Below are 56221 nucleotides of genomic sequence, written 5' to 3' on the forward strand. Positions count from 1 at the left end.
TTGGATTGAGTTATACGACTTTCGATTATAAAAATCTTAAACTTAACAAAACGTCTTTTGCTAAAGGAGAAAATATTCAAGTTAGCGTTGAGGCTACAAATTCAGGAAATTACGATGGAAAAGAGGTTGTGCAATTGTATATTCATGATGAATACGCAAGTATTGTTCGCCCGATAAAAGAGTTGAAAGGTTTTGAATTGGTTAATTTGAAAAAAGGTGAGACTAAAACGGTAAACTTTACTTTAACTGATAAAGAACTTGGCTTTTATAATAATGAAGGTGTTTATTTAGTAGAACCAGGAACTTTTAAAATCATGGTTGGAGGAAGCTCTGATAAAGGTTTGCAAAGTGGGTTTGAAATTAAAGACTAAAAGGTTTTTTGCCACCAAGGTGCTAAGACACTAAGTTTTTTTAATCTCGCAAAGACGCGAAGTCGCAAAGATTTTTGAATAGCCCCTAGCTTTAGCTAGGGGAATAAGATTTGAAGTTAGAAAGGGCTTTAGCCGAACCTACAAAGTTTGGCTAAAGCCCTTTTTGATTGTTTTAAATTTTCATCCAGCTAAAGCTGGACGCTATTAATTTGTTATACTACTCAAGTATTTATATGTCAGTATTTTATTATATAAAAACTATTTTGGTCTAAGCTTTTGTCTTATCTTTGATAGACAGCCAATTAAAAATATTTTTTGGTAATTAAAGGTAAGCTGAAAACTTTATAGAGTAGGCAAGATTTTAAAATAGTATTATGGAACATTCTTTATTTAAAAAAGTGAAAGCAGCAATTGATTATTGGTACATTCCGTTATTAGTGGGAATACTTTTTGTAATCATCGGATTTTGGTCTTTTGCCACACCTGTAAAAGCATATTTAACATTGGCCTTTTTATTTAGTGTGTCGTTTCTGGTCAGCGGAATTTTTGAAATTATTTTTGCACTTTCAAACAGAAAAAAAATGGATAATTGGGGCTGGACACTAGTATCTGGAATTATAGGTTTAGGTGTCGGAATAGTATTAATTGCTAATCCGTTAGTTTCGGTAACACTTTTGCCACTCTATGTTGGACTGGCTATTTTATTTCGTTCTGTAATGGCTATTTTTATGGCTTTTAATCTAAAAAGTTATTCTGTTCCCGACTGGAAAAATCTTTTAGGATTAGGGATTTTGGGACTTTTGTTTTCTTTTCTGTTATTATGGAACCCGGTTTTTGCAGGACTTTCAATAGTATATTGGACAGCTTTTGCTTTCATCGCAAGCGGAATTTTCTATATTTATTTTTCTTTCAAGCTGAAAAGACTACACGATTTAGAATAAAGAATATAGTTTGTTCTTTAACTTCTATAAAACACTAAACCCGACCGATTTCATAAATCGGTCGGGTTTAGTGTTTATGTCTGTTACTTAGTAAATTTCTAGAATCATTAGTTCAGTATTAGTTATAAACGATTCGATAATGTGTTTTTTTGAAAACAAAATTTCAGCAATTTGTTTGGTGTTTTTATTGAAGGTTTTTAGAATTATAACTTTTGGCGGAGCTCCTTTTAAAAGCAATAATTTTTCAAAATCATCATCATGAGTCAAAATAGTGAAATTGTTTTCTTTTGCAAATTCCCAAATTTCAATATCCTTTGCTGGTTGATTGACAGGAATATGATTAGCATGTAAACAATTCAAAAAATCATTTTCAACTAGTTTAATTATTCGCCATGAAATATTTGCATCCAGAAGTAACTTCATTACGCAGCGATTATTTTCGTAATATTTTCTCTGTTAGCAGCAAAACTTAAAGCAGCAAGAATATGCTCTTTCTTTAATTCAGGAAAATCCTCAATGATTTCTTCAAAAGACATTCCTGTAGATAACCATGAAAGAATATCAGAAACACAGATTCTAGTTCCTGTAATTATAGGTTTACCAAATCGAATATCTTGGTTTATCGAAATTAAATTTTGCCAGTTATTTTCCATAATTTTATTATTTAAACAAATTTACAAAAATTAAAATGAATGATATTTTTAATTTTCTCGCAGATTCGGCAGATTTTTTATCTCCTAAATCCGCTAAATCTGTGAGAGTTTTTTCTACCTTTAAAATCTATTAAAACTCCAACTTATAAATTACTACAATGAAATATAACAGATGTGGAAAAAGCGGTTTATTACTGCCTGAGATTTCTTTAGGATTATGGCATAATTTCGGTTCGGTTGATAATTTTGAAAATGCCGAAAGCATTGCCATTGAAGCTTTTGATAAAGGAATTACCCATTTTGATTTGGCGAATAATTACGGACCAGTTCCGGGTTCTGCTGAGGAAAACTTTGGAAAAATATTATGGCATAATTTTCAAGGAAATCTGCGTGATGAAATCGTGATTTCTACAAAAGCGGGTTACACAATGTGGAAAGGGCCTTATGGCGACTGGGGGTCGAGAAAATATTTGTTGTCAAGTTTAGACCAGAGTTTGAAACGAATGAGTATTGATTATGTCGATATTTTTTACTCACATCGTCCAGATCCTGAAACGCCAATTGAAGAAACCATGATGGCTTTAGATCATGCCGTAAGAAGTGGAAAAGCCTTGTATGTTGGAATCAGTAATTATTCTGCTGAACAAACAAGAGTTGCAGTTGATGTTTTAAAACAATTAGGAACTCCATGTTTGATTCACCAAGCTAAATATTCGATGTTGGAGCGTTGGGTTGAAAATGGATTATTAGATGTTTTGGAAGAAAAAGGAATAGGATGTATTGCGTTTTCACCTTTGGCACAAGGACTTTTAACGGATAAATATTTAAAAGGAATCCCAGAGAATTCAAGGGCACATAATCCAAACGGGCATTTGAGAGAAGATGAGGTTACGCAAGAACGTATTCAGAAATTAATTGAGCTGAATGAAATTGCTCAGAACAGAAATCAATCTTTGGCGCAGATGGCTTTGGCTTGGCTTCAGAAAGATAAACGAATTACATCGGTTTTAATTGGTGCAAGTTCTGTAAAACAATTGTGCAATAATATAGATTGTTTACAGAATACTGAATTTTCGCAGGATGAATTGAATGCGATTGAGAGTATTTTATCGTAATAGTTTAAACCTAACAGGTTTTTAAAACCTGTTAGGTTTCCTAAATCATCAATCTTTGATTTTGTTATTCTGTAAAGACACACCGTAGTGCGTCTAACGTATTTTGGATATTCGTTGTGTAGACGCACTGCAGTGCGTCTCTACAGAAAATAGGTATGAATAATTCTTTTATTTCTTTAATTCTGAATTATATTTTTTTACAATTTCTAATGTCGATTTATCTCCATTAAAAACAGAATTTAAACCTTGTGGTTCTTGCGGAGGATCTGTTGTAAACGGTTCTCCCGGATTCCATTTTCCGTCTGGGTGAATTGCTTTTCCTTCACCGCCGTAACCCCAGAAATTGGCTGCTCTTAAAGGGCCATTATTTTTGACACTTTCTGCAACTCTTCCAAAAATATAGCTGTAAAATTGATTTCTGTAAACAGAAGAAGCTCCTGCATTTAGATTTTCATTTTCTCTCGGAAGCCCAAATTCTTCAATGATAATGGGTCTTTTTAGATTGTTTGCCACTTTAATATGATCATCAATATATTTTCCAGCGTTTTCGATGGTTTTTGGTATTGTAGCTTCGGCATTATCAGCTTTAAACCAATTCCAGTTTTTAGGCCAAATATGCATCGTTAAATAATCAATATTCGGATTTTGATGCGTTCTTTCGAAGATTTCCATGCTGTCGTTCGAACTGTTTTTTCCTTCAGAACCTGTAGAAACCAAATGATTTTTGTCTAAACTGTCAATCAAATCCACAATATTGTTAAGCCATTTCGTGAATTTAACTTCATTTTCTACCGTAAAAAGTCTAGGTTCATTTCCGACCTGCCACGACATAATCGTATTGTCTTCGTTGTATTTCTTTTTAGAATAAGCGTTTGTTCTTCCAATAATAAACTTGACATGATTGTTTAAAGCTTCCATACAAGGTTCGCAGCTATGAAACTGTTCTGTATAAGACATAAATTGTGGCCAAGTATTCGGCGGAATATTGGGAACCGGAACTGGACCTTTGCCATTCCATTCTAAATATTGCGACATTCCGCCCGACCATTCCCAGTTATTGGTCAGGTACAAAACGGCGTACATATTTCGTTTACTCATTTCGTTAATCAAGAAATCCAATCCATCCAATAAATCTTCGTCGTATTTTCCTTGCTCATATTGCAACGCTGGACGGACTGTAAAATCGTATTTTCCGCCATCGGCGCCAACTAAAACGCGCAAATTATCGATTCCGTTTTTTTTCATTAAATCCAACTCGCGCAAAAGTCTTTTACGATCGCCTATTTTTTTTGAAGCCAGCATACTTCCGTACCAATAATTGGTTCCGATATAAGCGTACGGTTTATCACCTTTGTAAAATTCATTTCCTTTTACCGTAATTTTTTCCTGCGCCTGACAAGCAATTGCAGTAAAAATTAAGGCCAATGAAAGGGTTTTAAAAAATCTGTTTTTCATAATTTATATTTTAAGGAGCTAATCCCGCTATCCGCTGTATCTTTTATGGTGAACCCCACCATAAAAGGATGCCGCTTCTATCGGGGCTAGGGCTTTACGTTCTATAAGACGTTTTGATTTTTATCTGAAGATTTTTAATTCTCAATTCGATGGATAAGCTCTAAACAAGCTCGACCATTGTGATAGGGACATTTCCAGAATCCTGCTTTGTCTTTTTGTATTACAGAATAATCGGCGTAAACTCCCCAAAACCATTCTCCGTTTTGCGAATCTATAATGTGTCTTTTTATGAATTTCCAGTTTCGGTAAACGATATCCAAATATTCCTCTTTTCCAGTTAATTGATAAGCATTATAGAAACCAATTAAAGCTTCAGCTTGTGGCCACCAATGTTTTTCTGCAATTAACTCATTTTTTTCAGGATCAAATTCGTACCATAAACCACCGTCTGAATCTAAACCTTCTTTGGTTACTTCGGCAATCTGAATAGCATGTTTTTTATAGTTGGCAATTAAAGTTTTATTTCCTGAAATTTCAGCGCATTGCTGCAAAAGCCAAGCTGCTTCAATATCATGTCCGTATGAAATAACGTCTGGCTTTTCTTTCCAGTTTTCATCAAAAAACAAGCGCAAATGTCCCGTTTGGGTATTGATAAAATATTTTTCGATGGTTTCTAATAATTCGATAATAACTGCAAGCAATTTCTCGTCTTTCCAAACTTTATATAAATTCACATAAGCTTCAATAATGTGAAGATGCGTATTCATGGTTTTCTTTTCGTTGGCATCTTTTGCGCTCAGGCGTAAATCTTCAATGGGTTGCCAATCTCTTGTAAAAGCTTCAAAATAACCTTTGTTTATAGGGTCGTAACTATGTTCCTCAATCTTTAGATATAGTTTCTTAGCAAAATCTAAAGCTTTTTCTTCATTTGAAATCGAATAATATTCAGACAATCCGTAAATCGCAAAGGCTAAAGCATAAATCTGATTTTTGGTGTCTTTTGGAGTTTTATCCTCATTTATGCTCCAAAAAAGACCTCCAAATTCGGTGTCATAAAAATAAGCTGCGAGATACTCAAATGCTCTTTCTGCCAGTTTTTTGTGGTTTTCGTTTTTTGTGGTTTTATAGCTGGCAGAAAACGTCCAAAGAATTCGGGCATTTAAAACCGAACCTTTTTCTGCATTGGCAATGAGTTGATCATTAAAATCAATTTGACCAACAAAACCTCCATTTCGATCGTCAATAGTACGTTGCGACCAATAGTTAAGGATAGAATCCAGTTCTGCTGTTAGTTCCGATTTTAAAAGCTTTCTTTGTAATGACACGGTATTTTAGATTGCGTTATTTTTTTCAATTTGATTAATGATTGTTTGCACTGAGCCTGCTGAAATAAAAGTATCGGCAGGAGTATTAATCACATAATCCACCAACTTATCAACAGTAGAAACTGCTACGTGCATTCTTGTATCTGATGAAGCATAATAAATATAAACTGTTCCGTTTTCATCTTCAATCCATCCATTTGAGAATAAAACATTCGAAACGTCGCCAACTCTTTCAATACCTTCAGGTCCCATAAAATGTCCAGCTGGAACGTGAGTTACTTTCGAAATATCATTCAAATCAGTCATAAACATATACAAAGTATAACGTAACCCAGCAGCGGTGTTGCGAACTCCATGTGCTAGATGCAACCAGCCTTTTGAAGTTTTAATTGGAGCAGGACCCAAACCATTTTTCAATTCATAAATGGTATGATATTGCTTTCCAAAAATAATTTTTTCGTCTTTAACAATCGGGTTTTTCATGTCATCTATATACCCTAAGCCAATTCCGCCACCTGAACCAACATCAATGAAACCATCTTGCGGACGTGTATATAAAGCATATTTTCCGTTTACAAATTCTGGATGTAAAACAACATTTCGCTGTTGTCCAGTATTAGAAATTAAATCTGGAAGCCTTTCCCAGTTTACTAAATCTTTAGAACGCACAATTCCCGCATTGGCAACGGCAGAACTTGTATCTCCTTTTGGAGCTTTTGGATCTTTTCTTTCCGTACAGAAAATTCCATAAACATAACCGTCTTCGTGATTAATCAGACGCATGTCATATACGTTGGTATCAGGATCTTCAGTTTGCGGAATCACGCAAGGTTTGTCCCAAAACTTGAAATTATCAATTCCGTTTGGGCTTTCGGCAATTGCAAAAAACGATTTTCTGTCAATTCCTTCTACACGAACGGCAAGTAGATATTTTCCATTCCATTTCATTGCGCCAGCGTTGAAAGCGGCATTTACGCCAATTCTTTCTTGCAAAAACGGATTTGTATTTTCGTTAAAATCAAAACGCCAGTTTAACGGAACATGAGCAGCAGTAACAACAGGATTTTTGTAGCGTTCGTAAATGCCGTTTCCTGCAATTTCTTGTGGTTGATTTTTTTGCTCAATCAGCGTTTTATGTTCTTTTTCTAATGCCGATTTTCTTTCTTGAAAATTGACTGAAGATGTTATTGTTGTCATATAATTGATTTCTATGTCTTTATTTTTTTATTGATTTTGATCTCTTTTTTCGTTTAAATCTTGTTCTATAATCTGTAATTTTTCTTCTGATAAAGGGTAAAATGCTATAAAAGCGACTGAGATTGCCGCGGCTATTGCTGGTAGTATACTTAACATTAATTGAATTCCGTTTTGAGCTGTTGCAGTTTGTTCAACATTAGCTTGGAAACCAAAGTAGCCTAAAAGCCATCCTGCTCCAGCGCCGCCAATGGTCCAACCGAATTTTTGCGACATAGATGAAGCTGAGAAAACCAGACCTGTTGCTCTTCTGCCTTGTTTCCATTCAGAATAATCGGCGCTGTCAGCGTACATTGACCAGATTAATGGGAAAATACAACCCGCACAAATACTGATTAAAACTTGAAAACTCATGATTAAGAAAACATCTTCTTTTCCGAATAAATAGAAAACAAGACTTAAAATTGTTGCTAAAGCCATTGCTCCAGAAAAGGTTTTCTTTTTACCGATTTTATTCGCAATAGGAGTTGCAATGATGACTCCGATGATGTTTGCCGCTTGTCCAAGAACCAAATAAATTGATGTTGGCGTCATATGAAAATCGGTTCCGAAAAGTGAAAAATCGAAATTGACAGAACTGCTTACATAGTATTTGAAATAATAAACTGCGGCTCCATCTCGGATAGAATTGAATACTAAAGCTCCAATTCCAGCTCCAAGTAGAATCCACCATGGTTTATTTTTCCAAAGATCTTTTAAGTCTTCTTTCAGATTATTCTGTTCGTCTGCAATTGGTTTGATTCTTTCTTTGGTGAATGCAAAACAAGCCCAGAAAAAGATAGTTGTAATGAATCCGAAAACAGCGATTGTTGCCAACCAGCCCGATTTAGAATTTAGATTTCCTCCAAAATAATTTACCAAAGGTTCAATTAGCCAAAGAGCCAATAAACTTCCTCCGAAAGCAAAAACCATACGGTAAGATGAAAGTGTATTTCTTTCTTTTCGATCAGAAGACATTACGCCCAAAAGTGAAGCATAAGGGACATTGATTAAAGAATAAATCATCATCATTAGCGAATATGTTACATAAGCGTAGATGATTTTTCCTTTTTCGTTAAAATCAGGTGTGTAGAAAGTTAAAACTCCAATCACGGCAAAAGGTATGGCAACCCAAAGAAGATAAGGTCTAAATTTTCCCCATTTGCTTTTGGTTCTGTCGGCTAGAATTCCAACAATTGGGTCAAAGCAAGAATCCCAGATTCGAGTAATTAAAAACATGGTTCCCACTACGGCAGGCGCTAATCCGAAAACATCGGTGTAGAAAAAGAGAAGATACATGCTGAAGATTTTCCAAAACATAGATGAAGCAGCGTCTCCAAGACCGTAACCGATTTTTTCTTTTAAACTAATTTTGTCGTGCATTGGTTATTTTTTAAGATTGTGATTTATTTTGGGGCAGTTATTTTAATTTTTTCTGAATGTCTTTTTCAAATATAGTTCTATCTAGGTTATAAAAATCGACAAAATCCTTCTCGCTCACTTGTCCTGAAAATGGGGCATAATAATGCATTTTTTGCTCTTTTTCCTGCCATCCGTGGTTTCTCCATAATAAGACATAAGAAATCTTATAATCTCCAATAGCTTTTAGTAAAGTTCCTGTCCACCATTTTGGATCTGGAATCGCTTCGTAACCTGCTTCGGCTAATGCCATTGGTTTATTTTTCTGTTTGCAGATTTCATTTAAGATTTTAAATTGCTTCTGAACTTCACTAATGAATTTTTCGCCACTTGGATCATCATTATTTTGGTAAGTGTCAAAACTTAAAATATCAGCATAATTATCTCCAGGATAATTGGCTAAAAAATCGGCTTCACTGCCAAAACTTCCTGTATTGTACACATATATAAGATTATGAACGCCTTTTTTCTGAAGATAATCGAAGGTGAATTTCCAAGCCGTTTTAAATTCTTCTGGTGTGCAATTTCCTTTTCCCCACCAAAACCATCCGCCGGTAAGCTCATGAAAAGGTCTAAATAGAATCGGAATGTTTTTTCCGTTTTTATCTTTTAATGACAAGAAGAAAGCCGCGGCTTTGTCTAGCCAAGAAGTGTATTTTTTATGATTTTCTGCGCCCGGCAAAATTGTTTTTAAAGAATTCGGAACATTATTCCAAGCATCTTTTCCTGTAGCAGGATTGTCAAAATGCCAGCTTATGGTTGAAATTCCGCCTCTGGCATTTGCCTCTATAATATATTGTTTCATTTTAGCAAAAGGAACACCATCTATATTGTTTGGTTTATCATTTTCTAAACCTGCAATATCCCAACCGTAAACAGCTGGATAATCGCCAGCTACATCTTTTACATCGCTTCGTCCGTCTTTATATTTCCATTTTACGCCGTAAGCTAGATCATCTTGGTGTCCAAATAGAAAACCTTTTTGTGATAATGTATTTAGGTTCTTATATAGAGTTTTGGTTTCTGAAGTAGCTTTTTTATCTGAAAGTGATAAAATTGTATTACTAGGTTGTTTCTGAGATTGGCACGAAGTACCTATTAATAGGCTTGCTATAATGATGATAAAATGGTTTTTCATTGTTGGATTGTTAGTTGTTAATGGGCTAAATGCTAAAGATACAATGATTTACGATTTTGAAATGTATTGAATATTTTACTCGAAAATTCTTTAGCGTTTTACCTCTAAAATTATTAAAACTATAAAAAGTTGTTTAATAAAAAATGATTAATGTTTATTATCAAACCCCTTTTTAAAGAAATGATAATTTATTTTTCAAAGATAATTGGATGAATATCGTGTAATTAATATTATTTTATCAATTATATATCATATTATTGCAGTCAAAAATTAGAATAATACTTTCCTGAGAAATACTTTTTAATATGAGTAATACGAAAAATTTTTATAGAGAAATTGCTCCGCTTGCGGCAAGTGACAGCTTTTTGGTCTTTGATCGCGTAAAGGACAATTTTGATTTTCCGGTTCATTATCATCCTGAATTTGAAATTAATTTTATTCTAAATGGTAAGGGAGTAAAGAGAGTTGTAGGAGATAATATCGAAGAGATTGACAATGTTGAATTGGTTTTGATTGGTCCGAATTTATATCATGGATGGGAGCTGAATAAATGCGCAAATAAAAAAATACATGAAATAACGATACAGTTTCATAATGATCTGTTTCATGAATCTTTGCTTGCAAGACGTATTATGAATCCGATTCGAGATATGTTTAACAGATCAATTCATGGAATTCTTTTTTCTAAAAAAACCGCAGAAGAGCTGACTCCAAGACTTGTGAGGCTTTCAAAGTTGGATGGTATGGATTATTTTTTAGAGATTACTTCTTTATTATATGATTTGGCTAATTCTAGAAATCAGCGTCTGCTATCTGCTTATACGGTAGATTATGATACGTTTGATGATTATGATAAAATGAAATTGGTTTACGAATATGTGCAGAAACATTTTGCTGAAAAAATTACTTTAGAAGATGTGGCTAATGTGGCCAGTATGTCTATTATTTCTTTTAACCGATTTATTAAAAAACGCACCGGAAAAACTTTTGTCAATTATATAAATGATATTCGAATTGGCTATGCCGCACGTTGGCTGGTTGAGAAAGATATGAGTGTTTCTGAAGTAGCTTTCAAATCGGGCTTTAATAATATTGCAAACTTTAATCGCAGTTTTAAAGCAACAAAAAACTGTACGCCAAGTCAATATCGTGAAGAGTTTTCAGGTTTGAAGCGTATTTTATAGTGATACTTTTTTATCATAAATAAATATTATTTTTAACGAAAACGTTTGCTTTTTCGTTTTTCATTGGTTTTTATTCATTTGTTAGGTTCTTTTAGAGTGCGGTTGTTGCGAATAATTTAATTTTTATATGATTTTATTTTCATATATGTTTTTTTAATCGCTTACAGTAAAAATATTATCATTAAATGATATAATATTATCGATTTGATAATGCTCTCTGTTATAGATTTGTTAAATAATTTAAAAGTAAAAATTACCCTGGCATTTACTTTAGGATTATGAAATAAACAAATTTAACTAACCAAACATTATTATGAAAAAACTAATGACTAGCTTCATTCATTGGATGGCTGACCACAGAGCCGTTCCTTTGATATTATTTTTGTTACTGACCAGTAATTTTATTACAGCTCAGGTAAAGGTTTCTGGTACAGTATCTGATGAGAAGGGATTGTCTATTCCTGGTGCCAATATCGTGGTTTCGGGTACAAAGAAAACAGCCTCGACAGATTTTGATGGAAAATATTCTATAGATGCACCTGCAAATTCTACTCTTTCTATTTCATTTATTGGATACGTTACGCAGACAGTCAACGTTAAAAATGGAGGAGCAATCAACGTTATTTTAAAACTAAGCGCTGAAGATTTGCGTGAAGTATTGGTAAACGTAGGATATAGAAGTGTAAAGAAAAAAGACTTGACAGGGGCCATTTCTACAGTTACCGCCAAAGATATTTCAGACTCTCCACAAGTATCTGTAGATCAATTGTTGCAAGGACGTGCTGCAGGGGTGACAGTTACGAACAACTCTGGACAGCCAGGAAGTAGTGTGTCTGTTAAAATACGTGGAACGACTTCTATTTCTGGGACCAATGAACCATTGTATATTATAGATGGTATTCCGATTTCTGGGGATGCTGCTAATACCGCTACAGGAGGTTCTATTGTTACAGGATATTTGGGTACAAACACCGGAAACGTAACATCAAGTCCTATAGCATTTTTAAATCCTAATGATATCGAAACAATGGATATTTTGAAAGATGCGTCTGCAACTGCTATATATGGTTCTAGAGCGTCGAATGGAGTTGTTATCATTACTACAAAAAGAGGTAAGAAAGGAACAGGAAAAATTACTTTTGATTCTTATTTTTCTATTCAAAATGTAACTCGTTTACTAGACACTATGACTTTGAGCCAATACGCGGCACAGCAAAATGCTTTGGCTGCTGTTTACGGTGTGGCGCCGAGAGATGAATTTGCTGTTCCATCTGTTTTGGGTAAAGGAACAAACTGGCAAGATGAGATTTATAAAACGGCCATAATGAACAATTATCAAGTTTCGTTTTCAGGTTCAAAAGACGGTACTAACTATTACATTTCAGGAGGTTATACCAATCAGGAAGGTATTGTTATTGGTTCTGGTTTCAAAAGATATAGTTTCAAAACAAATGTTGACAGTAAGTTAAAAGATTGGTTGACTGTTGGGGTGTCTGTTGGAGCAGGTGTAACAAATGAAGATATTACAATCAATGGCGCGAGCAATGGTATTATCAGTACTTCGATTTTATCTACTCCAGATGTAGCTGTAAAAGATACAAATGGCAATTATTCTGGTCCGCCTGCTGATGGATCAATAGGTGTTTGGATCAATCCGGTAGCTTCGGCTTTGATGAACACCAATAAGTTGATTAAGAAGAACTTTATAGGAAATTTTTATGCCAATTTTAGAATAGCAAAAGGACTTGAGTATCGTTTTGACTTTGGAGGATCTACTAATATAGACAATTTTGAAGGTTTTCAGCCTACTTATAAATGGGGCTCAGCAGTTAGAGAAACCAACATGCTAACAGAAAGAGCAAATAATTGGTATGGACTTAACATTAAAAACGTTTTAACTTATAAAGCAGATGCTGGTAACCATCATTTTAATGTTTTAGCTGGTCAAGAGGCAAATGATAGTCATTGGTTCGGTAATTCGCAATCTGTTTCAGGATTGTTAAGTAACGATATTCATTCTATTAGTTTAGGAGATCCTGATTCAATTACTGCTTCAGAATATAAAGGAAGCTCTGCTTTATACTCTTTCTTCGGATCTTTTAACTACGATTACGATAACCGATATGGTTTACAGGCAACAATGAGAGCTGATGGAAGTTCTAATTTTGGTCCTGGTGAAAAATGGGGTTACTTTCCTTCGGTTTCTGGTTATTGGAAACTTTCAAACGAAAAGTTTATGGAAGGAACTAAACAATACATAGATAATATTAAGTTTAGAGGTGGATATGGTGAGACTGGAAACCAGAATATTGGCGGAGGTGGTTATATGAGTACTGTTCGTGCAATAAAATCGGCAATGGGTAACTTCTTTACAGTGAATAATATCGCAAATCCAGATTTAACATGGGAAACTTCTAAACAAACCAACTTTGGTTTAGATTTTACATTATTCAATTCAAAACTTCAAGCAACATTTGATGTGTACAAAAAAGAATCTGAAGGATTTTTATTTGTGTTGCCATTGCCGTACTACGTTACAGGTACAGATGCTTATCAAGGAGGTTTAGGAGCGCCAAGCGTAAATTTAGGAAGTTTAAGAAACCAAGGTTTCGAGATGACTTTAGATTATAATGAAAAGTTTGGAAAGGATTTTTCATGGAACTCAAAAGTAATTTTCTCTACGAATAAAAATAAGTTGTTGAGCTTGCAAGATAATTTTGATTTGACAAAAGACGTAATGCTTAATGATTATACGACTAAAGCAGTAACTAAAACTGTAGTTGGCCAGCCAGTGGGACAATTTTACGGATATGAGACGGTTGGTATTATTAGAACAAATGAACAATTGGCAAATGCTCCAATTCCTTTTACAGGAAATAAAGCAGTAAAAAGCCAATTGGGAGATGTGGAGTATGTAGATCAGAACAAAGATGGTTTGATTGACGATAAGGACTTAACCTATATCGGTAATCCGGCACCAAAATTTACTTACGGATTTAATAATACATTTAAATATAAGAATATTGATTTAGGGGTCTTTTTGCAGGGATCTTATGGCAATAAAGCAATGAATTTAACAAGACGTGCAGGTACTAAAAACCAACGTTTGTATGAAAATCAATTGGCAGAAGCTGCAGATTTTTGGACACCAGAAAATACTGATGCAAAATATCCAAGACCTGATGGAGGAGACGGACATCCAAATATTGCAATATCAGATCGTTATGTGGAAGATGCTTCATACTTAAGAATTCAGCAAGTAACTTTAGGTTATAATCTGCCTTCTGATGTGATTTCAAAAGCTGGTATCAGTAAATTAAGATTCTACTTCGGTATTCAAAATCTTTACACATTTACTAAATACACAGGTTATGATCCAGAAATCGGATCTTACAACCAAGATCCATTATTGTCAGGCATTGATTCAGGGCGTTACCCAACCAATCGTAGTTTTACTTTTGGATTGAATTTAGAATTTTAATTACTACTCTTATGAAAAAATATATCAATATAAAGACCTTAGTTTTATTCTTAACGCTAGGTTTGGCAACTACTTCTTGCAGCGAAGATTTCTTGGATCGCCCATCTGAAGATAGTTACAGCAGTGACCAGTTCTATAATACTGATGAGCAAGTAGCAAGAACTACTTATGGTATGTATGGTGCAATGTGGGCTCCTTATTATACTAAGAATTTTTACGCATTGGCAGAGTTATCTTCAGGAAATTGCTTGGCTTATGCTGATGGCCCAGAGCTGATTCAGTTTAAATTGACTTCTGATAGTCCAATATTGTTAGATCCATGGAGAGCTTGTTTTGCAATCATAGCACAATCGAATAACTTAATTAACAATATTGAAAAAAATGCCACTGCAGAAGTGAACAAGGCTGTAATTAAGAATACTATTGCAGAATCGCATTTTTTTAGAGCGATAGCCTATTTTTATTTGGTTCGTTTGTATGGTCCAGTGCCTATTATTGAAGATAATTTGGCTTTAGCAAAAGATCCAATGGTAAACACAAATAGAATTGAAGACGTTTATACCTTTATTGAAAACGATTTGAAATTTGCTGCTGCAAATCTAAAATCAAAAATTAGATCTAGAACTCCTGGTGGAGAAAACATTTTTGTAACTCAAGGTTCTGCTGAAGCATTTTTGGCCAAAGTATATTTATATGAGAAGAAATATGCGGATTCTAAATTAATGGCTGAAAAAGTGATTAACTCAGGAGAGTTTGGATTACTGCCAAATTTTGCAGATTTGTTTTTGACAAGTAAAAACAATAATGAAGAATCTATTTATTCTTGGCAATGGTCGGGTGCTATAAATACTTATGGAGGAGGAAATTTCTCTAATATTCAATACGGTTTGGATATTTTGAATGATAATGCTTCGTACGGTGCTACTTATGTGCCAAGTAATGATGTTCAAGATGCTTTTGAAGTTGGAGATTTAAGAAGAAAAGAATCTTTTATGATCTATGGAGATTCTTATCCTAACATTAAAGGAGATGGTGTTGTAGGTTTTGTTATGGATAAAACCAAATATCCTGATGCATTAGCCAATACAGGAGCAGCTGTTAAGAAATATGTGGTAGGGCAAGTTACTAGTGAGACTGGGCCAGCTGACGGATGGGGAGGAATGAATAACTGTAATTATATTATGCGTTATGCCGATCTTTTATTAATTCATGCCGAAGCAATTATGGCGGGAGCAGATGAAACTAGTAATGCCGCAGCGAAAGAATCCTATAATAAAGTGAGAGCGAGAGCAGGTTTGGGTATTCTAGATAGTAATGTGCCTTTAACAAAAACAGCTTTATTTCATGAGCGTAGAGTTGAATTTGCTTTTGAAGGAGAATTTTGGTTCGATTTAGGAAGACTGCCACGTCAGGAAGCGATCAATATAATTTCTCAGCAAGATAGAGGTTTCGATTCTCAGGGAGTAATACATTACACGCCAACGCCAACTGATTTTATTTATCCAAAACCAGATATCGAAGTTAGAAAAAATCCAAAATTGAAAGAGGCACCAGTTCCTTACACTTTCAAATAATTTTTTAAAAGTAAATCACTATGAAAAATATAAAAAATAGAATAGTATTGAAGTTGTATTTTCTGGCTTCGATTTCAATTTTACTGTTAGCTTCCTGTTCAAATGATGATTCGGCAAGTTCTTCCGGAAAGCTTGAAGTAACAGGTATCAGCAGGTCTGTTGTTGACGATCCTTTGGTTGACGGAGATAGAGAAGTGGATGTTCCTACAGAGGTTATTAATGCAGGAAATTATTATATCATCAGAGGATCTGGTTTTGCTACATTAAGATCAATTTCATTTAATGGATTGGAATCTTATTTTAATCCAACATTTGTAACAGATAATGCTATTGTGGTTTTAGTGGATCAAAAGACTCCTTATTACAACGAAATGGATGAAATGAAGATTGTTACTAATATAGGTACCTTAAACTATAAAGTAGCCATTAGGCCGCCAAGTCCAAATATTACAGGATTTCCAATTAATCCTAATCCTGGAGATATAATCACAATTACAGGAGAATATTTTTTACGTCCTGTTGTAAATTTTGGCGAAACTGCTGTTGAACCGATTTCATCAACATTGACAGAAATTAAAGTTAAAGTCCCAGATAATATTCAGTATAAAAGTTTATCTATCACTAATGTCTCGGGTACAACTGTTGCCAGCCAGTCTTTTGGTTCTGCTATTTATGATGATGCATTCACATCTTTATCTAATTATAATGGTTTATGGGATGGAACCAATCCTTATGATAAAGCTTATGATAAAGATGTTGCTCAGGGTAGCAAATGTATTTCTTGGGGACCAAACCAATGGAATGGGTTATACATTGGTATTGATAATTCGAAATTTGATATTTCTAAATACAAAGGGTTTAGAGTGAGGCTTAAAGGACAAAACCCAGGTAAAATAGGGATAATTCTTAATGGTAGTGATAAAATTAAACCAGTTTATGACTTTGGGTCAACTTGGACTTATGTAGAAATTCCATTTAGTGCACTAGGGGATCCGACTGAATTAAAAGAATTTACTCTACAGGAAATGGGAGGTAAAGCTGGCGGAAATGTAATTTATATAGATGATCTAGGTCTGATATTAAAATAGTAAATAAGATTTTATAAAGTCCATAGCACTTATAAAAGATTCTTTTAATAAAATATAAAAAGAAAATATATGAGAATAATATATAAACTAAAAAACATAGCGATTTGCATGTTTTTGATTGGGTTGGTTTCTTCCTGTGATGATGCTATCCCTGAAGTTGGAGGAGCCGAACAAAAATATAATACTGCATACGGGCTGCTTAAGCAGAATAGTAACTTAACAATATTTGCAAAAGCAATAGAATTAGCGGGTTTGGAATCAACATTGAATACAATGGATGATTATACCTATTTTGTTCCCAATGATGCTACTTTCGATGCTTATTTAGTATCTAACGGCTATGTTAATGATTTAGGTTATCCTGATGTTACATTGGTTCCTGTTGCAGATTTGAAACAACTTGTTTTAAGTCATGTTATTAAAGGTGTTAAAAAAAGAGTTGCTAAACTCGATGGGGTACAAGCGGATTATTTAGAAACGGGAGATTACGCTACAATGGCAAATGCAGAAAATCCTGATTTGTATTTATTGAATATCAATGTAGCCAATAATGTATTAAAAGTTAATGGATCTGATAAAGCGGCGCCAGGATTAGATTATTACGGAACAAATGGTTTTGTGAATGTTTTAAGCAATGTAATTGAATTAAGCCCTCCAGCTCCAGTAATTACCGGACTATCTCAAGTATTAGCATCTCCAGGAGATGTTATTACAATTACAGGTCAAAATTTTGTAAAAGTTAAAGACGTTAAGTTTGGTGCTACGTCAGCTACATTTACTGCAGTTTCTAAAACAGAAATTAAAGTAACTGTTCCAAACGATTTTGATTCATATGCTCTTATTGTTGTTGAGACTGATTTTGGCGTATCTGCTCCAAGTAGTATTGGTCTTAAATATTTGCTTTATGCAGATGATACATCAAAAATTAGTTACCAGTGGGATTGGGGAGGTAGTTTTGATATGATGAATACTGAAAATGTAAGTCGAGGCACTCATTCTATTAAGAAAGTAACAGGGGCTTGGTCTGGTTTTTATATCGGGTTTAAAGAAACTCTGAATACTGCCGATTATCAATTCCTTAAAATATCGGTATACGCGACTGAAAGTACTAAAATATTAATTAGTATACATAGTAAAGCAAATGACGATGATGCTTTAGGAACTACTGTTCAGCTGGTTGCAGGACAATGGAATAACATTTCAATTCCGATGTCAGATTTGAAACTGGATAAAGTGGGAGCTACATTTAATAATGTGTTCATAAAAGAATACTCAGGGATTTCAATTACTCCAGGAAATACGATCTACTATGATGATATAGGATTTTTGTAAAATAGTTTGTTTTAGTTAGTTTAAAAATGTTCCCTGATTGAAAAATTGGGGAACATTTTTTTAAAATATTTTTAAATTAGAAAAAAAATGAAAAAAGTCATTTTACTGTTTGCTTTTAGCATAACAAGTTTTGTTTTCAGTCAAGGCAACACACATAAGCAACAAGCTGGAAAATTTGAAGGATTGGCAATGACACCTCCAATGGGATGGAATTCGTGGAATACCTTTGCAACCAATATTGACGAAAAATTGGTAAAAGAAACCGCAGATATTATGGTTTCTTCGGGTTTAGCGGCTGCAGGCTACAATTATATTGTTTTAGATGATGGTTGGATGACACACGAGCGTGATGCAAATGGTGATTTAGTGCCAGATCCAGAAAAATTCCCAAACGGAATGAAAGCGCTTATAGATTATGTGCATAGTAAAGGGCTGAAATTTGGCTTGTACAATTGTGCGGGAACAAAAACCTGTGCAGGTTATCCTGGAACAAGAGGTTACGAATATCAGGATGCCAGATTTTATGCAAAACTTGGAATTGACTTCCTAAAGTATGATTGGTGCAATACAGAAGGAATTACGGCAAAAGAAGCTTATACAACAATGAGCAATGCCCTAAAAACTGCTGGAAGGCCAATTGTTTTCAGTCTTTGTGAATGGGGAGACAATCAGCCGTGGGAATGGGGAAAGCCAATCGGAAATCTTTGGAGAATATCGGGAGATATATATCCATGTTTTGACTGCGAATTCAAACATCCAGAAAATTGGTCTTCTTGGGGATTCATGAAAATCGCCGATATGAGAAAAGATATTCGTAAATATTCAGGGCCCGATCATTGGAATGATTTTGATATGATGGAAGTTGGAAATGAGATGAACGATATCGAAGACAAAACCCATTTTGCAATGTGGTGCATGCTTTCGTCGCCTCTTTTTACTGGAAATGATTACAGAAAAATGTCAAAAGAGACTTTGGCAATTTTAACGAATAAAGAACTTTTAGCTGTTAATCAAGATAAACTTGGAATCCAAGGATTTAAATATGCTATTTTAGATGGAGTAGAAGTATGGGTAAAACCACTTTCAGATGGAGCTTGGGCAGTAAGCTTTGTCAACAGAACCGAAACTTCAAAAAAAATCAATTTTGATTGGAAAAAAAACAACATCAAAGATGCTGATTTTGGATATGAAGCTGATTTTAGTAAAACCGTTTTCAAAATAAAAGATCTTTGGAAAAACAAGGAAATCGGAAATACAAAAAAAGCTTTTACGGCTGAAATAGCTTCGCATGATGTTGTTACTTTAAAACTAATCCCTTAAAACAATACATTATGAAATCAAAGTTTTGGTATGCCACCTTTTTGCTTTTGCTGTTTATAAATGTTTCAAAAGCACAATTTGTAAAAAAGCATGGGCAGTTAAGTGTTCTTGGAACACAGCTTGTAGATAAAGAAAATAATCCAGTTGTGCTCCGCGGACTGAGTTTTGGATGGCATAGCATGTGGCCGCGATTTTATAATGAAAAAGCAGTAAGCTGGTTAAAAAAGGATTTTAATTGCAATGTAGTTCGTGCCGCAATGGGAATCGAGCTTGGAGATCATTCTTATATTAATGATCCGGAATTTTCTAAAGAGAAAATAGAAGCCGTTATTAAAGGAGCAATAAAAGAGGATATATACGTAATTATAGATTGGCATAGTCATAATATAAATTTGAAAGAAGCCAAACAGTTTTTTGCAGAGATGTCAAAAAAGTATGCCAAGTATCCTAATATTATATATGAAGTATTTAACGAGCCTGATTATGAAACTTGGTGGGAAGTGAAAAATTATGCAGAAGAAGTAATTCGTGTCATTCGCGAAAATGATCCTAATAATATTATTCTAGTCGGTTGCCCGCATTGGGATCAGGATATTGATCTTCCGGCCGAAGATCCAATAAGAGATTATACCAATATAATGTATACCATGCATTTTTATGCAGCAACGCATGGCAAAGAACTGAGAAATAGAACAGATCTGGCTATCAAGAGAGGCTTGCCAGTTTTTATTTCTGAATCTGCTGGAATGGAAGCTTCTGGAGATGGCCCTCTAAATTATAAAGCTTGGCAAGAATATATAGACTGGATGGAGTCTAAAAAACTGAGCTGGATTACTTGGTCTGTATCCGATAAAGACGAAACTTGCTCTATTTTAAAAAAATCGGCTAAATCTGATGGAAAATGGAAAGATGAAGACTTGAAAGATTCTGGAATTAAAGTCCGTGAATATTTAAGAAAATATAATAAAGAAGAGTAAGTCAATTGAGGTCATTTTTACAAAAGCCCGTTCAGTTAAATGAACGGGCTTTTTTTTTGAATTTTTACTTTTTTTCCGACTATTAAAAGTGTCTTCTATGTCTTAATGGAAGATGTTTTGTAAGGGATTAATTTGTAAGAATTTTGTTTTGATAAAACTGTTCTTTTATTTTAATGTTTTATAAATGATTGATGTTGTTGTTTTGTTTTTAAATTATTCAATACCCTATTTTTTTAGGGGGTGTATTTTTGTTTTTAGTGGTTTTGTGTCTTTTTTGTTCTAATTTTTGTAGTAATTTTTACTTTAACCCTTGTTTAAAATGTGTAAAATGGTAAAATTATGTTGTTGAATTTTCAAAAACGATTATCGATAAATATTAAATCACGATTATTGTCGATTTAATTTTTGTAATCCGTAATTCTTTGTTCAAAACGTCAAAAAAGCCGTTTTGAATTATTCTACTCATACAAAAGTTAATAAATTCGCTAATGAAAATGATGATGATTTGAAGGCGCATGAAAGGTTTTAGAAATGACTTATACTATTAAATAGATATATAAAAGATTAACTAACCAGAATCAATTAATAACTAAAAACCAATTTAAAACATGAAAAAAGCATTTCACATTTTAGCCGCGATGTTAACAAGTTCTTTTGCCTTTGCCCAAGAAGAAGAAGCAGCCACTCCTCCAGCAACCACATGGGGAGGTTCTGCAGATGCGTACTATAAATATGATTTTTCAAAACAAATGAATGGATTAACGAGCTTTACCAACTCACAGAATTCATTCGAATTAGGAATGGCGTCGATAGAAGCGGGTCATACTTTTGGAAAAGCTTCAGTTTTTGTAGACTTAGGTTTCGGAAAAAGAGCAGCAGAATTTTCATATAACGAAACACCAGATAAAGATGCAAGTGCAAAATTTATGATTAAACAATTATTCTTTACATACAATTTAACCGATGAATTTAAAGTAGTAGCAGGTAGTTTCGGAACTCATATAGGATATGAGGTATTAGACGCGGTAGATAACAAAAACTATAGTATGTCTTATGCGTTTTCTTACGGGCCGTTTTTTAATACTGGGGTTAAAGCACAGTATACTTCTGGTAAATTTACAGCTATGTTAGGATTAACCAACCCAACGGATTTTAAATCGGCTATGGATGCAGGTTCGTATCAAAAAACGTTCATTGGACAAGTAGGATATATAGGTGATACAGGAAGTGCTTATTTGAATTTTACAACAGGAAGTACTAACCCGATACCGGGAAGTACAATTCCAGTTTCAGATGAAAATAAAACACAGTTTGATTTGACAGCATCTAAGACAATTAGTGATAGTTTTGCACTTGGGTTAAATGCGACTTATGCTAAAACAACAAATGATTTTGATAGTAATTTAGATGGAGATTGGTTTTCTTTGGTAGGATATGCTAATTATACTTTCAACCCTGCGTTGCTTTTGGCTTACAGAATGGAATATTTTGATGCCAAAGATGCAGCGCCAAGTTTAGGAACTTTATCAGGATCAAGTGTATTTGCTAATACAGTTTCTCTAAATTACAAAGTTGGAAAATTGACTATAATTCCTGAGTTAAGATACGACGCAGCGTCTGAAGATATATTTTTAGATAAAGATGCATTGCCAACAGGAGGAAGCTTCTATGCCTTAATTGCAACAACATACTCTTTCTAGAGATAAAGATTGATATTTTTTTTTTTTTTGGAGCTGTCGAAACATACTAATGTTTTGGCAGCTTTTTTATTTTTTAGTGAGTTATGAGTTATGGGTTATGAGTTATGAGTTATGAGTTGGATTAGGAGAATGTATTGTTTTTTATTTGTAATGCTGTAGAAGCGCACCGCAGTGCGTCTTTTCGCCTGTGCAAACTATCAATTGCAGAAATGGTTTTTATGCATTGAATAAAAAAAACGCATTTCTAAAACCTAGAAATGCGTTAGTGTATTTTAAAATTAGTTTTTATTTATTGAACTTGTTTTTTATAAATAGAATAAATAGTATCTATTGTTTTTCTATCTAAAACTGAAGTTGCATCAGTTTGAATATAATGTAGTTTAAAAGCTTGAATGGCTGCGGTCAAGTTTTTGGTGTTGTAACCTATTATTCTTAATGCAGGTTCAATCTTAAAATCAAACGGTGCAGGTTCTAAAACTTCGTCTTGCCAAATTCCAAAACCTTTTTCGGCTAAAGTTTTCCATGGAAATAAAGCGCTTGGATCTTGTTTTCTTCCAGGAGCAATATCTGCGTGACCTAAAAAGTTTTGTGTCGGAATATTATAATCTTTTTTTAGCTTAGTTAATAAAGCAACCAAACTGCTAATTTGTGCTTCCGTAAAAGGCCTAAATCCGTTATTGTCTAACTCAATTCCGATAGAACAAGAGTTTAAATCGGTTACTTTTCCCCAAGTTGAATTTCCAGCATGCCAAGCTCTTAAATAATCATTAAGCATTTGAACCACTTTTCCGTTTTCAGAAATGATGTAGTGAGCGCTTACTTGAGTCTTAGTTTTAGTAAAAGTATTTATCGTCTGCTGCAAAGAATCTTGCGCAGTATGGTGGATAATAACAAAACTCGGCTTTCTTAAATTGAAATTTACAGTACCAATCCACTCCGTATTAATTCCGTTTTGCAAATAAGTCGAGGTTGTTTTAGATAAAGTATCTTTTACAATTCTCAGTTGCTGCGCATAAGAAGTATCAATAACAACAGGTGAAACTGCCGGAATTGGTTTGGCTTCTTTACTTGTAATCTGGTTTTCCAAATTTTTTAGCTGCTGATCATAAGCTTTTTCAGTATTCTTGTACGGATTTGTAGAACAAGCACTGACAATGACAGCTAAAATCAGATAACAAAAAAGTTTTTTTGTCATAATTCGTTGTTTTTAAGTTAATAACGATTATTCTGATATTTTCGTATCTGGTGTCTCTTTTACTTCTTTTGAATCTTCTTTAGAATCTTTATCTTTTTTCTTTTTTGATTTGGTCTTTTTTACTTCTTTTAAAGTGTCCATAAAAGTTTTGTACTTTTCAACTTGATCAGGATTTAAAAAAGAAGTAATTTTTTTATCAGTACTTTCGCGTAAAGCTTTTATTTGTTCAATTTTTTGATCTTGGTTGCTGCTTTCATTTTTTAGCAAAATACCTTGTTCTCGTATGCTCTCTGCTAAAACATTTGTAATAGCAATCGCTTGCAATTCATCTAGATTTACTTGCGGTTTCATTTGTTCTACAATCATTCCTGCAGTTTCTTCAGGCGGAGTTTCTTTAGGTTTGCTTTGAGAACCCTGCTGTTGTCCAGCCATCATGCTTCTGTCCATACCCATTCCGCCTCCTCTTCCGTAACCATTGCCATAACCGTTACCGTAGCCATTATTGTACCCTCCTCCATATTGAGCAGAAACAGTAAAGGTAAATAAGCCAAAAACTAAAATAAATAAAGTTTGAAAAGGTTTCATAAAAGTATTTTTATCTGTGATTAACAATTGTTCAGCGTAAATTTAAGCAGGTTCCCCGTATAAATCAAATTCTGTTGCTTCAATTATCTTGATATTAACAAATTCTCCTGTTTTTACATAATGTTTAGAAGCATCAATTAGAACTTCATTGTCAACATCAGGACTGTCAAACTCTGTACGTCCCACAAAATGAGCGCCTTCTTTTCTGTCAATGATGCATTTAAATACTTTGCCGACTTTTTCTTGATTCAAATCCCAAGAAATTTGAGATTGCAATTCCATAATTTCGTTTGCTCTAGCTTGTTTTACATCATCTGGAACGTCGTCTTCTAATAAATATGCATGAGTATTTTCTTCATGAGAATAAGCAAAACACCCCATTCGGTCAAATTTCATCTCTTGAACAAAATCTTTCAAAATTTCAAAATCTTCTTGAGTTTCTCCAGGATAACCAACAATAAGAGTAGTTCTAATTGCCATTCCAGGAACTGCAGCGCGGAAATCTTTTAATAATTGAGTTGTTTTTGCCTGAGTTGTACCACGTCGCATTGATTTCAAAATTGAATCAGAAATATGCTGTAACGGAATGTCAATATAATTACAGATTTTAGGTTCGCGCTTCATTACTTCCAAAACATCCATAGGGAAACCAGTAGGGAAGGCATAGTGTAAACGAATCCACTCAATTCCTTCTACTTTTACTAAAGCTTCTAGTAATTCTGCAAGATTTCTTTTTTTATAAAGATCAAGACCGTAATAAGTTAAGTCTTGAGCAATTAAAATTAATTCTTTAACTCCATTTTTTGCTAAGCCTTGAGCTTCTTTAACTAATTTTTCAATTGGCTGAGAAATGTGAGAACCTCTCATTAACGGAATTGCACAAAAACTGCAAGGTCTGTCACATCCTTCAGCGATTTTCAAATAAGCGTAATTTTTTGGAGTTGTAGTTAAACGTTCTCCAAGTAATTCGTGTTTATAATCGGCACCAAGAGCTTTTAACAGTTGAGGTAATTCTGTAGTTCCAAAATATTGGTCAACATTCGGAATTTCTTTTTCTAAATCTGGTCTATAACGTTCAGACAAACATCCTGTTACAAAAACTTTGTCAACAAGTCCTTTGTCTTTTTTATCTGCATATTCCAAAATCATATTTACTGATTCTGCTTTTGCATTATCAATAAATCCGCAAGTATTAATTACAATAATGTTTCCTTCTTTTTCTGCAGGAGCTTCATGTTCAACTTCTTTTCCATTTGCGCGAAGCTGTCCCATTAGGACTTCACTATCATAAACATTTTTTGAACACCCAAGAGTGATTACGTTAATTTTGTTCTTTTTTAAAGACTTGGTTCTCATACTTTTATAAATTGGAGTGCAAAATTACACTTTTTTTATTCAAACTACGATAGTTTGCAGTTTGTTTTAGCTGTTTTTTATGAAGCTGGAGCTTCTTATTGTTTGTATTCCTTGATTTGAATTTAAAATAAAGTTTTTTTGAAAGGATAAAAAAAATCCGCCAAGGAAAAACCTGACGGAAATTTCAATCATCTATTTTGATTTCTAATTACAATTCAAATAATAAAGTCATAGTAACATTGTTTAATTTCGAAGTGATGTTAGCTCCATCTGTGAATCCTCTTGTAAAAAAACCTTGATTTGACTCTCTTTCCAGGTAAGAGTAAGCTAAATCCAACTTTGTAGACCCGAAATTATAACCTAAACCAGCAGAATAACTGTTTAATTCACCAACTGTAATTCCGTTTTTATAAGGACTTCCTTCATAACGGTATCCGCCTCTTAGGCTCAATTGTTTGATTTTATATTCAGCACCAATACGAAGTTCTCCAGTACTCGTTAGACTATTGTCTATCTCATTGTTAATGCCGCCAAAACCGGCATTGCCTGGTTTGAATTTAGCGTTTCCATAGTTTCTAATGCCGTAATCAATGCTTAATAAACCAGATTTTCCAAAAACGTATGCAGCGCTAAAAGTCCATTTGTCAGGTGTCTGTAAAGTATAAGATTCATATACGTTTACAACATTGGGATTTACATTGGCATTGATAATTGGTCCACCTGCAGCTTGTCTCGTTGTGTATAAACTTTGTGAGAGCTCATCATACAATTCATACCAAGTATTAGATTCGTATGCTATCCCAAGTCTAAAATTGTCAGTTACTTTTCCTATTGCTCCAAGCTGGAAAGAAAATCCGTTGCCATAAGTGTATAAATCATTATTGAATCTTATGCTTGATATTGTTTCATTTGGTGTGAGCGTACCATTATTGGTTTCGTAAAAACTTGTTGATCTTCTATAATCTGTGACATGAACATTTAAATTTGCTCCTAAATATAGTCGATCTTTATAAGATGTTGCGATATTGAAGCTTACTTTACTATTATATCCTCTTGAGTAAATGTCGTTAGTCTGGTAATAGTTGGTGTTATTGCCTTTTGGAACGTTTGTTGAATAAGGACTGTTAGGATTATTTACGTTGTCGATGTTTATAATATATCCTTGATATCCTAATAATGCTTGTTGCGCAGAAAACCCACTTAGATTAGGATATTGTCCATTTGGGAAATTAGACCCTAGATCTTGATATAAGTCAGTTATGGTTTCGTTAGGTAGGGTATTGACAAGTTGATGTGGAACTGGTGAGCCTCCATTACTGTAATTTGCATAATCTAGGAAATAAGCGTCAACCGAATGGGAGGAATTGTTTCCAGCAGAAAAAACTTCATTATTGAAATTATTTGTGTTTTCGTAAGTTGCACCAATTGAAATTTTATTCCAACCAACATTTGGATTGTGGTTTTTAAAAACAAAAACACCTCCTGCTTGGTTTAAGATAAAAGAGTTTTCTTTATCTGATGTTTGAGTTCCGTTGTAATTAGAATTGTTTTTAATATTCTGATTGCTAAAAGATACTCCAACTTGATTGCTGTTAAAAATGGCAGATCCGGCAGGGTTAACGCTTAAAGCAGATATGTCTCCTCCAACCGCTCCAAAAGCACCACTCATGGCTCTATAACGTGCAGTTCCAGTAAGGTTTTCTTGAGAATAACGCAAAGCATCTGAAACTTCTTGCGAATATGACGCGCTAACAGTTAGTCCTGTTATAAATAGGAAAAGTATTTTTTTCATTTTGATGAGTTTTAGTTTGAATTAAGTGTGCTGAGGAAAATTATCTTCTTCCTCCGCCACCGCCGCCAGATCTCATTCCGCCACCGCCGCCACCGCCGCTGTATGATCTAGATCCGCCACCACCGCCACTAGGAGCATAGCTTCTTGAAGATCCGCTATTGCTAGGTGTGTAGCTTCTAGGTGAACTACTGTTGTTGCTAGGTGTGTAGGTTCTGTTTGTTGTGGTATTTCCGCTATTGTTATAAGATCTTCTGTTGCTATAGTTGTAATTGGAACCGTTGTTGTAATTTCCTCTATTGGTGAATGTAGGGCTAGTAGTTCCTCTGTTTAAAGTAGAGGTTCTTCTAAAGTCAGTATAGCTGTTAGATCTGTTTGTGGTATAATTTCTGTTTGTTGTGTAATTTCCTCTATTGGTAGTATAGTCGCCTCTATTAGTAGTGTAGTTTCTATTTGTTGTATATCCTCTATTAGTACTGTAATTTCTGTTGTAAGCATAGTTTCTATCTCCATAATAAGCTGCAGAGCCTCTTCTTCCGTAGTTGTAAGAATAGTTATATCCGTAGCCATAGTATGGGTATCCCGGATAACCCCAGCCAGGGTAGCCCCATCCTGGATATCCCCATCCATAATAAGGATAACCCCATCCGTAATAGCCGTAACCATAATAAGGATAGCCCCATCCAAATCCGAATGACCATGTTGGGGTAGTGTAGAAGTTTACAGAAACATCAGAACTGCTGCTTCCCCATGCGGGATATGCTACAGATGCTGTTTGAGTGCTATCAGAATAATTAGTATAATTGTCAACGTCAGTAAATATTTCAGTTGGTTGATTATCGTCTTGCAGTGATCTGAAATATTCCTTGTATTGGTTGTTTGTTCCATTTGCTACATATTTAACAGATGAACCACCATAAACTCCATCATTATCATAATAAGAGGAATTTTGGTAAGAACCACACGATGCTAGCAATAAACTCAGTAATCCAATTAAGTAAAAATGATTAGAGTTTTGGCGGAGTGAAAGGTAAGTTTTCATATCTGTGGTGTTTTTTATTGTTGCACATTACAAAATTAGTTAGTTTTGTCAAACTATTTAGTTAAAATTATTAAAACAAAATTTGTGCCAAAAGATATAATATGAGCAAGAACCTCACTACAAGATCAGAAGATTATTCAAAATGGTATAACGAACTGGTTGTAAAAGCAGATCTAGCTGAAAATTCAGGAGTTAGAGGATGTATGGTAATAAAACCATACGGATATGCTATTTGGGAAAAAATGCAAGCTGAGTTAGATCGTATGTTCAAAGAAACTGGACATCAAAATGCGTATTTTCCTTTGTTTGTACCGAAAAGCATGTTTGAGGCTGAAGAGAAAAATGCTGAGGGATTTGCAAAAGAATGCGCGGTTGTAACGCATTATAGATTGAAAAATGACGAGGAAAGACCGGGAAAATTAATGGTTGATCCGAATGCAAGATTAGAAGAGGAGCTCATTGTTCGTCCAACAAGTGAAGCTATTATTTGGTCTACATATAAAGGATGGGTTCAGTCTTATAGAGATTTACCTTTATTGATTAATCAATGGGCGAATGTGGTTCGATGGGAAATGCGTACGCGTTTATTCTTAAGAACTGCTGAGTTTTTATGGCAAGAAGGGCATACAGCTCACGCTACAAAAGCAGAAGCTATTGAAGAGTCTGAAAAAATGATGAATGTTTATGCTGATTTTGCTGAGAACTTTATGGCAATTCCAGTTGTGAAAGGTTTTAAAACCGAAACAGAACGTTTTGCTGGTGCAGATGAAACATATTGTATTGAAGCATTAATGCAAGACGGAAAAGCTTTGCAGGCTGGTACATCTCACTTCTTGGGACAAAACTTTGCAAAAGCTTTTGATGTTAAGTTTGCTAATGCTGAAGGAAAACAAGAACACGTTTGGGGTACTTCTTGGGGGGTTTCTACTCGTTTGATGGGAGCGTTGATTATGACGCATTCTGATGATCAAGGATTGGTGTTGCCTCCAAATTTGGCTCCAATTCAAGTGGTTATCGTACCTATATATAAGACTGATGAACAATTGGCTCAAATTACAGAAGCTGTTAAGGATTTGACGGCTAAATTGAGAAAATTAAAAATCACGGTTAAATTTGATGACAGAACAACTCAAAAACCAGGATTTAAATTTGCGGAGTGGGAATTGAAAGGGGTTCCTGTTCGAATTGCAGTTGGTCCAAAAGATTTAGAAAACGGAACTTTTGAAGTCGCGAGACGCGATAATTTGACAAAAGAGGTTGTTGCTAGCGAAAAAATCGTTGAACATGTTAATGATCTTTTAGAACATATTCAAACGGACTTATTTACTAAAGCATTAGATTATCGTAATACTCATATTACGGAAGTGAATAGTTTTGAGGAATTTAAAGAAGTTTTAGAAGGAAAAGGTGGCTTTTTATCTGCTCATTGGGATGGAACTGCTGAGACAGAAGAGAAGATAAAAGAATTGACAAAAGCGACAATTCGTTGCATCCCTTTAGATGCTGTTGAAGAGGCGGGAACCTGTGTGTTTACTGGGAAACCATCGTCTAAAAGAGTGCTTTTTGCTAAGGCATATTAAAAAAAAATATATTTTTTTGCATTAGGTGTTGCGCAAATAAAAAATAGATGTATCTTTGCATCCGCAATACAGAAGCACGGTCCGTTCGTCTATCGGTTAGGACGCCAGGTTTTCATCCTGGTAAGGGGGGTTCGATTCCCCCACGGACTACAAGTTATATTACATATTGAAAAGTTTCCAACTTAGGAGAATATTGGTCCGTTCGTCTAGGGGTTAGGACGCCAGGTTTTCATCCTGGTAACAGGGGTTCGATTCCCCTACGGACTACAAATTAGTTGTAAATAAGTTTTGTAAAACAAAAATTGGTGTCTCGGTTTTTGTTTTATTAGTTAAAACCAAAGTGATTGTCTAACAATTGTGGGAGGTTTTTCTTTTTTAACTAGTATTTATAATAATTATTACATCTAAAATTAAAAGAAAATGGCAAATCATAAGTCAGCATTAAAAAGAATCAGAAGCAACGAAAAAAGAAGAGTTCTTAACAGATATCAGCATAAAACTACTCGTAATGCTATTAAAGCGTTAAGATTAGCTACTGATAAAGCTGATGCTACTGCAAAATTATCAACTGTAATCTCTATGATTGATAAATTAGCTAAAAAGAACATCATTCATGATAATAAAGCTTCTAACTTGAAGTCTAAATTAACTAAACATGTTGCTAAATTGTAATTAAAACAATTTACTAGATATATAAAAAGTCCTCTTTGAGGACTTTTTTTTGTTAAAACAAAATCTTAAGAGATTTCAAATAAAACGAGAAATTCCAGTTCTTTCAGGCTTATAAAAGATGTTAGATTTGGAGTTTTTAATTTAGAAAAGTTTACTTTGCGCCCCTCCCTTTTTTTAGCCACTTTGTTTAATGCTGCTGGTTGAAATAATATGTTCCGTTTTTGATTGTTGAGCGTTTTTCCAGTTCTCTAATTGCCCATGCTACAAGGTCAAATGATTTATAGACATGATGAGCAATCATTGCCAGGTGCATTAATTGACTATTGGTGAAATTTTCAGGATAAGTGATATCTTTGATGTAAACAATATCGGCTTCTAATAATTGGTTAAAACGTTTGTCTTTATATTCATTCCATGAAGCTTTAACTGGCCAATTTTTAATAGCTGTAAATGTATGAGGGATAAAGCCTTGTAAGCGCATTTCTAAATCGATATCGCCAAATGAGGCCTGATTTTCGTATAAGTTTACAAAGGAAACTTCAGTTTGAATAAATACAGCTTCTTTTAATTTTTCTTTACCGTGTTGAAATACCATTAATTCAGCTCCTTGAATGTCAATTTTAAGTAAGTCTATATGATTAATGGCTTCAATGTCATCAAGGCGCTTTGTTTGAATTTTTTCTTGCCTTATAATTCTTCCCCATTCTGAAAATCCTTCAAACAAATCGAGTTGTCGTTTGTTAGGTTTTAGCAGGCTAACCATTCCTGTTGCGCTGGTGATGTTTAATGTATGTTGGTTACCGTCTCCTACAGCATCAGAAAGGTAAGTTTCTTTTGCGCTTTTTGTGTTTAATAGTTGAGCTAGTGCATGCGGTTGCGGTTCAAATCCATAAACATGACATAGACCGGATTGTAGCATAGATTTGTAAGGAGGGTCACCGTCAATTGGGTTTGCTCCGATATCTACAATGTTTGTTAGTCTTTCGGGAATAAAGATTTCTTCAGGATTAGAGTAAAAATATGTTTCCATAGGGTTGTTATAATTGATTTATAATATGCGTTTTGGGTAATTGTATTAAAAACGATTCTAAAGATTGAATTTGTTTTTGTGTATACGCTTTTTGTATCAATGGTGGCAAATTTACTTCCGAATAGAAATATACTATGGCTCAATTAGGTAAAAAAATAATAGATTAAGTTTTTTTTTTTTTTTTTGAAGAATAGTAATGCTGAAAATGTATAATTTATTTTAATATAAAGTAGTGCTTATAAGTTTGATTTTTGAAAACGGCTTTTCAGTATCTTCTTGATTTAAAATTTTATATTAAAACAAATTTTTGTGTTACTTTATGAAAGTCTTTATTTTGGTGGATCCAGTTTTTTTGAAGTAATATTTATTGTTTCATATAAATCAAATGTTTGGATTTTAAACTTTATAGATCAATTTTCTTCTTAAGATATTCCAGCATTGGCTGTGTAATAGGTTTGGAAAGGAAATCTATTATAATGGGATATTTTTTTGCTTTGGCAAGATCTTCGGGGTCAATAGTAGAAGATAGTACGATTACGGGAACGGCGTTGAACTCTCTGTAGTCTGGAGAAGTGAAATGATCCAAAAACTCCCATCCGCTCATAATTGGCATATTTAAATCTAAAAAAATTAATTCAGGTCTTTTTTTTGCTTTGTCCTTTGTGTATTTTAAGACATTGAAATGATGAAGAGCTTCTTCGCCGTTTTGAGCTGTAATAACTTCATGTGAAAATGAAGATTTTGAAATTACTTTTTTGCATAGCATCAATGTGATAGGGTCATCATCGATGCATAAAATCTGCTCAAGCATAATAATTAATTTTTAAATGTTATTGTAAATGTAGTTCCTTTATTAACTTCGCTATCGATAGAAATTGTTCCTCCCATTGTTTCTACTTGTGATTTTACAAGATATAATCCTAGTCCTTTGCTATCAGGATAATTGTGGAATCTCTGATATAGTCCAAATACTTTGTCGCGATTTCTTTCAAGGTCAATTCCGATTCCGTTATCTTTAAAGGTCAAGATTGTTCTATGTTCTATTTGTTCTGCGGTTATGGAAATTTTTAGTTTTCTGTTTTCCGATTTGTATTTTATAGAATTAGTTAAAAGGTTTAATAAAATACTTTCAATATAAGCTTTGTTTGTAATAAGTTCTGGGACTTTGTCGAACTTAAGCTTGATTATAGGCTTGTGTAGTTCAATTTGAAACGAAAGTTGGCTAAATACATTTTCAAAAACCTCCTTTAAGGAAACTTCTTCTTTCTGCATTGAAGGGTTGTCTTTAATGATAATGACTTTTACTAAATCATTTATGGTTTCATTTAATAAATGTGTCGATTTTGTAAATCCAGCTACTATTTCTTGAAGTTCTTCATTTTCTATAGGAATATCTTCCATTAAATTTAACAACCCAATTAAGTTTGAAAGTGGTGCTCTAAGATTATGCGATGTAATATAAGAGAACTGTTTTAAGTCCTTGTTGTTTTGAGTTAATTCTCGAATAAGATGTTCTTTTTCTGTTTCAAGTTTTTTCTCATCTGTAATATCTCTCTGTATAGAAATCCAGTGAGAAATTACTCCTTCGTTGTTAAAAATAGGAATCATAGAAAAACGTACCCAGTATTCTTCTTTAGTTTTGGTGTAAGTAATAGTTTCAATTAGACATTCCTCTTCATTTTTTATGGCTTTTAAAAGTTTTTTTAATTCATCAGAATCTGATTTTGGTCCTTTAAAAATGTTCGGCGATTTCCCTATAATTTCATTTGATTGGTAACCTGACATTTGTGAAAATGCAGGGTTGACGTAAACTATTTTTGGTATTTTTTTTTCAGTAGAATTGGCTTCGGTAATTAAAATAGAATCTTTAGACTGTGTAATTACGGTTTCTAAAAGTTTTAATCGCTGTTCTTCTTCTTTTTGTTTTGTAATATCTTGAATAGCTCCAATCATTCTAATAGCTCTTCCATTTTCATCTTTTAATAAAAAGCCTCTATCCAGAACATATTTGTACGATCCGTCTGCACATTTAAAGCGGTATTGGTCTTGCCATTTCTCCGTTTTTTGTTCTATAAAAGAATATAGCTTTATTGACATTCGGATGCTGTCTTCTGGGTGAATTTTGTCGAACCACCATTTAGAAGTTTTGCCTACTTCTTTTGGGTCGTAACCAAAAACACCTTCAATTCCTTTGTTCCAATTAATACTGTCCTCTTGAATTTTCCAATCCCAAATTGTATCGCTTGTCGCTTTCGCTACAATGTCATATTTCTCATTAGATTCTTTTATTTCTTCATTGGTTTTGTTTAACTTTTCAAAGATGGTTATGTTTCTTTTTTCATTTTTTGAAAGTATAAAACTGAAAACTAATACTGTGATTAGAATAAATACAATGTCTTTTATTAAAGATAAATATGGATATTCTGAAGAAGAAAAGTAGGTTGTGAGTAATTTATGACATATGACCGCCATAATTATCGAGATGATTGTATAAATAAGAGTAATTTGGAGAGTTTTACTTTTCATCACCTCAAATATAGTTAATTTAACCATAACTAAACGTATGTTAATGTCATTTTGAAACCGATATTTTCATGATTTATATTAACTAATTGATTGTATATACGCAAACTATGATAGAAACATTTTTTTTTAAAAAATAAAGTGTACCTTTGCGCCCATTAAAAATCACAGATGGAATCTATTAGAAACATTGCAATTATTGCCCACGTCGATCACGGTAAAACAACTTTGGTTGATAAAATTATGTATCACTGTCAGTTATTTCGTGAGAACGAAAACACAGGTGATTTAATCTTAGATAATAATGATTTAGAGCGTGAGAGAGGTATTACAATTACTTCTAAAAACGTATCGGTTCAATATAAAGGAACAAAAATCAATATTATCGACACTCCTGGCCACGCCGATTTTGGAGGTGAAGTAGAACGTGTATTGAACATGGCCGATGGTGTATGTTTGCTAGTAGATGCTTTTGAAGGGCCAATGCCACAAACGCGTTTCGTACTGCAAAAAGCTATTGACTTAGGTTTGAAACCATGCGTTGTAATCAATAAAGTAGATAAAGAAAACTGTACTCCTGAAGAAGTTCATGAGAAAGTTTTTGACCTAATGTTCGAATTAGGTGCTACTGAAGAGCAGTTAGATTTCCCAGCTGTTTACGGTTCTGCTAAGAACAACTGGATGTCTGATGATTGGAAAAATCAAACAGAAAACATTGAGCCATTATTAGACATGGTTATTGCAAATGTTCCAGCTCCTAAAGTTTCTGAAGGAACGCCACAAATGTTAATCACATCTTTAGATTTTTCTTCATTTACAGGTCGTATCGCTATCGGACGTCTTGAAAGAGGTACTTTAAAAGAAGGAATGCCAATTTCTTTGGTAAAAAGAGATGGAAAAATCATCAAATCTAGAATTAAAGAATTACACACTTTTGAAGGTTTAGGCCGTAGAAAAGTAGAAGAAGTTGTTGCTGGAGATATTTGTGCGGTTGTAGGTATTGAAGGTTTCGAAATTGGTGATACTATTGCTGATTTTGAAAATCCAGAAGCTTTACAAACAATTGCTATTGATGAGCCAACAATGTCTATGTTGTTTACAATTAACGATTCTCCTTTCTTTGGTAAAGAAGGTAAATTTGTTACTTCTAGACATATTCGTGAAAGATTAACAAAAGAGCTTGAGAAAAACTTAGCGATGAAAGTTGGAGAAACTGATTCTGCTGATAAATTCATGGTTTTTGGTCGTGGTGTACTTCACTTATCTGTTCTTATCGAAACAATGAGAAGAGAAGGGTACGAGCTTCAAATTGGTCAGCCACAAGTTATCATCAAAGAAGTTGATGGTGTTAAATGTGAGCCAATTGAGGAATTAACAATCGACTTGCCAGAAAACCTTTCAGGTAGAGCGGTTGAATTCGTAACAATCCGTAAAGGTGAAATGCTTTCTATGGAAGGTAAAGGTGAGCGTATGATTATTAAATTCAACATTCCATCTCGTGGTATTATTGGTTTAAGAAATCAATTGCTTACTGCTACTGCTGGTGAGGCTATTATGGCACACCGTTTCATCGGGTACGAACCATACAAAGGGGAAATTCCTGGACGTAACAATGGTTCATTAATCTCTATGGAAAACGGAAAAGCAATTCCTTACTCTATCGATAAATTACAAGATCGTGGTAAATTCTTCGTTGATCCTAACGAGGATATCTATGAAGGTCAAGTAATTGGGGAAAATACTCGTAGCGACGATATGACTGTTAACGTTACTAAAACGAAAAAACTTTCTAACGTACGTTCTTCTGGAGCTGATGATAAAGCTAGAATTATTCCAGCTATCAAATTCTCATTAGAAGAAGCTTTAGAGTATATCCAAAAAGACGAGTATGTTGAAGTTACTCCAAAATCTTTACGTTTAAGAAAAATCTACTTAAGCGAAACAGATAGAAAGAGATACAAAATCTAATTAGATTAATTTTCAATATAAAAAATCCCAAATTCCAATTAAGGAGTTTGGGATTCTTTTTTATAGTATAGTTTTGAATTTGGAATTTCAGTATTTGAATTTTAAAAACGTTATCTTTTTAAACTAAAATGCCCTTTCACATTTTTTCCGTCAACAAAAAGAAGGGTGAACCAATAATCATCTGAAGGCATTTCTCTTCCGTTAAAAATTCCATTCCAACCAGATCCGTTTTGATTCATTTGGTTTAATAATTTTCCATAACGATCAAAAATAGAAATAGTATAATCTGGCATTTGATCAATGTTTTTAATTGCCCATAAATCATTGTATCCGTCTCCATTTGGAGTAAAGAAACGTGGATAATCTAAAACATATATTTTAAAAGAATTAGATGGGCCACATCCATTTTTGTCTTTAGCAATTGCATTGTATATGCCAGGGGTTACCTGAGTAAAAGTTGGGTCGTCTTGAAAAGTGGTTCCGTCAAGAGAAAACTCATAATTTCCAACTCCTGTATATAGGATTTTTACAGAATTATCTATTCCGGAGAAATCTTTTACATTTGCTCCTGTAATTGTGGCTGGTTCAGATAAAATTACTTTGAATTTTTTAGTTTTTGGACATCCATTTGCATCTGTTACAGTTACAGAGTAATCGCCAGCACTACTAACAGGAATTGAATTTGTTGTACCGCCATTATTAGACCAAGTGTAGCTGCTAAAACCAGTGGCAACAGTTAATATTATCTCATCTCCTTTACAAAGATATTTTGTTTCATCTTCAAAATTAGGAGGATCAAAAGTATGTACAATCAATTCGATAGGAGCTATGTCATAACAGTTTGATCCATTAGCAGCACGCGCATAGATAGTTTGGCTGTTTGGTATAGTATTTTTGAAAATATTTGGCAGTTGATTTGTTTCTGTAATTGCATCAGAAGCTGTCAGAAAGTAATTAATTACAAGTCCAGAAGGTAAACCTGCTAAAATTTGTGGAGTTACTTCTTGTTCTAAATTAAATTGATATAAACCGTCTTGTATTTCGTCTTCGTCACATTTAGCAATTGGAGCTTGATCTGGTATTACAGTATTAGAAACATTTAGTGTGATTTGAGGTATTGCACTGCAGCCAAAAGTGTTTTCGATCCTAGCAAAAACGATTTGATTCGGAGCTTTATTGGTATAACGCTGCGGATTTAAAATTGGATTCGTTTTTGCCTGAGCATCGGCTAAAGTTTCGTAATATCCTTGATTGATAATTTGCGAATTGTTGTTTTTTATAATATTGGCAACTTTGGTCAGGTCAAAAATGGTGAAACCGTCTGCATCATCATCACATTGTAATAAAGAAGTATTGGTTGATTGAATTTGAGGTGTAAACTCAATTGTGATTTCTCCAACAGAAATACATGTTGTACCGCTCAAATTCGCTTCAGCTTTATACGTGCCTGTTGTTTGTACAGCATAAGATGAGGATGTTGCTCCTGGAATTTCAACATAATTGTTGGAAGCATCTTTTTTGAACCATTTAAAAGTGTAAGCTGTTGAGCTTATATTGGTGTCTAAAACGTAATTTTCGCCAAAACATATTGGATTATTATTGGCCGCAGTTCTATCTTCACCAAAATTTATTTTCGTTACAAAACTGCCTGCCTCAATAAAAACTGCCGAATTATATTGTCTGGTAGCATCGTCGGCAACAACCAATTTTAAATGGTATTTTTTGCCGGGAATTACACTTGTAGAGGCATTCATTACTACGGTTTGACCCGCATAATTAATTGGACTTGAAGCAATATTATATCCATTAAAGTAATTTTCATTAACAGCAGAACAGCCAATAAGTGGTTCTCCGCCCGCACCATTCATGTTTTCAATTTTTGGATGGACTGTTGTTGCCGAAACTGCTGTAGTGGTATTGGGTAAGACTGCAAGGTTTTTATAGTTTTCAGTGCTTCCAGTTTCCTTAATCAAAAAAGCAAATCCGTCCGAATAAATACAAGGGAAATTAAGTTGATACTCATTTGAAGCAAAAATATAATTAAAGCTAATAGAGTTGGTCAATGCTACAAAATCAAATTCTAAAACTGTTGCTTGCGTACTATTATTAATTCCTAAAGCTTGATTGAGATCAGTATCACCGTTCCACCCTGGCACTTCTGTGCCTTTGGATTGTTGCTGATTATAGGGTCCTTCTGCTTTTTTGCTAGGAGAAGTGCTTAAAACTATTCCACTAGAAAATGGAAAATTAGCGCCTCCCGTAAAAGAACCATAGCTCTGCTGGTTTGGAGTTGGATTTCCTGAGGCATTTACACTTTCGGTATCAATACAAGAACTATTTATTAGAACATTCTGAATTAAATCCGCAGGTGTCACAGTAGGATTTACGGAGATAGCCTGTGCGCTAATTTTATTATAAAAACAGCACAAAATGAAAATTAGAAATAAAACTCTTGAAAAACTCATAGTAACAAATATACTACAAATCTCTATTTTTTAATAATTTGTAAGAAAAATAAATAAATAGAAAAGTCCAGATCAAAACAATAAAAACAGCGAAATAATCAACGCTAAAGTCAGCATCAGTTTCAATTCCCATTTGCGTGCCAATGTTTTTAACAACAGATAATCTCGGGCCTGGATTTACAATTAAATTTGACATTGATTCTAAAGGTAGAAACTGCGTAATTTTTTTGTCAGTATCGCTGTTTGGGAAAATTTTAAAGGCTAAAGTGCCTCTTATAATTGCCTCAATGATATTCCAAACTAAAAGAAAACCTAGTGCAAAAGCAGAACGTTTTACTAAAATTCCTAAAAATAAACAGAATGAGAAGAATCCAGTCAGTTTTACAAAAAAAGCCAAAAGATAATCTAAATCGCTAAAAATAATACCAAACTCTGTATAAGAAGAAAAGCATAATCCTAGAATTAAACTCATTACAAAGACAAAAACAGTAGAGACAAATGCAAATAAAACTACCGTTAAGAATTTAGATAGAATAAATTCTTTTTTGCTAAGACCATCAATTAGGTTTTGTTTTAAAGTCCCGTAGCTATATTCATTGGCCATCATCGAAACAATTACAATGGCTAGAAAGAATTTTAGCCAAGCAGCAACATAAGTGTTGAAATGCCAGATAAACGGAAAATTAAAGATTCCCATTTCTGCCAAATGAAATTTGAATGGGCCTATGTCAAATTTTATTACAGCAATTAAAGCTATAAAAGAAAGTAATATAAAGTAAGTTAGCGTTAATATTTTACTGGCTTTATTCATCCAGATTTTTTGTAATTCTATAGAGAGAAGTCTTTTCATGGTTTAGTTCTTTTGGGCGATGGCGTTTTTGGTTAATTCTAAAAATTGTGCTTCCAAACTGTTTTTGCGTTTTACTAAATGGCTTAAAACAATGTTTTTAGAAAACAAAAACTGATTTAAGTCTGAAGCCGATAGATCTGATTTTAGGTAAACCAGAACTTTGCCGTCTTCTTCAGAAATTCTATCTACAGCAGGATGTTCTTGCAAAGCAGATTTTAAAACTAAATTATCATTTGACTGCACTTCAAAGAAGCCTTCATTTGAAGACATTCCATCAACAGAACCCGAATATAAAACTTCGCCTTTTCTTAAAACAATTACCTGTGAGCATACTTTTTCTACCTCGTCCAATAAATGTGAAGCAAGTAAAATAGTAGTTCCTTGCGAAGCAATTTTTTTGATGATATCGCGAATCTGATGAATTCCTTGTGGATCTAATCCGTTGGTTGGTTCGTCTAGAATTAAAATTTCTGGATCGTTTAAAAGCGCCGATGCAATAGCCAAACGCTGTTTCATTCCTAAAGAAAAAGTACTGAACTTGCTGTCTTTTCTTTCAATCAAACCTACTAATTCCAGTTTTTCATTAACTTTAGAATAATTGATATTTTTGATTTTGCAAACCAATTTCAGATTTTGCTCAGCCGTCATATACGGATAGAAATTAGGTCTTTCTATAATAGCGCCCACTTTTTTCAGAGCGTCATGAGTTTCAACATTGCCATCAAACCAACGATAACTGCCAGACGATTTATTAACAACATTCAATACAATTCCTAATGTAGTCGATTTTCCGCTGCCGTTTGGGCCTAGAATGCCATAAACACGACCTTTTTGTATTTGAAAAGATACATTTTTCAAAGCCTGAATTCGGCCGTATCTTTTACTTAAATTCTCAATGGTTAATATGGTTTCCAAATTTTTCTGGTTTTAGTTTTTAGTATGACGAGCCAAGTTGATTTTTGTTACTTTAAATTCTAACTTTAAATCGTATTGACGTAAATTTGTAATAAAGATATTCAAAATGAGCGAGCCTTTAATGGTTTTAAAAAAACCGTCTTACCCTTTAACACAGCCACTTTTAAGCTATTTAGAACGATACGAACGTATTTCTAAAGTTTCTGTGTTTTATGATGACTTGCTGCGTTTTTCGGGTTCGATAAATGTTTATGATAAAAATGATACCGACACGCTTTGGATTCGGGTATATTACGGCGAATTTGAGCGTAATGAAATTGATTTAAATCTAAAGAAAATATATTCGCTTCTGCATTCTGATGGAAATAATGAGATTATTCAGTATCTCAATGTGGATGCTATTGATTATTGCACTTTCGGGAATTCGAAACCTTTTAGAATTAAAGTCCGAAATATTCTGAATGATAACTATGTCCATTTTTACATTAAAAAAGCCGATGCTTCTCGTATTTACGGATTAGAACTGGAAGATATTCTTTCGCCAGATAAAATTAATTTTCTGGTTTATAAAGACACTTTGATCGAAGAGCATATTATCGGAATTCCAGGCGATGTTTTTATGGATACGCTGCTTGATAAATGCAGTGAAATGGAAAAAGCGCAAATTGCGAAAGAGTTTGTAAAATTTAACGAACGCTGTATGATTCGTCTTTTGGGTGACATGCGTGCGTACAATTATGTAATTGTTCCAATACACGATTTTGATCAAGTCGTCTATAAAATCCGTCCAATTGATTTTGACCAGCAATGTTACGAAGGAAACTTTAAAGTATATCGTCCGCAGTTTTTTAAGGAAAATTCTCCAATGATTCAGTTGATCAAAGAGAAATTAGAAGACCGTTCGATTATTCAATATAAAGATGAAGAGAGAGCGATTTTGGCAAAACGTATTCATTCGGCCGAAACGAGAATCAAAAAATTATTGAATATTATGTGCCACGATACTATTTCAACGCAGGAACATTTACTGCAATTAAAAATGGAGCTCTATCGTTATACGAACGATATGAAATTTAAAAATGCAAAATCGATGGGACATGTCATGCATGCCGCGTTTGAATTTATTACCCGTAATTTTAAAAATACTAACTTAGTTTAAAGTTTTAGCCACAGATTTCACAGATTAAAAGGATTTTCAAATCATTCTAATCTTTTTAATCTGTGGCAAAATAAAAAAATAATATCATGAAAAAATCTTTTTTAATAATTGCTTCTATCGTTTTACTGGCTTGCCAAAAACAATCTGGTTCTGATTTAAAAGAACTTTATGCACTTCCGAAAAAATTAAAAGAGGTTTCTGGAATTACTTATTTTCCTGAAACCAAAACGCTTTACACTTTGGAAGATAGCGGGAATAAAAATGCCATTTATGCTATTGATTCTAGTGGGAAATTAACCAAAACCATCACGATTTCAAATGCCACAAATGTAGATTGGGAAGATATTACAAAAGATAAATCTGGAAATATTTACATAGGAGACTTTGGAAATAATGATAACGAAAGAAGGGATTTATGCATTTATAAAGTGGCAAAAAATCAATTGAATAATGAAGTGGCTAAAGCTGAATATAAAATTTCATTTTCATATCCAGAACAAAAAGAATTTCCGCCAAAGAAAAAAGAAATGTTCTACGATGTTGAAGGTTTCTTCGAGCAAGGAGGCTATTTTTATCTTTTTACGAAAAACAGAAGCAAAGGTTTTGACGGAACAGCTTTTATATACAAAATAAAAAATGCTGCAGGAACTCAAAAAGCAGTTAGAATAGGAGAGTTTAAAACTTGCAGCAATTACAATCATTGTGTGCTTACAAGTGCTACAATAAGTCCCGACGGAAAAAAAGTAGCTTTATTAAGCCATGATAAAGTGCTTTTGTTTAAAAACTTCAAAGGAGATTTATATCATAAAGGAACTCAAACACAAATAGAACTAAATCACTTTTCTCAAAAAGAAGCCATCGTTTTTAAAGACAATAATACTTTACTCATCGCCGACGAAAAAACAAACAAAATAGGAGGGAATGTTTATGAGTTTAAACTTTAATTAAGGTTCAAAGTTGCAAAGGAACAAAGGTCCAAAGGTTTTTAGCTGTTATCTAAAACCCTTTGGACCTTTGTCTCTATGTGCCTTTGCACCTAACTAAAAGCTATATGCCGCTCCAAAAATCAATCTTCCAATTTCGTCAGGGGATTTAAAATAAGAGATTCTTGCGGTAATAACATTTATGGCATTCAGCCAAAGTCCGCCGCCGTAATCTTGGTGCCATTTTTTAGAATTTTCACCATCAAGCCAAACTCTTCCATAGTCGAAACCACCTAAAATTCCGTAAGTAAAAGGAACAATCGTTTTGCGGATTTTTCCAATGCTTAAACGTAAATCAGAGCTTTGAGAGAAATACGAACTTCCTAAGAAACGCTCATTTCTATAACCACGTAAATCGGTATCTCCACCTAGAGAAGCACCTTGGTAGAATTCATAATTATTATTGAAAATAGCTTTTCCTTTAACGTAAGTGGCCAATATCAATTTACCGTTATGATCAATTTTATGAGTAAAACCTAAGAAACTTTCCAACGTTGGGAAATTCTTCTTAGTATCATCCAAATTAGTTGTCCAAGTTGCCGCAATCATAAAAGCCATTCCTAAAGTTGGTTTCGCAGCAAAATCTGAATTTTTAAATAAATATTTCACTTTTAAGCTTCCAAAATTCTGACTATCAAATACATTAGGATTTACAATTCCAGGAATATTGATATATCTGTTTTCAGTATCTTCAACAGTCATTCTTTGGAAAATAGGTTGGATGCTAAATTCGCTTCCATAGCGTCCAACGTGACGAATGGCTCCCGAAGCATTAAATTTTCTAATGCGAACACGATTGTAATCCATCCCCAAATCGTCATCGTATTGCGATTCATTTCCGTAACCAAAATAGTTCATAGCAAAATTTGGAGTCGTATATAATGATTCCACATCAATAACCCATTTTCCTAATAGACCAGGGAAATGTGCCGCATAATTAAACTCTAAACCGCCAGTAGCAAAATAGTAGAAAGCATTAAAAATATGTCTTTGAGTGTACGGATTTTGCTTAAAATTGTTAACCGTATAATTTACATTAACTCCAACTTTTACACCATCATCTGGATTATAACCAATGTTTGGAAGACCTGAAATTACATTGTATTTTGGTCTTTCGTAATTGTAGGCATTAACTTCGTAATCGTCTGTAAGCTGGGTTTGTGTTTTAGAATCAAGATTGTATGTGTTTTCTTTTGATTTAAAATCATAAACAATAACCTTTCTTCCGTTTTCGATGTTATAAGTATCGTTATTCTGACCCCCAATCAAGCGAATTTTAATGTTCGATTTTTCGTTTCCTTTTACTTCAAAAATATCATTATCGTCTAGTCCGTAAATCCAAAGATTTTTGGTTTTATCGTCCGTTACATTTTTGGTATAAAGTAATTCATCGCTTTCTTTTTTAATTCTGAAAACTTGAATCTCAATTCCTTTCTTCACATTATGATTTAAAACAAACTTGTCTTTTTTGTCTGTTCCTGCAATCATAACGGTTTTATCTAAGACATCAGAATACTCACGAGCATATTTCTGAAGATCTTTTTTTCTGCTTTTTAGCTTCGCTTTGATTTCATCAACCGTTTCGTCCTGAACTTCTTTTGGCATATTTTTGAAAGCCAAATCAATATCTGCGTCAGTTAAGTTTTCCTGAATATATTTAGCTTGTTCCACCCATTCTTTTTCTCCGGCAGTTTTTAGAAATGCTAAATCCATAGGGTACGGCTCTCTTCCAAGCCATTTCACATTGATTCTGTCACCTTTAAAAGTTCGCATATGACGAAGCGGAGGCATATTCATTATAAGCGAAAGCAAAGCACCGTCGTATTTTACAAAAGCCTGATCACGGTCACGTGGAATTGGTCTGTAAATTACTTTTCCATCTGCTTTATATTCAGCCCAACGCCATTGATCACTGTGACGATCCCAATCTCCTAAAAGAATATCAAACAAACGCGCTTTGATATATTCTTTTTCATCGACAGTATATTTTTCGTCTTTATGAAGATTCAGCATCATATCATCAGTTCCAATGATGTTGCTTGGCTTTCCGAAATTTTTCCCGTCAAGATGATTATCTGCAGGTCTTTCTTCAACCATATATAATTGGTCTCCAAAACTCGCATTAAATTCACCCAAACCATTTTGCTTCGGAATATAATATAAAATAGGATTTGTATGTCTAAGTCCAATCTGATCAGACATACTGCCGATTGCAAAAGAGGAATAAGGATGAGAAGTAGTGTAAAAATCAAATAAGAAATCTTCGGCGTATGTTTTTTCAAATTCATTCACCACATATTGATCTTTAAAAGCTACTGACTGTAAAAATACCGTTGCGCTTTTCTTCATCGCACGCATGATATATTCACGACCTTGAGGATCAGACATTCTCAAAGAAACAGATTGATGTCCTCCGCCTTCACGAATTGGCTTTAAGCCTCCTTTTAAAGTATCGACTGTAGCCGTTGTAGCTTCAATTGGAAGACTATAATATTTTCTATAATGTTGTCCAAATAAAAATCTGTGAAATGCCCCTTTTTGAGTCATTTCTGGAGAATAAATCGAAGTGGTTACTTTTGCAGGAAATTTGTTTGGAATATCAGAAGCCCAGTTAATTTCTTTAGCTTTTATAATTTCGCGTTCAAAAAGCAGCTTTTCTTTGCCATTTTCATTTCCATAAAAAGAAACTTTTGCATCTCCGCTCTTAAACATCGTTAGTGTTGCATAACCATTTCCGCCATATGAAAAATCATACGGACTAATAGCTCTGGCTGCTTCTGATTTTGATCCTGCACCGCTAATAATCTGTTGAATATTTTCTTTGCTGATATACTGTAAATTATGATCGTGACCAGAAACTACAATTACATTTTTCTGCTTTTGCAAAAGTGTTTTAATTCTTTTAGCGTAAATGGTATATTGTTTGTTTTGAATGTCTTGCGGGCTAACTCCAGATGTTTTTCGAACTAGATTAATGAATGAGCCAATTACAGGAAGCGGAATTTTTTGCTCTAAAGGAAATAATTGTTTTTCTAACGAAAATTGCCCGCCATGTGTTCCGTTGCTTAATAACGGATGATGAATGGCTAAAACAACTGTTTTTTCCTGATTTTTGTTTAAAAGACCTTCTAGCTCTTCAAAAAAAGCTTCTCTGGTTTTGATTTCGCAATTGTCATTGATAGTTGGGTGATCGTTCCAGTCTTCAAGAAACCACTCACTATCAACAGCTATCAAAGTAGTCGTACTGTCAATTTTTACGTTTTCAATTGGACAAGATTTTCTCGGAAGAAAGCCCTTTTTATCATTCAAATATTTGGTTACAAAATCAGCCTGACGTTCTAGACCTTTGATACCACTGTACCAATCATGATTTCCAGGAATTACAATTGTTTTTCCTTTAAAACCTTCGGTTAATTTTAATTGATTTGTAAGTTTAGTCTCTGCTAAAGCTTTGTCTTCTGGATGCTTATCACTGGGAAAACCCTTCGGGTAAATGTTGTCACCTAAGAAAAGAAGAGTAGATTTCTTACTCGCTTTTTTAAGCTTCTGATGTAGAAGTTCTAGTGTTTGTTGCGCCTGTTCTTCATCGGCATTTCCAGCATCGCCAACAAGAAAAAAAGTATGTGCAATTTTTATAGTATCTGTTGCGTTTTCTGTTTCGTTGGCACTAACATTTTTTCCGTATTGAGGTTTGCGTGTTGCACAGGAATAAACGATGAATAGTGCCACTATTGCTAACAAACAGTTTTTAATCTTAGCAATAAAATGATTATCCAAAAACAATTTCATAATTTAGTGGTATAAAAATATTCTTTATGAATCTAATAGAACAATCCGAAGATTTCGTGAGTAATTTACTCAAAGATAAACTTTCTAATTTATATTCTTACCATAATTTTAATCATACTTTTACAGTTGTTACAGCAGTAAAAGAACTTTGTAAAAAAGAAGATGTAGACGGTGAGGATAAGGAAGCACTTTTGGTTGCAGCATGGTTTCATGATACGGGCTATATTGAAGGATATGAGAATCATGAAAAGAAAAGCACCGAAATTGCTGCCAGCTTCTTGCGTGAAAAAGGAAAATCGGAAGAGTTTATTGCGCTTGTTTCAAGTTTGATTCTTGCTACTGTTAAAGAATATAAGCCTAGAACGCATTTGGAGAAAATTATTAGAGATGCAGATTACGCGCATTTAATGGGTGAAGAATATGCTACAACTTGCGAGTTATTGCGTTTGGAATTGAAAAATGCAGGAATTGTGAGTTTTTCTAATGAAGAATGGACTAGAGAAAATCTGAACTTTTTATTGAATAAACATAGATTTTATACAGATTATGCGTTGCGAAAATGGCAACCACTGAAAGAAAAAAATCTTTTATTGATTCAGAAAAAAATAAACAAACAGGAATTGAAAGCTGCCGCAGCACTCGAAGAAGAAAATAAGAAGAAAGAAAAAGCTGAAAAAGCCGAAAAGCCTGATCGCGGAATCGACACTTTATTTCGTGTAACGCTTGGTAACCATACCCGTTTAAGCGGAATTGCCGATAGTAAAGCCAATATTTTACTGTCGGTAAATGCGATTATCATTTCGATTGCTCTTTCGTCTATTATTCCGAAACTGGATAGTCCGAAAAATGCACATTTAGTTGTGCCTACGTTTATTATGCTAATGTCGAGTGTAATTACGATTATTTTTGCGATTCTTTCTACACGTCCAAAAGTAACATCGGGATTTTTTACGCGAGATGATGTTGAAGCTAAAAAAGTGAATTTAATGTTTTTCGGAAATTTCTATAAAATGCCTCTCGAAGATTATGATTGGGCAATGAATGAAATGATGAAAGATCGTGATTATCTGTATTCAACCATGATCAAAGATTTGTATTACTTGGGATTGGTTTTACAGCGAAAATATAATTTACTCCGAATTGCCTATAACTTTTTTATGTTCGGAATAATCATAACGGTGATTGCGTTTGTGATTGCTTTTAAGTCAATTTAAAGCTAATTAACTTTGTCAAAGTTTCAAACTTTGACAAAGTTTTTAAACGTTAAGTTGTAAAAAAAGCTCAACTATTTAGTTGAGCTCATCTAATAAATCCTGATAGGTTATTTTTTTAATTCCTGGGTTTGAATTATTGTTGATTACTTTTACACGAATCGCTCTCAAACCTGAAACTCCCTGAAGATCTTCAACTTCAAATTGCTCTATTGATGGTTCAAGAACTTTTTTATGCTGCAAATATTTAATGTATTTTAAATATTCTGCTTCTTCACTATTTTGAGAGTAAACAATTGTGATTTTCTCTTTTTCAGTAATTCTTTCGTTTGTCCCTTTAATATGCGATTTGTCAATTCGTTTTTTTACGACTTCATATCTCGCATTGTAAGTTCCATCAACATCAAAACGTTTTTCGTCCATTCTGAAACGGATAGAAAGTGCAGAGCTGAAAACAAGAATTAACGAAGTAACATCCAATTCGTATGGAAGAGATTCTTTAAGCTCATGGTGTTCCAGTTCCATTTCGCATAAAGTCTGCAATTGCCATAAACGAAGATTATGGAGATACATAATATCGAATGGTTTTGTTGGCGAAATTGAAGCTCCTATATATAAGTTGTGTTCAACACCATCTGTTTTAAAGCGCTCGTAATAATGCGGATAAATCTGCTGTGCTTCAACTTGTTTTCTATCTAAAACCGTTGCCAGTCTTTTATTGATGATCGACATGGCATTGTCAAATTTCTTTCTTTCCTGATAAAACATTCCAGTTTTTTCATCTAAACTATCAAAGTACAATTGTTCTAACTTTTCAGATTTAGGATTGCTTTTAGTATTTTTCAGTATCGGATGAATTTCTTCTTCTATATAGCGCTGAATGTGCTGTTCTGTATCTGCTTTTAGTGGATAATCCAACTCGCTTCGAAGCGATTCCAATTCAAATTTTCTTTGCTCAAGAAGAACTAAATTTGAGTTTTCTTCTTGGTTATCAAAAATTTCCATAAGAGCAGTCAATTGACTTTTTAAATCAATTTTTACCGTTTCATTACGATGTTCAGAAGAACCTTTAATATCAATTTGTCCATACAGCGGATATACATTTTTAAAAACAATTTCTTTAAAAATATAATCTTTAGTATGATTCATATTTTGGAAATAATTCTGAGATTCTCTTTTAAATTTCCAGTATACACTTGGATGTATTGTAGTATATTCTCGCTGAATAATCGCTTCAATCTGATGCTGCATGTCGGTATTGACACGATCAATAGTATCAGTTAAGTATGGCAGAACCAAATCTAGTTTTGTGGCATTCACACTATTAAGATCTCGTGTATTTTGAGAAACTAATTCTACAACTCCTAATAAATGCCCGTTTTTTATAACTGGCGCAAATATGCAACTTTGAATACCTTGTGAAAGTAAATGCTCACCAAGTTTTTTATTCGTCTGTTCTTCAGTGAATTTGCTCACATTAGAAATAACGAAAGGCTCATTTTTATCCAATAAATTTTCGAAAGAACATCCAAAAAAAGCATTTTTACAATCTACTTCCTGATCGGCAGAAAGTAAAAAACTCTTCATTTGATTTTCGTATTTAGCTGGTCTAATAAATTTCTCTTCTTCAGGATTGTAAATAATAAACCCAACTTTTAAATTTGGAAGATTAAAAATGGACTGAAAAATATTAGAAACTTCTTGATCTGTTTCAACTGTTTTTGGTCCAGGTTTAAGCAAATTACTTTTCAAGATCGAAATAGCACTTTCTGTTGTGGCATCAAACAAGGAAACAATTCCGAAACCTCTTAAAATCCAGCTTCCCACTGGGAATTTAGATTTCCACAAATTAATATCGTTATAATTATCTATTAATTGATCAATATCTTCTTGAGTTAATGGTACAGAGTTTTCAGTTGGAATAATTTCCATAAAATCAGCATTATATAAAATTCTATAATGCTTTTCTACGCCATTTTCATCTGGAATATCATAGAAAAAAGGTTGATTAAAATCAATACGCTGATTGTAATAATAGCTTAAAATTAGACAGCAATTATTAATGTAGAATTGATGATCGCTAAAATCACGAATTTCCATATAAAATTCGTCACCAGCATTCTTCAAGATTTTCTTGAAACGCTCTGTGTAATTGAAAGAGATGTTCTGAAAAGGAATCGTTACCGCTTTTATCTCGTTGTGCGTCAATGCAGTCGGAAATAAATCGGCTAATATGTTTTTAATTAAAGCTTCATTGTTTTTGATAACCGAATAATCCTGGATTCCAGTCCTAAGTTCCGGAATTAGTTCAATTTGCTCTAAAATTGCTTTTGCATAATTTGATCTGTAATCAACGTCTGACAATGCAATTTCTTCAAAAGATTCAATAAGCTTATGAAATGAAATTATAGTGGTAAAAGGACTTTCTTTAAAAAATTGAATATCCATCTGAGTTATTTTTTAATACAAAATTAAGCATAAATTAAGAATATCCGATATTTTATAATTTCTTTCGTTTATAGTTAAATAGTTGATACCCTTATAAATAAAGACATTTGAAAGGTTGTATTTTGTTTTAACAAAAAATTAACATCAATAATAACGGAACGATCGTTCCGTTATTATATCTTTGTACCATAATAATTGAATAATCAATAACTTAAAAGAATAATAAAAATGAAAAATTTAGAAAACAAAGTAGCAATCGTGACAGGTGGAAACAGTGGAATTGGATACGCAGCAGCTGCTGAATTGGCAGCAAAAGGTGCAAAAGTAATTGTAACAGGAAGAAATAAAGAAGCTTTGGCAAAGGCCGAATCAGAATTAAATGTTACTGGAATAGTTGCAGATCAATCAGATTTAAAATCAATTGACAATTTAGTTGAAGAAGTAAAATCAAAATTCGGAAAAGTTGATATTTTATTCTTAAACGCTGGAATTGCTGCTTTTGCACCGTTAGATTCAGCATCAGAAGATCATTACGACAGTATCATGAATGTTAACGTAAAAGGAGTTTATTTTACAGTTCAAAAAGTGCTTCCAATTTTAAATGACGGCGGTTCAATTATCTTTAATACTTCTGTAAATGCTCATGTTGGAATGCCAAATTCTAGTGTTTATGCTGCAAGTAAAGCTGCTGTATTATCTTTGAATAAAGTTTTTGCTGTAGAATTGGCTTCAAGAAAAATTAGAGTAAACGCTGTTTCGCCTGGTCCAATTGAAACACCATTGTACGGAAAAGTTGGTTTAGAAAAAGAAGAAGTAGAAGGATTAGGATCTGCTTTAGGCGAAAAGATTTTATTAAAACGTTTTGGACAATCTGCTGAAGTTGCCAAAACAGTTAGTTTCTTAGCTTCAGACGATGCTTCATTTATTACTGGATCTGAGATTGTGGTTGACGGCGGACTTATCGTAAATACGGTGTTATAATTTTTTTTACTAATTCAGGAACGATTGTTCCGTATTTTGTATCTTTGTAAATAAATTTAATTTGAATGTCATGGCTAGAACGAAAGAATTTAATGAAGATCAGGCTTTAGATAAAGCAATTGAAATTTTTTGGCACAAAGGGTATAACGGAACATCGGCTCAGGATTTGGTAACACATTTGGGTTTAAGCCGTTCGAGTTTGTACGATACTTTTGGCGATAAACAGAAGCTGTTTTCAAAGTCTTTACAGCGTTATCAAAAACAAGCTCAAGATATTGTAAAAGAACTTTTAGAAAAATCTGAAAATGTCAAGGAGACGTTTCACAATATTTTTAAACAAGCAGTAATTGAAAGCTTGGAAGACCGAATTACAAAAGGCTGTTTTATGGTCAATTCTTCTGTAGAATTGGCAATGCACGACGAAGAGATTGCTAAAATTGTCAAAAACAACACTCAGACAATGGAAGAAGTTTTTACGAATGCAGTTAAAAAAGGGCAGGAGACAGGCCATATTTCGAAAGCGCTCGACGCTAAGATTTTGGCTCGATTTATCTTCAATAATTATTCTGGAATTCGTGTTTTGGCTCGTACAGGCGAAAGAAACAAACAGGTTTATGACGATATTGTAAAAGCAGTTTTTTCTGTTTTGTAAATATAAAAGAGTTAAAATAAAAAAACGGCAGTTACATTTGTAACTGCCGTTTTCTGTATTAATAAGTAAGTAATAGAAAATGAAAACACTTAGTTTTTCTCTTCTTTGTTGAAGTAAACTAAGTAGTAATACATTTGTTTTTCTTCATCCCAGCCTTTTTCAACAAATTTTTCTGCACTTTCAGGGTTGATAAAATCCATTTTAATCTGAATGTGAGTATCCAAATTAATAACGTTTTTAATCGATTTTCTAGCGTCAGAAACTGCTGCGTTGGCAATTGGGAATGAGGTTACATCTTCGATGCTGTATTTTTCTCCTTTATCAACTTTATAGTTCTTAAATTCAGGAATCAAATCAGGATTGTCTAGTACTTCATTCAAGAAATTTTGCTCTTCAAACTGATCATTTTTAGCGAAATAATTCACAGATCGGTTCATAAACATTACTTCCTCTTTCTTGTCTTCGGCTGGCAAAACAACGTCTTTTGCGAAGTTTTGACAGAATTTTAAATATTTTTTAGTGATGAAATTTTCATCTTCAAAGGCATCAACAGATAAAAAGTGCTCTAACCAATAACGAGCATCATAACGGTTGCTGTCTACAGTTAAGATTTTGTATCCTTCTTCTTTTTTAAAGTTGAAAATTAAACATCCTTTATCCAATTTATTCAAATTGATTCCTTGTTGTAGAATCATTTCAAGGTTGCTTTCTTTTTCTTCAAACTGTAAAAAGTCAGCCTGCAACTCGCTTTTGAAAATTCCGATTGCATCAACAACATTGTTATCAATACTTAGATTTGTCAAATAAGTTACATAAACCTCTCCGTTTTTAATATGCGGGTGGTTTGATTGCTCAAACAAATGCTTAGTGATGTTCTTAGAAACTTCATGAACATTTGAGGGATTAGCAAAAATCTCAGTTGCATATTTAAACATGTCGTTGTAGTCCAAGTCCACTTCGTGTGCAAACTGATAATAGTTTTCTTCTTTTTCTCTAAAAGGCTTAAAAAAGAATTCTTTTATCAAAGGAACAATCTCATCATTAAGATTAAATGGCTGCTCTGATAAAAAAATAGCTTCGTTACGGCTCTTGTTTCCTACGCGGTGTATTGACAGCGTGTCGATGTGGGTATTGAATAAGTTGATCATTTTTTTTGAGGTTCAGAGGTTCAGAGGTGCAAAGGGACAAAGTTATTTGCGGTCTTTTATTTTTCGAATAAAAGAACTTAACATTCTTTCTATTTCCCTGCTGTCACCAAATATTTTATTAAATTGATTTTCAGTTAAAAAATTTAAATTAAAAGAAATTTCCAATTGTGTTTGTATTTCAAATAAGGATGACATGGAGATATTCAAAAATCGTAAATAATCGCTGTCTCCATCTCTTCCATAACCTTCAGCAATGTTGCTGGGAATTGAAACTGAGCTTCTTCTAATTTGTGAAGTTAATCCGTAGATTTCTTCTTTTGGAAATGATGCTGTTAATTGGTAAATTTCTGTAACAAAGGTCATTGATTTTTGCCAGACAAAAAGGCTTCTAAAAGTATTCATGTTTTATATTCAAAAGTAAATTAAAATATAAAAGTAAGAAAAATATTAAATTTAAAATCGCCAGATTTTAAAAGACCTTTGAACCTTTGTGCCTATGCAGCTTTGAGCCTTTGATTAATTCCAGTTTTCCTCAAATCCATAATCTTCGAAGCTGTCATCGCCTTCGAACATATCAAGATCGTCTTCGTCTAGATCGTCTTCAAATTCTCCGTAGATATCGTCGTGCATGTCATCGGCTTCGAAGTTTTTTTCAAGAGCTTCGTCTGGCATTTCACCGTGAGAGAATAAAGTTTCTGGGTAAGTTGCTCCAACAGTTTCATCTTCGATAGCAGCCAATTCTACTAAGAAAGTCCACATGCTGATGAAATCATAAACGTAGATAATCTTTGTATTTTCTTTGTCTAAAATACTAGATAACGGATAATCGTTCATGGTTCTCATTTCGCCAGGAACATCTCCTGTATCAAAAAGCGGAATTTCATCTTCTTGATTCCAAGTGTCATCACAAGTATAAAATGAAGCCACTTCTGATCCGTCAAAGCCAAAAGCGTTGAAGATTGCATTATGTAAATCCTCAAGGGTATCTTCCTCAAGAATTGCAATGTCTCTGAAAATATCTTCTTCGGCGTCTAGAATAACTCTAAATTTATAAACCATAATCTTTGTTTTTATTGAGAGGTCAAAGGTAAAATATAAAAAACGAAATACGAATTCTGAATTGTGTTTTGTTGAAAAGATTTTAGAAAATTGATTTTCAATTAGTTTGTCAGGCTGAGCGAAGTCGAAGCCCTGCAAAAATAAGAAAGCCCTTCGACCTCGCTCAGGGTGACTATCGGATAAAAAACAAGCAATTATTTTCTAGCCAATCTCTTTCTAATTTTATGGTAATGCTTATGATAAGTACTGTGACTCGGATAAGTTCTGCTTGAAGTCATATTATTAAAAACCAAGGCTGTTAAAAGTAAAATCATAACTCCTGTAAAAACGGGAGAGAGAACATACATATAACCAAGTGCTTTTACTTTTTCTGTTCCAATAACTGCAATTAAGGCCGTTGCTCCTCCTGGCGGATGAAGCGTTTTAGTGATCTGCATTAAAATAATGGCGATTGAAACCGCTAAAGGAGCAGCAATCCACATAATATCGGGAACCAATTTATTGACAGTAACTCCAACAAGAGCTGAAATTACATGTCCGCCGACTAAATTTCGAGGCTGAGAAAACGGACTCTGAATAATTCCGTAAACTAAAACGCTCGAAGCGCCAAAAGAACCTATTAAATAAACGGCATCAGACCCAGAAAAATGTATGGATTGAACGTAAGCTAAAATCCCGATTCCGACAAATGAGCCTAAAAATGACCAAAAGTGTTCTTTATAATCAATTAAAGTTTCTTTATAAAGGATGTAACGTGTTTTGCGATAGCTTCTTTTTATTTTTTCAGTTGGCATTATTATGGTATTATATTTTATTCGTTATGCTTTTAAATATACTTTGCTGTATGTTTTTAATCTTCAGATTATATTAGTCTGAAGTTATTTAACTAAACTTGGAGAATAACTATAAACGGTATACGGATAAATTGTTTTTGCAGTGTATTTTGAAATTAAACAAACCACAAGAATTGGGAAAAATAAAGTATAATCGTTTGTTAATCCGCAAACCAAGAAAATAGCGGTAAATGGAGCATGAATACTCGCACTCAAAACAGCCGCCATTCCGATAATCATAAAATTAACCGGAATTACATTTACATGGAAAAAGCTGTTTAAGATAGAAGCCAACAATAATCCTAAAAATGCTCCGATGAATAAGCTTGGTGCAAAAACACCGCCATCGCCACCAGAAGCTAGCGTAATAGAAGTAACTATTGGTTTTAAAATCAAGATAGCTATAAAAGTTAAAGCCAAAGTCATTGTCATGATTTGGTTTGGAGCAATAAAGCTTGTTTTAATAGCGTGATAACCTTCGCCATATAATTGTGGGAAAAAGAAAAGTGAAATACTTAAAACCGCAGAACCAATTATAATTTTGTAATAATGTTTGTTGATTTTTCCAAATTGTGATTTAATGAATAAAACACATTTAGTTAAATAAACAGAATTCATTCCCGCTAAAATTCCTAAAAGAATAAAGTAAGGAATCGCTTTTAAATTCCATGTTGTGATGGAAACTGCAAATAGTGGCTCTTCTTTTAAAATGGTCAATAAACCAAAAGCAATAGAAACTGCAATTAGATTAGAAATGACAAATGCTCGTGTTACTTTTCTAGAAATTACTTCGAATGCAAATAAAACTCCTGCAATCGGACTGCTGAAAAGTGCCGTAACACCCGCAGCAACACCTGCACAGATTAACTCTGTTTTGTATTGACGGAAAACATTTTCTTTTTCGTGCGCTACAGAACCAATAGTTGCCGTTGCTACAACAGTAGAAACTTCGATTCCTGTAGAACCACCGAAAATAACCGTTAACAACCCATTTATGAAATGAGATGGAATTTTATAAGAAGGTAGGTTTTTTGTCGTTTGCGTACTTTCAAAAACTTCTTTAATTCCTTTGTTTTCTTTTTTCTTAAAAAGATATTGCCTTAAGAAATAAATTACCGACAAACCAAAAACAGGAAATACGATGTAAAAAACGGGATGAACTGAAACTTCGTGAAAGAAAATCTCTTCGTAGTACTCGGTTATTTTTTTTAGTGAAATTCCGAGAAAGGCAGAAAGAAAGCCAATTAAGATAGAAACAATAACTAATTTTCGAAATTTAATGAATTGATGATTTTTTTTGATTTGCGCCGTTTTGTTCATCATTATAAGTTTGAGAATTCCGCATTTTTTTTCTGCGGATTACAAAATTAAGCATCAAAATCGGTTTTTTCTAGGAAATCTTTAATTTAGTGTGTTAAAATGGGTATTAGTAAGAAAAGCTTTCGCGTTAAGGTTTTGCCACAAAGGCGCTAGGACGCAAAGATATTTCGTGTTTTTTGTCATTTCGACGAAGGAGAAATCTTCACAAGTAATTCCACAAGCAAAATCGCCAATCTTTGTAGAGCTTCTCGCGGAGATTTCTCCTTCGTCGAATTGTAAAAGTTACTTATTTCGGTAACGGATTTATCATTTCGATTGGCTTTTTTCCATCAATTCCCTGATGCGGTCTTTCATGATTGTAA

The 56221-nt window shown here is 33.6% G+C and carries 44 protein-coding genes and 2 tRNA genes; 21 read left to right on the forward strand and 25 right to left on the reverse strand.

Translation table 11 applies throughout. The features are described 5' to 3' along the window. On the forward strand, positions 1-371 hold a 371-nt coding region (locus ABXT06_RS21830), incomplete at its 5' end, for a fibronectin type III-like domain-contianing protein (protein WP_354592622.1). A 374-nt stretch (positions 372-745) separates the two neighbouring features. Next, a complete protein-coding gene (locus ABXT06_RS21835; protein ID WP_354592623.1) occupies positions 746-1312 on the forward strand; it encodes an HdeD family acid-resistance protein in 567 nt (188 codons plus the stop codon). A gap of 87 nt (positions 1313-1399) precedes the next feature. Here ABXT06_RS21835 and ABXT06_RS21840 read toward each other — a convergent pair whose 3' ends face one another. Next, positions 1400-1735, reverse strand: coding sequence for a DUF5615 family PIN-like protein (locus ABXT06_RS21840; RefSeq protein ID WP_354592624.1), 336 nt, complete (start codon positions 1733-1735; stop codon positions 1400-1402). Further along, positions 1735-1965, reverse strand: a complete 231-nt coding sequence (locus tag ABXT06_RS21845) for a DUF433 domain-containing protein (protein ID WP_008468123.1) — start codon at positions 1963-1965, stop codon at positions 1735-1737. Before ABXT06_RS21845 ends, ABXT06_RS21840 begins: the two co-directional genes overlap by 1 nt. Before the next feature lie 158 nt (positions 1966-2123). Between ABXT06_RS21845 and ABXT06_RS21850 the strand changes: the two genes are divergently transcribed. Further along, positions 2124-3080, forward strand: a complete 957-nt coding sequence (locus ABXT06_RS21850) for an aldo/keto reductase (protein WP_354592625.1) — start codon at positions 2124-2126, stop codon at positions 3078-3080. A 168-nt stretch (positions 3081-3248) separates the two neighbouring features. Here ABXT06_RS21850 and ABXT06_RS21855 read toward each other — a convergent pair whose 3' ends face one another. From ABXT06_RS21855 to ABXT06_RS21875, 5 genes are all read right to left on the reverse strand, one after another. After that, positions 3249-4535 (reverse strand): glycoside hydrolase 5 family protein, encoded by a 1287-nt coding sequence (locus tag ABXT06_RS21855; RefSeq protein ID WP_354592626.1) that lies wholly within the window; start codon positions 4533-4535, stop codon positions 3249-3251. A gap of 134 nt (positions 4536-4669) precedes the next feature. Next, positions 4670-5860: an AGE family epimerase/isomerase gene (locus ABXT06_RS21860; RefSeq protein ID WP_354592627.1), complete on the reverse strand. Its 1191-nt coding sequence runs from the start codon at positions 5858-5860 to the stop codon at positions 4670-4672. Positions 5861-5866: 6 nt separating this feature from the next. After that, positions 5867-7057 (reverse strand): glycoside hydrolase family 130 protein, encoded by a 1191-nt coding sequence (locus tag ABXT06_RS21865; RefSeq protein WP_354592628.1) that lies wholly within the window; start codon positions 7055-7057, stop codon positions 5867-5869. A 27-nt stretch (positions 7058-7084) separates the two neighbouring features. Beyond that, positions 7085-8476, reverse strand: a complete 1392-nt coding sequence (locus tag ABXT06_RS21870) for an MFS transporter (protein ID WP_354592629.1) — start codon at positions 8474-8476, stop codon at positions 7085-7087. Positions 8477-8513: 37 nt separating this feature from the next. Then, positions 8514-9650, reverse strand: a complete 1137-nt coding sequence (locus ABXT06_RS21875; protein ID WP_354592630.1) for a glycoside hydrolase family 26 protein — start codon at positions 9648-9650, stop codon at positions 8514-8516. A 305-nt stretch (positions 9651-9955) separates the two neighbouring features. Between ABXT06_RS21875 and ABXT06_RS21880 the strand changes: the two genes are divergently transcribed. The 8 genes from ABXT06_RS21880 to ABXT06_RS21915 all read left to right on the forward strand — a co-directional run bounded on the left by ABXT06_RS21880 (position 9956) and on the right by ABXT06_RS21915 (position 22306). Then, entirely contained in the window at positions 9956-10834 is an 879-nt protein-coding gene (locus ABXT06_RS21880) for an AraC family transcriptional regulator (protein WP_354592631.1), read from the forward strand. 313 nt (positions 10835-11147) lie between these two features. Further along, entirely contained in the window at positions 11148-14315 is a 3168-nt protein-coding gene (locus ABXT06_RS21885; protein ID WP_354592632.1) for a SusC/RagA family TonB-linked outer membrane protein, read from the forward strand. Positions 14316-14326: 11 nt separating this feature from the next. Next, positions 14327-15889 carry a RagB/SusD family nutrient uptake outer membrane protein gene (locus ABXT06_RS21890; RefSeq protein WP_354592633.1) on the forward strand — a complete coding sequence of 521 codons (1563 nt, stop codon included), beginning with the start codon at positions 14327-14329 and terminating at the stop codon, positions 15887-15889. 20 nt (positions 15890-15909) lie between these two features. Then, a complete protein-coding gene (locus ABXT06_RS21895) occupies positions 15910-16977 on the forward strand; it encodes an IPT/TIG domain-containing protein (RefSeq protein ID WP_354592634.1) in 1068 nt (355 codons plus the stop codon). Between the two features lie 69 nt (positions 16978-17046). Continuing rightward, positions 17047-18309 (forward strand): fasciclin domain-containing protein, encoded by a 1263-nt coding sequence (locus tag ABXT06_RS21900; RefSeq protein ID WP_354592635.1) that lies wholly within the window; start codon positions 17047-17049, stop codon positions 18307-18309. An 87-nt stretch (positions 18310-18396) separates the two neighbouring features. Continuing rightward, complete coding sequence (locus ABXT06_RS21905; protein ID WP_354592636.1) at positions 18397-19629, forward strand: glycoside hydrolase family 27 protein; 1233 nt, start codon at positions 18397-18399, stop codon at positions 19627-19629. Positions 19630-19640: 11 nt separating this feature from the next. Next, entirely contained in the window at positions 19641-20606 is a 966-nt protein-coding gene (locus ABXT06_RS21910) for a glycoside hydrolase family 5 protein (protein ID WP_354592637.1), read from the forward strand. A gap of 608 nt (positions 20607-21214) precedes the next feature. Beyond that, positions 21215-22306: an outer membrane beta-barrel protein gene (locus ABXT06_RS21915; protein WP_354592638.1), complete on the forward strand. Its 1092-nt coding sequence runs from the start codon at positions 21215-21217 to the stop codon at positions 22304-22306. Between the two features lie 289 nt (positions 22307-22595). On the opposite strand, the gene ABXT06_RS21920 is transcribed toward ABXT06_RS21915, so the two are convergent. From ABXT06_RS21920 to ABXT06_RS21945, 5 genes are all read right to left on the reverse strand, one after another. Next, positions 22596-23501 (reverse strand): N-acetylmuramoyl-L-alanine amidase, encoded by a 906-nt coding sequence (locus ABXT06_RS21920; RefSeq protein WP_354592639.1) that lies wholly within the window; start codon positions 23499-23501, stop codon positions 22596-22598. A 27-nt stretch (positions 23502-23528) separates the two neighbouring features. Then, positions 23529-24086 (reverse strand): hypothetical protein, encoded by a 558-nt coding sequence (locus tag ABXT06_RS21925; RefSeq protein ID WP_502909071.1) that lies wholly within the window; start codon positions 24084-24086, stop codon positions 23529-23531. 42 nt (positions 24087-24128) lie between these two features. After that, positions 24129-25442 (reverse strand): 30S ribosomal protein S12 methylthiotransferase RimO, encoded by a 1314-nt coding sequence (gene rimO, locus ABXT06_RS21935; RefSeq protein ID WP_354592641.1) that lies wholly within the window; start codon positions 25440-25442, stop codon positions 24129-24131. Positions 25443-25650: 208 nt separating this feature from the next. After that, a complete protein-coding gene (locus ABXT06_RS21940; RefSeq protein ID WP_354592642.1) occupies positions 25651-27234 on the reverse strand; it encodes an OmpP1/FadL family transporter in 1584 nt (527 codons plus the stop codon). A 40-nt stretch (positions 27235-27274) separates the two neighbouring features. Beyond that, positions 27275-28273 carry a hypothetical protein gene (locus tag ABXT06_RS21945; RefSeq protein WP_354592643.1) on the reverse strand — a complete coding sequence of 333 codons (999 nt, stop codon included), beginning with the start codon at positions 28271-28273 and terminating at the stop codon, positions 27275-27277. A 101-nt stretch (positions 28274-28374) separates the two neighbouring features. Between ABXT06_RS21945 and proS the strand changes: the two genes are divergently transcribed. The 4 genes from proS to rpsT all read left to right on the forward strand — a co-directional run bounded on the left by proS (position 28375) and on the right by rpsT (position 30525). After that, positions 28375-29853: a proline--tRNA ligase gene (gene proS, locus ABXT06_RS21950; protein WP_354592644.1), complete on the forward strand. Its 1479-nt coding sequence runs from the start codon at positions 28375-28377 to the stop codon at positions 29851-29853. 78 nt (positions 29854-29931) lie between these two features. Next, positions 29932-30003, forward strand: a tRNA-Glu gene (locus tag ABXT06_RS21955). Between the two features lie 45 nt (positions 30004-30048). Continuing rightward, positions 30049-30120: transfer RNA gene (locus ABXT06_RS21960), tRNA-Glu, on the forward strand. 153 nt (positions 30121-30273) lie between these two features. After that, the gene (gene rpsT, locus ABXT06_RS21965) at positions 30274-30525 is read left to right on the forward strand and encodes a 30S ribosomal protein S20 (protein WP_073417115.1); all 252 of its coding nucleotides are present in this window, start codon (positions 30274-30276) and stop codon (positions 30523-30525) included. Between the two features lie 187 nt (positions 30526-30712). Here rpsT and ABXT06_RS21970 read toward each other — a convergent pair whose 3' ends face one another. The 3 genes from ABXT06_RS21970 to ABXT06_RS21980 form a co-directional block, all read right to left on the reverse strand. Then, positions 30713-31555: an FkbM family methyltransferase gene (locus tag ABXT06_RS21970; RefSeq protein WP_354592645.1), complete on the reverse strand. Its 843-nt coding sequence runs from the start codon at positions 31553-31555 to the stop codon at positions 30713-30715. A gap of 403 nt (positions 31556-31958) precedes the next feature. After that, a complete protein-coding gene (locus ABXT06_RS21975) occupies positions 31959-32366 on the reverse strand; it encodes a response regulator (RefSeq protein WP_354592646.1) in 408 nt (135 codons plus the stop codon). A gap of 5 nt (positions 32367-32371) precedes the next feature. Then, positions 32372-34081 carry a PAS domain-containing sensor histidine kinase gene (locus ABXT06_RS21980; protein ID WP_354592647.1) on the reverse strand — a complete coding sequence of 570 codons (1710 nt, stop codon included), beginning with the start codon at positions 34079-34081 and terminating at the stop codon, positions 32372-32374. Between the two features lie 168 nt (positions 34082-34249). Here ABXT06_RS21980 and typA point away from each other — a divergent pair, with 168 nt between their 5' ends. After that, positions 34250-36046: a translational GTPase TypA gene (gene typA / locus ABXT06_RS21985; RefSeq protein ID WP_111378311.1), complete on the forward strand. Its 1797-nt coding sequence runs from the start codon at positions 34250-34252 to the stop codon at positions 36044-36046. A gap of 110 nt (positions 36047-36156) precedes the next feature. Here typA and ABXT06_RS21990 read toward each other — a convergent pair whose 3' ends face one another. From ABXT06_RS21990 to ABXT06_RS22000, 3 genes are read right to left on the reverse strand one after another with little or no spacing between them, the layout of a single operon-like run. Then, the gene (locus ABXT06_RS21990; RefSeq protein ID WP_354592648.1) at positions 36157-38511 is read right to left on the reverse strand and encodes a T9SS type B sorting domain-containing protein; all 2355 of its coding nucleotides are present in this window, start codon (positions 38509-38511) and stop codon (positions 36157-36159) included. A gap of 13 nt (positions 38512-38524) precedes the next feature. Further along, positions 38525-39361, reverse strand: a complete 837-nt coding sequence (locus tag ABXT06_RS21995) for an ABC transporter permease (protein ID WP_354592649.1) — start codon at positions 39359-39361, stop codon at positions 38525-38527. Positions 39362-39364: 3 nt separating this feature from the next. Continuing rightward, positions 39365-40276, reverse strand: a complete 912-nt coding sequence (locus ABXT06_RS22000; RefSeq protein WP_354592650.1) for an ABC transporter ATP-binding protein — start codon at positions 40274-40276, stop codon at positions 39365-39367. Between the two features lie 106 nt (positions 40277-40382). On the opposite strand from ABXT06_RS22000, the gene ABXT06_RS22005 reads away from it, so the two are divergent. Then, positions 40383-41435, forward strand: coding sequence for a hypothetical protein (locus tag ABXT06_RS22005; RefSeq protein ID WP_354592651.1), 1053 nt, complete (start codon positions 40383-40385; stop codon positions 41433-41435). A gap of 86 nt (positions 41436-41521) precedes the next feature. Further along, positions 41522-42379, forward strand: coding sequence for an SdiA-regulated domain-containing protein (locus ABXT06_RS22010; RefSeq protein WP_354592652.1), 858 nt, complete (start codon positions 41522-41524; stop codon positions 42377-42379). Positions 42380-42475: 96 nt separating this feature from the next. On the opposite strand, the gene ABXT06_RS22015 is transcribed toward ABXT06_RS22010, so the two are convergent. Then, the gene (locus ABXT06_RS22015) at positions 42476-46207 is read right to left on the reverse strand and encodes a metallophosphoesterase (RefSeq protein ID WP_354592653.1); all 3732 of its coding nucleotides are present in this window, start codon (positions 46205-46207) and stop codon (positions 42476-42478) included. Positions 46208-46233: 26 nt separating this feature from the next. Between ABXT06_RS22015 and ABXT06_RS22020 the strand changes: the two genes are divergently transcribed. Further along, complete coding sequence (locus ABXT06_RS22020; protein ID WP_354592654.1) at positions 46234-47421, forward strand: Pycsar system effector family protein; 1188 nt, start codon at positions 46234-46236, stop codon at positions 47419-47421. Positions 47422-47496: 75 nt separating this feature from the next. On the opposite strand, the gene ABXT06_RS22025 is transcribed toward ABXT06_RS22020, so the two are convergent. Then, the gene (locus ABXT06_RS22025) at positions 47497-49866 is read right to left on the reverse strand and encodes a GAF domain-containing protein (protein ID WP_354592655.1); all 2370 of its coding nucleotides are present in this window, start codon (positions 49864-49866) and stop codon (positions 47497-47499) included. Between the two features lie 228 nt (positions 49867-50094). Between ABXT06_RS22025 and ABXT06_RS22030 the strand changes: the two genes are divergently transcribed. Both ABXT06_RS22030 and ABXT06_RS22035 read left to right on the forward strand, forming a co-directional pair. Beyond that, positions 50095-50847 (forward strand): SDR family oxidoreductase, encoded by a 753-nt coding sequence (locus ABXT06_RS22030; RefSeq protein WP_354592656.1) that lies wholly within the window; start codon positions 50095-50097, stop codon positions 50845-50847. A gap of 70 nt (positions 50848-50917) precedes the next feature. Beyond that, positions 50918-51499, forward strand: a complete 582-nt coding sequence (locus ABXT06_RS22035) for a TetR/AcrR family transcriptional regulator (protein WP_354592657.1) — start codon at positions 50918-50920, stop codon at positions 51497-51499. 89 nt (positions 51500-51588) lie between these two features. On the opposite strand, the gene ABXT06_RS22040 is transcribed toward ABXT06_RS22035, so the two are convergent. From ABXT06_RS22040 to ABXT06_RS22060, 5 genes are all read right to left on the reverse strand, one after another. Continuing rightward, entirely contained in the window at positions 51589-52647 is a 1059-nt protein-coding gene (locus tag ABXT06_RS22040) for a nucleoid-associated protein (RefSeq protein ID WP_354592658.1), read from the reverse strand. Between the two features lie 42 nt (positions 52648-52689). Further along, positions 52690-53049: a four helix bundle protein gene (locus ABXT06_RS22045; protein WP_354592659.1), complete on the reverse strand. Its 360-nt coding sequence runs from the start codon at positions 53047-53049 to the stop codon at positions 52690-52692. A gap of 114 nt (positions 53050-53163) precedes the next feature. After that, complete coding sequence (locus ABXT06_RS22050; protein ID WP_111363315.1) at positions 53164-53706, reverse strand: IS1096 element passenger TnpR family protein; 543 nt, start codon at positions 53704-53706, stop codon at positions 53164-53166. 194 nt (positions 53707-53900) lie between these two features. Further along, the gene (locus ABXT06_RS22055) at positions 53901-54500 is read right to left on the reverse strand and encodes an HPP family protein (protein WP_354592660.1); all 600 of its coding nucleotides are present in this window, start codon (positions 54498-54500) and stop codon (positions 53901-53903) included. An 84-nt stretch (positions 54501-54584) separates the two neighbouring features. Further along, positions 54585-55859 carry a chloride channel protein gene (locus tag ABXT06_RS22060; RefSeq protein WP_354592662.1) on the reverse strand — a complete coding sequence of 425 codons (1275 nt, stop codon included), beginning with the start codon at positions 55857-55859 and terminating at the stop codon, positions 54585-54587. Positions 55860-56221 lie beyond the last annotated feature (362 nt).

The organism is Flavobacterium sp. UW10123, assembly GCF_040538975.1.
In the GTDB taxonomy this organism is placed as follows: domain Bacteria; phylum Bacteroidota; class Bacteroidia; order Flavobacteriales; family Flavobacteriaceae; genus Flavobacterium.

Coding starts and splice junctions, on each gene's coding strand:
- ABXT06_RS21835 (WP_354592623.1), top strand. CDS start 746: ATGGAACATTCTTTATTTAAAAAAGTGAAAGCAGCAATTGATTATTGG.
- ABXT06_RS21840 (WP_354592624.1), bottom strand. CDS start 1,735: ATGAAGTTACTTCTGGATGCAAATATTTCATGGCGAATAATTAAACTA.
- ABXT06_RS21845 (WP_008468123.1), bottom strand. CDS start 1,965: ATGGAAAATAACTGGCAAAATTTAATTTCGATAAACCAAGATATTCGA.
- ABXT06_RS21850 (WP_354592625.1), top strand. CDS start 2,124: ATGAAATATAACAGATGTGGAAAAAGCGGTTTATTACTGCCTGAGATT.
- ABXT06_RS21855 (WP_354592626.1), bottom strand. CDS start 4,535: ATGAAAAACAGATTTTTTAAAACCCTTTCATTGGCCTTAATTTTTACT.
- ABXT06_RS21865 (WP_354592628.1), bottom strand. CDS start 7,057: ATGACAACAATAACATCTTCAGTCAATTTTCAAGAAAGAAAATCGGCA.
- ABXT06_RS21870 (WP_354592629.1), bottom strand. CDS start 8,476: ATGCACGACAAAATTAGTTTAAAAGAAAAAATCGGTTACGGTCTTGGA.
- ABXT06_RS21875 (WP_354592630.1), bottom strand. CDS start 9,650: ATGAAAAACCATTTTATCATCATTATAGCAAGCCTATTAATAGGTACT.
- ABXT06_RS21880 (WP_354592631.1), top strand. CDS start 9,956: ATGAGTAATACGAAAAATTTTTATAGAGAAATTGCTCCGCTTGCGGCA.
- ABXT06_RS21885 (WP_354592632.1), top strand. CDS start 11,148: ATGAAAAAACTAATGACTAGCTTCATTCATTGGATGGCTGACCACAGA.
- ABXT06_RS21890 (WP_354592633.1), top strand. CDS start 14,327: ATGAAAAAATATATCAATATAAAGACCTTAGTTTTATTCTTAACGCTA.
- ABXT06_RS21895 (WP_354592634.1), top strand. CDS start 15,910: ATGAAAAATATAAAAAATAGAATAGTATTGAAGTTGTATTTTCTGGCT.
- ABXT06_RS21900 (WP_354592635.1), top strand. CDS start 17,047: ATGAGAATAATATATAAACTAAAAAACATAGCGATTTGCATGTTTTTG.
- ABXT06_RS21905 (WP_354592636.1), top strand. CDS start 18,397: ATGAAAAAAGTCATTTTACTGTTTGCTTTTAGCATAACAAGTTTTGTT.
- ABXT06_RS21910 (WP_354592637.1), top strand. CDS start 19,641: ATGAAATCAAAGTTTTGGTATGCCACCTTTTTGCTTTTGCTGTTTATA.
- ABXT06_RS21915 (WP_354592638.1), top strand. CDS start 21,215: ATGAAAAAAGCATTTCACATTTTAGCCGCGATGTTAACAAGTTCTTTT.
- ABXT06_RS21920 (WP_354592639.1), bottom strand. CDS start 23,501: ATGACAAAAAAACTTTTTTGTTATCTGATTTTAGCTGTCATTGTCAGT.
- ABXT06_RS21925 (WP_502909071.1), bottom strand. CDS start 24,086: ATGAAACCTTTTCAAACTTTATTTATTTTAGTTTTTGGCTTATTTACC.
- rimO (WP_354592641.1), bottom strand. CDS start 25,442: ATGAGAACCAAGTCTTTAAAAAAGAACAAAATTAACGTAATCACTCTT.
- ABXT06_RS21940 (WP_354592642.1), bottom strand. CDS start 27,234: ATGAAAAAAATACTTTTCCTATTTATAACAGGACTAACTGTTAGCGCG.
- ABXT06_RS21945 (WP_354592643.1), bottom strand. CDS start 28,273: ATGAAAACTTACCTTTCACTCCGCCAAAACTCTAATCATTTTTACTTA.
- proS (WP_354592644.1), top strand. CDS start 28,375: ATGAGCAAGAACCTCACTACAAGATCAGAAGATTATTCAAAATGGTAT.
- rpsT (WP_073417115.1), top strand. CDS start 30,274: ATGGCAAATCATAAGTCAGCATTAAAAAGAATCAGAAGCAACGAAAAA.
- ABXT06_RS21970 (WP_354592645.1), bottom strand. CDS start 31,555: ATGGAAACATATTTTTACTCTAATCCTGAAGAAATCTTTATTCCCGAA.
- ABXT06_RS21975 (WP_354592646.1), bottom strand. CDS start 32,366: ATGCTTGAGCAGATTTTATGCATCGATGATGACCCTATCACATTGATG.
- ABXT06_RS21980 (WP_354592647.1), bottom strand. CDS start 34,081: ATGAAAAGTAAAACTCTCCAAATTACTCTTATTTATACAATCATCTCG.
- typA (WP_111378311.1), top strand. CDS start 34,250: ATGGAATCTATTAGAAACATTGCAATTATTGCCCACGTCGATCACGGT.
- ABXT06_RS21990 (WP_354592648.1), bottom strand. CDS start 38,511: ATGAGTTTTTCAAGAGTTTTATTTCTAATTTTCATTTTGTGCTGTTTT.
- ABXT06_RS21995 (WP_354592649.1), bottom strand. CDS start 39,361: ATGAAAAGACTTCTCTCTATAGAATTACAAAAAATCTGGATGAATAAA.
- ABXT06_RS22005 (WP_354592651.1), top strand. CDS start 40,383: ATGAGCGAGCCTTTAATGGTTTTAAAAAAACCGTCTTACCCTTTAACA.
- ABXT06_RS22010 (WP_354592652.1), top strand. CDS start 41,522: ATGAAAAAATCTTTTTTAATAATTGCTTCTATCGTTTTACTGGCTTGC.
- ABXT06_RS22015 (WP_354592653.1), bottom strand. CDS start 46,207: ATGAAATTGTTTTTGGATAATCATTTTATTGCTAAGATTAAAAACTGT.
- ABXT06_RS22020 (WP_354592654.1), top strand. CDS start 46,234: ATGAATCTAATAGAACAATCCGAAGATTTCGTGAGTAATTTACTCAAA.
- ABXT06_RS22025 (WP_354592655.1), bottom strand. CDS start 49,866: ATGGATATTCAATTTTTTAAAGAAAGTCCTTTTACCACTATAATTTCA.
- ABXT06_RS22030 (WP_354592656.1), top strand. CDS start 50,095: ATGAAAAATTTAGAAAACAAAGTAGCAATCGTGACAGGTGGAAACAGT.
- ABXT06_RS22035 (WP_354592657.1), top strand. CDS start 50,918: ATGGCTAGAACGAAAGAATTTAATGAAGATCAGGCTTTAGATAAAGCA.
- ABXT06_RS22040 (WP_354592658.1), bottom strand. CDS start 52,647: ATGATCAACTTATTCAATACCCACATCGACACGCTGTCAATACACCGC.
- ABXT06_RS22045 (WP_354592659.1), bottom strand. CDS start 53,049: ATGAATACTTTTAGAAGCCTTTTTGTCTGGCAAAAATCAATGACCTTT.
- ABXT06_RS22050 (WP_111363315.1), bottom strand. CDS start 53,706: ATGGTTTATAAATTTAGAGTTATTCTAGACGCCGAAGAAGATATTTTC.
- ABXT06_RS22055 (WP_354592660.1), bottom strand. CDS start 54,500: ATGCCAACTGAAAAAATAAAAAGAAGCTATCGCAAAACACGTTACATC.
- ABXT06_RS22060 (WP_354592662.1), bottom strand. CDS start 55,859: ATGAACAAAACGGCGCAAATCAAAAAAAATCATCAATTCATTAAATTT.